Origin of the sequence: Pseudomonas sp. UME65 (assembly GCF_014170225.1) — a bacterium.
Classification (GTDB): Bacteria; Pseudomonadota; Gammaproteobacteria; order Pseudomonadales; family Pseudomonadaceae; genus Aquipseudomonas; species Aquipseudomonas protegens.
Window position 1 is genome coordinate 115,343 of record NZ_LZZQ01000005.1, and the last position, 57,671, is coordinate 173,013.

The window sequence follows — 57,671 nt, forward strand, 5'->3', positions numbered from 1 at the left end:
CAGCACCAGAGCGCCAATCAGCACCGGCCCGTCAACAGACAGGCGGATCGGCATCCCCACCACCGCCGTCAGTTCCAGCTCCCGGGCCAGATCCCGCAGTGGCTGCAACTGCGGTGCATCCGGCATCAGTGCCAGTTCGGCTGCCAGTTGCGGTTCGTAGCCGGTCAGCGACAGCTCGGGAAACACCAGCAACTGCACGCCCTGCGCCGCTGCCAGTTGCATCAACCGCTGATGCCGGGCCAGGTTGGCCGGTAGATCGCCTGCGATGGACACCGTTTGGGCAGCAGCGAGGGTCAGCACGGACATGAACATTCCTTGGAGGGCGAACAGGCGGGAGCAGCGAGTGTGGCATAAATCCCCTGCAGGCTTAATCCATAACCGCCGCGTGCTGCGCCGATAGAAATTACTGATTGAATCCCGGCACCGGCCTCTAGTAAGCTCGCCCCCACTTTACGGAGAAACCCATGTTGTCCAAGACCCCTTCCCTGCATCGCCACACTGCCAGCGCACTGCGCTCGGTCGCGGCTGCCTGGGTCAACGGCACTCGGGCTCCGACCAGCTTTTATTTTGGGTATTGGTTTAGCCACTGGCGCGCCTGATACCCAACCGGCGCCCACTTCAACGGGTCGCCTACCAGAGAAATCTCAACCCCCGGTCGGCCTCCCGACCGGGGGTTTTGTTTTTTCCGGCACTGCATTTTCAACCACGACTTTCAGCGACACACCGAACTTACTGAGGATTGCTCCATGAACTACTCCACCTATTACCGCTACGACATGTTTTGCGCCTGGCGATTTAGCAGCCTCCGCTCGGGACAGCCTGCCGCCTCCGATCGGTCACCTACCGGTGGCAATTGCACACTTATGGCCAGTACGGCCAATTGTCGAACACCCCAGTAGGGCCGCGCGCGGGACATAACCCGCCGCCCGCCCAGGAAGACCGCACATGAACTCGTCCGTATCCGCCCTGCCCCTGTCCGCCCACGTCAGCGCCAATGAAACCCTGACCCAGCGCCTGCCCAGCTCCCTGGAACTCAAGCAGCAACTGCCGCTGTCCCTGGCCTTGAACCAACAAGTCGCCGCTCACCGCCAGGCGGTGCGCGCCATCCTCGAAGGTCGCGACCCACGCCTGCTGGTAGTCGTCGGCCCCTGCTCCATCCACGACCCGCAATCGGCCCTGGAATACGCCGCCAACCTGGCCCGCCTGGCCGATGAAGTGCGCGACCAGATGCTGCTGGTGATGCGCGCCTACGTGGAAAAGCCCCGTACCACCGTCGGCTGGAAAGGCCTGGCCTACGACCCCCGCCTGGATGGCAGCGACGACATGGCCGGCGGCCTGCACCTGTCCCGTGAACTGATGCGCGAGATGCTGCGCCTGGGCCTGCCGGTTGCCACCGAACTGTTGCAGCCCATGGCCGCCGGCTACTTCGATGACCTGCTGAGCTGGGTCGCCATTGGTGCGCGCACCACCGAATCGCAGATCCACCGCGAGATGGCCAGCGGCCTGGACATGCCCGTGGGTTTCAAGAACGGCACCGACGGCGGCGTCGCTATCGCCTGTGACGCCATGCGCTCGGCGGCCCACCCGCACCGCCACTTCGGCGTCGACAGCCAAGGCCACCCGGCGGTCATCCAGACCCCAGGCAACCCCGACACTCATCTGGTGCTGCGCGGTGGCCATCGCGGGCCCAACTACGACCGCCAGAGCGTGGCCCAGGTCCAGCAGGACCTGCAGAAGCTGAAGATCCCGGCGCGGATCATGGTCGATTGCAGCCATGCCAACAGCGGCAAGGACCCGCTGCGTCAGCCGGCGGTGTTCAACGAGGTACTGGAGCAGCGCTTGCAGGGCGATACCTCGCTGATGGGGATGATGCTGGAAAGCCACCTGTTCGAAGGCTGCCAGCCCCTGAGCGCGAACCTGCGCTACGGCGTTTCGGTGACCGACGGCTGCCTGGGCTGGGACGCCACCGAACAATTGCTGCGCAATGGCGCGCAACAACTGCGACACGCAGACAAGGCCGCAGCCGTCCCCGCCTGAGCAGCACCGCCCCCGCAGGAGCTGGCTTGCCAGCGAAGGCGTCCTCAAGAGCAGCGTCTCCTCCAAGGATCTCTTCGCCGGCAAGCCGGCCCCTACAGGACCCTCACCACTCATCCCCCGCAGGCGCCAGGCGGCAATGCCTTGAAGGAACTTTGAGAAGAAATAGCCACCTGAATCCGGTAGGCTCTCAACTTTCTTGAAAGGAGCAACATCCATGGCCAAAGCCACTGCCCGTCACATCCTGGTTGCCAGCGAAGCCAAGTGCAACGAACTCAAAGCCGAAATCGAAGCCGGCGCCGACTTTGCCGAAGTCGCGAAAAAGAATTCCACCTGCCCTTCCAGCCGTGACGGCGGCAACCTGGGCTCCTTCGGCCCAGGCCAGATGGTCAAGGAATTCGACACCGTGGTGTTCAGCGCTCCGGTAAACGTGGTGCAAGGCCCGGTGAAAACCCAGTTCGGCTACCACCTGCTGGAAGTCACCAGCCGCCAGGACTGATCCCCAAGCGCCTGCGTCTGCTCAACGGCCCGCCTTTTGGTGGGCCGTTGCGCATGGGCGCCAGGCTCTGCCCAAAGCGGATGCGGCTGGCCAGTCACGCGCCGCTAGCGTACAAATCGTGGTCATCGATCACCCGGCTCCTAAGGCTGACAATGCGACTGCTTTCCTCCACCGTGCTTTTCACCGCCCTGCTGTTGGGCGCCGCGGGTGCCCAAGCCGCACCGCAACACGCCATGACCGTCTATGGCGAACCGGCCAAGTACCCCCAGGGTTTCAGCCACTTCGACTACGTCAATCCCCAGGCCCCCAAAGGCGGGACGTTGCGCCGCTCGGCCATCGAAATCGGCCGCTTCGACCACGTACTGCCCTATATCGACAAGGGCATCGGTGTCTCCCAGCTCGACGGCCTGGTCTATTCGCCCCTGGCCCAGCGCTCCCTGGACGAGCCCTACACCGTCTACGGCCTGGTGGCCGAAAAGATGGAGCGTGCCGAAGACGGCCTGTGGCTGCGCTTCTACCTCAACCCCAAGGCGCGCTTTGCCGACAACACGCCGATCACCGCCGAAGACGTGCGCTACAGCTACGACCTGCTGATGACCCAGGGCAGCATGCGCTACCGCACCCAGTTCGACGACGTCAAAGGCGTCACCGTGGAATCACCACGAGTGGTGCGCTTCGACTTCAAGAACAATGAAAACCGCACCCTACCCCTGGATATCGCGACCCTGCCGGTGTTCCCCGAACACTGGTGGAAGAGTCGCGACTTCGCCAATGGCGGCGGCTATGAAGCGCCCCTGGGCAGCGGCCCCTACCGCGTGGCCAAGGTCGACTCGGGCAACAGCATCACCTTCGCCCGCAACCCCGACTGGTGGGGCAAGGACCTGCCGGTGAGCCGCGGCCTGTACAACTTCGATCATTTCAGCGTCGAGTATTTCGGCGATATCGACGTCGCCCGCCAGGTGCTGCGCGGCGGCGCCTACGACTACAACCGCGAGTTTTCCGCCACCGGCTATTCCATCGGCTACGACAGCCCGGCGCTGAACGACGGCCGCCTGCAAAAGGCCCACCTGGCGCAATCGGCGCCGCAACCGGCCCAGGGCTATGTGTTCAACCTCGACCGGCCGGTGTTCCAGGACCGCCGGGTGCGCCAGGCCCTGGCCATGCTCTGGGATTTCGAATGGAGCAACCGGCAGATGATGCGCAACCTCTACATCCGCCAGCAGAGTTTCTTCTCCAACACCGCCCTGGCGGCCCGCAGCCTGCCGGATGCCGAGGAGCTGAAGATCCTCGAACCGCTGCGCGGGCAGATCCCCGACGAGGTCTTCACCCAGGTTTTCGAGGCGCCGAAAACCGACGGCAGCGGCGTGATCCGCGACAAGCAACTGCAAGCCCTGGCCCTGCTGGAACAGGCCGGCTGGAAGCCCGAGGGCGACAAGCTGGTGAACGCCCAGGGCGAGCCCCTGAGCTTCACTTTCCTGATCACCCAGGGCTCCATCGAACGCCTGCTACTGCCCTACAAGCGCAACCTGGCGCAGATCGGCATCAGCCTGAACATTCGCCGCATCGACTCCGCCCAGTACGTCAACCGCCTGATGGCCCGGGACTACGACATGATCGTCACCGGCTACCCGGTGACCACCTCGCCGGGCATGGAGCTGTACAACTACTTCGGCTCCGCCGCGGCCAACGACCCCGGTTCCAACAACTACATGGTGCTCAAGAACCCAGCCGTGGACAGCCTGGTCAATGGCCTGGTGAAGGCCACCAGCCAGCCGGAGATGCTGCGCTACGCCCATGCCCTGGACCGGGTGCTGCAGTGGAACTACTACTGGATTGCCAACTACTACCCGCCCGGCACCTCCACGGTGTGGTGGAACCGCTTCGGCATCCCCAAGGTGCCGGCGAGCAACGATGAAGCCATCGAAAGCTGGTGGGAAGTCAGCAGCAGCGCGCTGACCGACGAACAAATGGCCGCCGAGCTGATCCGCCGTGGCAAACCCGGAGGGCGCCACTGATGCTGGCCTACATTCTGCGGCGCCTGCTGCTGATCATCCCGACGCTATTGATCATCCTCCTGGTGAACTTCGTCATCGTCCAGGCCGCCCCCGGCGGCCCGGTGGAACAGGCCATCGCCCGCCTGCAGGGCATCGGTGGCGGCGCCGCTGTCGGCGGCTCCGCCGACACCATGAGCAGCAGCGGCTCCCGGGCCAGCCGCGGCCTGGACCCCAAGCTGATCCAGGACATCGAGAAACAGTACGGCTTCGACAAGCCGGCCCATGAACGCCTGTGGCTGATGCTCAAGAACTACGCCCAGCTGGACTTCGGCAAGAGCTTCTTTCGCGGCGCCACGGTCACCGACCTGATCCTGGAAAAGATGCCGGTGACCATTTCCCTGGGGCTCTGGGCGACCCTGATCACCTACCTGGTGTCGATCCCCCTGGGGATCCGCAAGGCGGTGCACCACGGCAGCCATTTCGACATCTGGAGCAGCACCGCGATCATCATCGGCTACGCCATGCCGGCCTTCCTGTTCGCCATGTTCCTGATCGTGCTGTTCGCCGGCGGCACCTCGCTGAACTGGTTCCCGGTGCGCGGCCTGGTCTCGGACAACTTCGAGCAGTTGAGCACCCTGGGCAAGGTCGCCGACTACTTCTGGCACCTGGTACTGCCGGTCAGCTCCCTGGTGATCGGCGGCTTCGCCACCCTGACCATCCTCACCAAGAACTCCTTCCTCAACGAGATCACCCGCCAGTACGTGGTCACCGCCCGGGCCAAGGGCCTGAGCGAGCGCCGGGTGCTGTATGGGCATGTGTTCCGCAACGCCATGCTGCTGGTGGTCTCGGGCATTCCCCAGGCCTTTATCAGCGTGTTCTTCGCCGGCTCCCTGCTGATCGAGGTGATCTTCTCCCTCGACGGCCTGGGGCGCATGAGCTATGAGGCCGCGGTGTCCAGGGACTACCCGGTGGTGTTCGGCTCGCTGTTCATCTTCACCCTGTTCGGCCTCTTGATAAAACTCATCGGCGACCTGTGCTACACCCTGGTCGACCCGCGCATCGACTTCGCCGCGAGGAACGCCTGATGCTCACGCTTTCTCCTCTGGCGCGCCGGCGCTTCGACCGTTTCAAGAAAAACCGCCGCGGCTGGTGGTCGCTGTGGCTGTTCATCGGCCTGTTCATCCTGACCCTGGGCGGCGAGCTGATCGCCAACGACAAGCCGCTGGTGGTCAGCTACCAGGGCTCGCTGTATTTCCCGGTGCTCAAGCGCTACACCGAACAGGAATTCGGCGGCCAGTTGCCGTTCCAGGCCGACTACCGCAGCGACTACGTGCAGCAACTTATCCGCAAGGACGGTGGCTGGCTGCTGTTCCCGCCGGTGCCCTTCAGCGAAGACACCCCCAACTACGACCTGACCCAGCCGGCCCCCAGCCCGCCGAGCAAGGTCAACTGGCTGGGTACTGACGACCAGGCCCGGGATGTGCTGGCACGGGTGATCTACGGCGCCCGGGTGTCAATCCTGTTCGCCCTGGCCCTGACCGCCATCAGCGCCCTGATCGGCATCGCCGCCGGCGCCCTGCAGGGCTACTACGGCGGCTGGGTCGACCTCCTGGGCCAGCGCTTGCTGGAGGTCTGGTCCGGGTTGCCGGTGCTCTACCTGCTGATCATCCTCTCGGGCTTCGTCGAGCCGAACTTCTGGTGGCTGCTGGGAATCATGGCGCTGTTTTCCTGGCTGGCCCTGGTGGACGTGGTGCGCGCCGAGTTCCTTCGCGGGCGTAACCTGGAATACGTCAAGGCCGCCCGGGCCCTGGGCCTGACCGACCGCAAGGTGATCCTGCGGCACATCCTGCCCAATGCGATGAACGCCACCCTGAGCTACCTGCCATTCATCCTCACCGGTGCCATCTCGACCCTCACTGCCCTGGACTTCCTCGGCTTCGGCATGCCCGCCGGCAGCGCCTCTCTCGGCGAACTGATCGGCCAGGGCAAGCAGAACCTGCAGGCACCGTGGCTGGGGCTGACGGCGTTTTTCACCCTGGCATTGATCCTCTCGCTGCTGGTGTTTATCGGCGAGGCGTTGCGCGATGCCTTTGATCCACGATCATGAAGCGGATTGTAGAAATGACTGAGAACCTGATCGAAATCCGCCAGCTCAACGTCGCCTTCGGCGAGCAGACCGTGGTTCGCGACCTGAGCCTGGACATCCGCCCCGGCGAATGCCTGGCCTTGGTGGGCGAGTCCGGCTCGGGCAAGTCGGTGACCGCCCATTCGATCCTGCAACTGCTGCCGCAGACCGGCTGCAGCGCCACCGGCAGCGTGCGCTATCGCGGCCAGGAACTGATCGGTGCCAGCCCGGCGACCCTGCAACAGCTGCGGGGCAACCGCATCGCCATGATCTTCCAGGAGCCCATGACCTCCCTCAACCCGCTGCACAGCGTGGAAAAACAGATCGGCGAAACCCTGCTGCTGCATCGAGGCCTGGGGGGCAAGGAGGCCCAGGCGCGGATCCTCGAACTGCTGGAGCTGGTGGGCATCCAGAAGCCCCGGGAACGGCTCAAGGCCTACCCGCACCAGCTCTCCGGCGGCCAGCGCCAGCGGGTGATGATCGCCATGGCCCTGGCCTGCGAACCGGAACTGCTGATTGCCGACGAACCCACCACCGCCCTCGATGTCACCGTGCAGCGCAAGATCCTGCTGCTGCTCAAATCCCTGCAACAGCGCCTGGGCATGTCCCTGCTGCTGATCAGCCACGACCTCAACCTGGTGCGGCGCATCGCCCAGCGGGTGTGCGTGATGAAAGCCGGGGAAATCGTCGAGCAGGCCGACTGCGACACCCTGTTCAACGCCCCGCAACATCCATACAGCTGTGAACTGCTGCATGCCGAGCCCGAGGGCGAACCGCTGTGTCGCGACAGCCGGGAAACCGTGCTGGAGGTGGACCACCTGCGCGTCGAATTCCAGATCGGCGGCGGCCTGTTCCGGCGCAAGGAGTACCTGCGGGCAGTGGACGGCATCAGCCTCAGCGTGCAGCAAGGCAAGACCCTGGGGATTGTCGGCGAATCCGGCTCGGGCAAATCCACCCTCGGCCAGGCAATCCTGCGGCTGCTGGATTCCCAGGGCGGCATCCGCTTCCAGGGCCAGGCCCTGGACGGCCTCAACCAGAAGCAACTGCGCCCCTGGCGCAAGCAGATGCAGGTGGTATTCCAGGACCCCTTCGGCAGCCTCAGTCCGCGCATGTCGGTGGCGCAGATCATCAGCGAAGGCCTGGAAGTGCACAGCCAGTACGATGCCCGCCAGTGCGACGAACAGGTCATCCGCGCCCTGGAGGAGGTCGGCCTCGACCCCGACAGCCGCCACCGCTACCCCCACGAGTTCTCCGGCGGCCAGCGCCAGCGCATCGCCATCGCCCGGGCCCTGGTGCTGAAACCGGCGCTGATTTTGCTGGACGAACCCACCTCGGCCCTGGACCGTACCGTGCAGAAGCAAGTGGTGGCCCTGCTGCGTCAGCTGCAGGAAAAGTACGGCCTGACCTACCTGTTCATCAGCCATGACCTGGCGGTGGTGCGAGCCCTGGCCCACGACATGATCGTGATCAAGGACGGCAAGGTGGTTGAGCGCGGCGCCAGCCACGAGGTGTTCGAAAACCCCCAGCACCCCTACACCCGGGAACTGCTGGCCGCCGCCCATCCCGGCTGACCTGCCGTCGACGCCCCTTTCTCGCAGCCTCGCAAGGCTCGACAGCAGCCAGCTTCGCGACCTGGTGTAGCCGCTGCCGCAGGCTGCGAACGGCTCCGCAGGAGACGCCGCCCTTGAGACCGCCGAAGGTCCTGCGGCCCTTTGCGCAGCCTCGCTGGCGCTCGGCAGCGGCTACAGCGCAACAACCGGGGCAGACTGCGGCATAATCGCTGCGCCCATTTCCAGGATGCCGCCATGAACGACAGCGAAAGCCTCAAGGACTACCAGCGCGTGCGCCAACTGGCGATCCGCTCGCTGTTCGAGATCATCGAGCAATCCAGCGAAGGCACGGTGATCGTCGATCGCGACGCCAATATCGTCTGGATGAACGAGCGTTATGCCCGGCGCTTCGGCCTGGAATCGGCGGCCTTCGCCATCGGCAAGCCCTGTGAAAGCGTGATCCCCGGCAGCCTGCTGCGGGAAGTGGTACGCACCGGTCGCCCCATCCTGCTGGACATGCAGGACACTCCCAAAGAGCCCCTGGTGGTGATGCGCCTGCCAATCCACGACGCCGCCGGCACGGTGATCGGCGCCATCGGCTTTGCCCTGTTCGACGAACTGCGCAGCCTGTCCCCCATGCTCAAGCGCTACCTGAGCATGCAGGAAGAGCTGGCCTCCACCCGCTCCTTGTTGCGGGCCCGGCAGACCAAGTACAACTTCGCCCATTTCATCGGCACAAGCACCGCCAGCCTGGAAGTCAAACGCCGGGCCCGGCGCAGCGCCAGCGCCGAATCCCCGGTGCTGCTGCAAGGCGAGACCGGCACCGGCAAGGAGCTGCTGGCCCAGGCCATCCACGCCGCCTCGCCCCGGGCCCACAAGCCCTTTGTCAGCATCAACAGCGCGGCGATTCCCGAGGCCCTGCTGGAAGCCGAGTTCTTCGGCACCGCACCCGGCGCCTTTACCGGTGCCGACCGCAAGGGCCGCCCGGGCAAGTTGCAGATCGCCCAGGGCGGCAGCCTGTTCCTCGATGAAATCGGCGACATGCCGCTGCCCCTGCAAAGCAAGCTGCTGCGGGTGCTGCAGGAAAAAGAGTTCGAGCCGGTGGGCTCCAACGAGGTGATCCACAGCGATGTGCGGATCATCGCCGCCACCTCCACAGACCTTGAGGCGGCGATCAAGCGCGGCGAGTTTCGCGCCGACCTGTACTACCGGTTGAATGTGCTGCCAATCCAGGTGCCAGCCTTGCGCGAACGCCTGGACGACCTGCCAGCCCTGAGCGAAGGGATTCTCGAAGAACTGCGCAGCCAGCATGAACTGGACCGCGATGCCCTGGCCCTGCTGGCGCAACATGCCTGGCCGGGGAACATCCGCGAGTTGCGCAACGTCCTGGAACGAGCGGCGCTGCTCAGCGACGACCTGATACTCAACGCCTCGGATATTCGCGCGGCGATCGGCAGCTTCAGCCCGGTGCAGCGTAACGAAGCCCTGGTGCCGGGCGATTCGCCAAACCAGGAAACCTTCGCCGCGGCCCGAGAGCGTTTCGACCGGCAACTGATCGGCGCCACCCTGGCCCAATGTGCCGGCAAGGTGGACGAAGCGGCCCGGCGCCTGGGGCTGGGGCGCTCCACGCTGTACAAGAAGATGGCAGCCCTGGGGATTGTCGAGTCTCAATAAAGAGACACAAATCTCAGTTTGAAGAACCTACCGCGCACTGCGCGCTTTTCGCTGGCAAGCCAGCTCCTACGTCGGCTTGCACAATCTCTGTAGGAGCTGGCTTGCCAGCGAAGAGGCCGGTAAACCCAAAAAAATCTCCAAACAGAGACAATCAACGTCAATTCGCCCCCAGAAAAATAAAAATATCTATATATTTCAATAGCTTAATTAGATGGCACAGTTCTCGCTATAACGCTCTCCACACGCAACACCCGACAACAATAACAATCCTGGAGAGACACACCATGAGTGTGATCATTGCCTTGGCAGCCCTGGCGCTGCTGATGCTCGCTGCCTACCGTGGCTACAGCGTCATCCTCTTTGCCCCCATCGCCGCCCTCGGCGCGGTGCTGCTCACCGACCCGTCCGCCGTGGCGCCCGCCTTCACCGGCGTGTTCATGGAGAAGATGGTCGGCTTCATCAAGTTGTATTTCCCGGTGTTCCTGCTGGGCGCGGTGTTCGGCAAGCTGATCGAGCTGTCGGGCTTTTCCCGCTCCATCGTCGCGGCCGCCATCCGCCTGCTGGGCACCCGCCAGGCCATGCTGGTGATCGTACTGGTCTGCGCGCTGCTGACCTACGGCGGGGTCTCGCTGTTCGTGGTGGTGTTCGCGGTCTACCCCTTTGCCGCCGAGATGTTCCGCCAGAGCAACATCCCCAAGCGCCTGATCCCGGCGACCATCGCCCTGGGGGCGTTTTCCTTCACCATGGACGCCCTGCCCGGCACCCCGCAGATCCAGAACATCATCCCCAGCACCTTCTTCAATACCACCGCCTGGGCCGCGCCCTGGCTGGGGGTGATCGGCACCATCTTTGTGTTCTGCGCCGGCATGCTGTTCCTCCAGCGCCAGCGCAACAAGGCGCAGAAGGCCGGTGAAGGCTACGGCACCGAGCTGCGCAACGAGCCGGAAACCGCCGAAGACCTGGAGCTGCCCAACCCCTGGCTGGCGCTGTCGCCGTTGCTGCTGGTGGGCATCATGAACCTGCTGTTCACCCACTGGATTCCCCAGTGGTACGGCAAGACCCACAGCCTCAGCCTGCCGGGCATGGCGGCGCCGGTAACCAGCGAAATCGCCAAGCTGACCGCCATCTGGGCGGTGCAGGCGGCGTTGCTGGTGGGCATCCTGATGGTGCTGGTGTGCGGTTTCTCGGCGATTCGCAGCAAGCTCGCCGAAGGCAGCAAGAGCGCGGTCAGCGGCGCCCTGCTGGCGGCCATGAACACCGCCTCGGAATACGGCTTCGGTGCGGTGATCGCTTCCCTGCCGGGCTTCCTGGTGCTGGCCGACTGGCTCAAAAGCATCCCCAACCCGCTGGTCAACGAAGCCATTACCGTGACCCTGCTGGCGGGCATCACAGGTTCGGCCTCGGGCGGCATGAGCATCGCCCTGGCGGCCATGTCCGAAAGTTTCATCAGCGCCGCCCACGCTGCCAACATTCCCCTGGAAGTGCTGCACCGGGTGGCCGCCATGGCCAGCGGCGGCATGGACACCCTGCCCCACAACGGCGCGGTGATCACCCTGCTGGCGGTCACCGGGCTGACCCATCGCGAGGCCTACAAGGACATTTTCTGCATTACCCTGATCAAGACCCTGGCGGTCTTCGTCGTCATCGCCACTTTCTACGCCACCGGCATTGTGTGAGGTATTCATGACCACTCTTTCTGGCAAGACCGCCCTGGTCACCGGCTCCACCAGCGGCATCGGCCTGGGCATCGCCCTGGTGCTGGCCAAGGCCGGGGCCAAGCTGATTCTCAACGGTTTTGGCGATGCCTCGAAGGCGATCGCCGAGGTCGCACAATTCGGCGGCCAGGTCGGCCATCACCCGGCGGACGTCAGCGACCCTGCGCAGATCGCCGAGATGTTCGCCTACGCCGAACGGGAGTTCGGCGGCGTCGACATCCTGGTCAACAACGCCGGCATCCAGCATGTGGCGGCGGTGGAGGAGTTCCCCGTGGAGCGCTGGGATTCGATCATCGCCATCAACCTGTCGTCGGTGTTCCACAGCACCCGCCTGGGGCTGCCGGGGATGCGCGCCAAGGGCTGGGGGCGGATCGTCAACATCGCCTCGGTGCACGGCCAGGTGGGCTCGGTGGGCAAGGCCGCCTATGTGGCGGCCAAGCACGGGGTGATCGGCCTGACCAAGGTGGTAGGCCTGGAAACCGCCACCAGCAACGTCACCTGCAACGCCATCTGCCCGGGCTGGGTGCTGACCCCGCTGGTGCAGAAGCAGATCGATGATCGCGTCGCGGCCGGCACCGACCCGCAACAGGCCCAGCATGATCTGCTGGCGGAAAAGCAGCCGTCCCTGGCGTTCGTCACCCCGTCGCAACTGGGGGAACTGGTGCTATTTTTGTGCAGCGAAGCCGGCGCCCAGGTGCGTGGTGCGGCGTGGAACATCGATGGCGGGTGGCTGGCGCAATGACGCGCGTCTCTGGCTGACGTCTTCGCCGGCAAGCCGGCTCCTACACGGCTGTGCTGGCCCGCGTAGGAGCTGGCTTGCCAGCGAACAGCCCCCCAAAAAAACAACAATAAGAACACGAGGCCTTGCATGTCCGACCTACTCTGGCAACCCAGCGCCGAGCGCATCGGCAAGACGCGGATGGATGCCTTTCGCCGCTTCGTCAATCAGCGCCACGGCCTGAATCTTCACGACTACCCCGCCCTGCACCAGTGGAGCATCGACCAGCGAGAAAGCTTCTGGCAGGCCATCGTCGACGTCTTCGACGTCAGCTTCCACCAGCCTGCTGAATGCGTGCTGCGCGAAGGGCCGCAGATGCCCAGCGCGCAGTGGTTTCCCGGCGCCACCCTGAACTTCGCCGAGCACCTGCTCAAGCGTCGGGATGACAGCGTCGCGGTGGTGGCGATCAACGAAAACGGCCAGCGCGAACAATTGACCCACGCCGAACTGGCGGCCCAGGTGGCCGGCCTGCAACGCAGCCTGAGGGCGGCCGGGGTCGGTCTCGGCGATCGGGTCGCGGCATGCATGCCCAACACCTGGCAGACCCTGGTGGGCATGCTCGCCAGCACCAGCCTCGGGGCCGTGTGGTCCAGCTGCTCGCCGGATTTCGGCACCCAGGGGGTGGTCGACCGCTTCGGCCAGATCGAGCCCAAGGTGCTGATCACCTGCGCCGGCTACCGCTACGCCGGCAAGGACATCGACCAGACGGCCAAGGTCAACCAGATCCTCGAGCGCCTGCCGTCCCTGGAGCAGTTGCTGATCGTGCCCTACGCCCGCTCGCAGGCCCGGGCCGAGGACTACCGCACCCCCGCCAGCGTCAGCCTGTGGGACGACTTCTACCGCCCCGGCGGCGAGCCCGAATTCACCCCGGTGCCCTTCGCCCATCCGCTGTACATCCTCTATTCCAGCGGCACCACCGGGGTGCCCAAGTGCATCGTCCACGGCACCGGCGGGGTGCTGCTGCAACACCTCAAGGAGCACGGCCTGCACGCTGACCTGGGCCCCGGCGAGCGCCTGTTCTACTACACCACCTGCGGCTGGATGATGTGGAACTGGCTGGTCTCGGCCCTGGCCACCGGGGCCAGCCTGGTGCTCTACGATGGCTCGCCGTTCCATCCCGGCAACGAGCACCTGATGGACCTGATCGACCGCGAAGCCATCAGCGTCTTCGGCACCAGCCCCAAGTACCTGGCGGCTCTGGAAAAGGCCGGCAGCCGGCCGCGCCAGAGCCACCGCCTGGAGAGCCTGAAGACCCTGCTGTGCACCGGCTCGCCGCTGTCGCCGCAGAGCTACGACTACGTGTACCGCGAGATCAAGAGCGAGCTGTGCCTGGCCTCGATGTCCGGCGGCACCGATATCGTCGCCTGCTTCGTCGCCGGCAATCCGATACAACCGGTGCGCCGCGGCGAGATGCAAGGCAAGGGCCTGGGCATGGCCATCGAAGTGTGGAACGACCAGGGCCAGCCGGTGATCGGCGAGAAAGGCGAGCTGGTGTGCACCCGGCACTTCCCCAGCATTCCCGTGGGCCTGTGGCACGACCCGGACCAGAGCAAGCTCAAGGCCTCGTACTTCAGCCTGTTCCCCGGCGTCTGGGCCCAGGGCGACTACGCCGAACAACTGGCCGAGGGTGGCTGGCTGATCCATGGGCGTTCGGACGCCGTGCTCAACCCCGGCGGGGTGCGTATCGGCACCGCGGAAATCTACCGCCAGGTGGAAAAGCTGGAGCAGGTCCTGGAAAGCCTGGCCATCGGCCAGAGCTGGGAGCAGGACGTGCGGGTGGTGCTGTTCGTGCGCCTGCAAGACGGCGTGGAGCTCGATGAAGCCTTGCAGGAACACATTCGCCAGGTGATTCGCAGCAACACCACGCCGCGCCATGTGCCGGCGAAGATCCTCGCGGTCACGGACATTCCCCGCACCATCAGCGGCAAGATCGTCGAACTGGCGGTGCGCAACGTGGTGCACGGCCTGCCGGTGAAGAACACCGACGCCCTGGCCAACCCCGAGGCCCTGGAACAGTTTCGCGACCGCGAGGAGTTGCGCCACTGACCCCGCCCTTTGCAGGAGCCGGCTTGCCGGCGAAGGCGTCGTCCAGGTCGGCGCGCTCGGCAATGGCCACTTCGCTGGCAAGCCGGCTCCTACGGGCTACCGCATCCCCAACGCATCACTCTGATAACCGTTCAGCCCCTCTAGACTGGTCATCCGCCGCAAAAGCGGGTGAAAATGTGCGCGCCGAAAACGCCTACAATCCATCCGTTTGAATATGCACCGCATGTCCATGCGACTTTTCGAGTGCGCGAGCCTGTGGCGTCGCCGCGTAATACCGCACCACCCAGGACACCTTCGACATGAATGGCCCCCACTCCGGCAGCGAAGCCGCCAACCTGATTGCCCGCCTGGACTGGTCGGCCACTCCCCTCGGAGAATCCGGCCACTGGCCCCAGAGCCTGCGCACCGCCGTGGACATCGTGATCCATTCGCCGATGCCGATGCTGCTGCTGTGGGGCGCCGAGCTGACGCAGATCTACAACGACGGCTTCGCCCTGCTGGCGGGCAACAAGCACCCCAGTGCCTTCGGCCACCCGGCGCACCTGACCTGGCCGGAACTGATGGACTTCACCGACCCGATCTACCGCGCCGTGCTCAACGGCCAGGTGCGCACCTTCAGCGAACAGCGCTTCAGCCTGCAACGCACCAACGGCAGCGAATACGACCTGTGGCTGGACCTGACCTACAGCCCGATCCGCAACGAACGCGGCGACGTCGCCGGAATCCTGGTCACCGCCATCGAGACCAACGAGCGCCGGCGCATCGCCCTGGAACTGCAGCAGCGCTCCGACGATAGCCTGCGCGCCCAGCACGAGACCGAAGAGCGCCTGCAACTGGCCCTGGCGGCCACCGACGCGGTGGGCACCTGGGATTGGGACATCGGCGAAGACCGCTTCATCGCCGACGCGCATTTCGCCCAGTTGCACAGCGTCGATCCGCAGCAGTCCCGGCAACTGCCCATCAGCGAATACCTCAAGGGCGTGCACCCGGAGGACCGCGGCATGGTGGCCCGGGGCATCAAGCACTGCATCACCCACGGCACCGAGTACGCCGAGGAGTACCGCCTGCAACTGGCCGACGGCCAGCTGCGCTGGGTGTTCGCCCGAGGCCGCTGCTACAAGGACCACCATGGCCGGCCGACGCGTTTTCTCGGCGCGGCCCTGGACCTCACCGAACGCAAGCAGATGGAACAGGCGCTGCGCCAGAGCCAGACCGAGCTGCAACTGATCATCAATGCCATGCCCGTGCTGATCGGCTATGTCGACCACGAGGAACGCTTTCGCCTGAACAACAGCGCCTACCTGGACTGGTACGGCCTGACCCCGCAGGAACTGTACGGCAAGAGCATCCGCGAAGTGGTCGGCGACGAGATCTACGCCACTCGCGCCGAGAACATCAAGGCCGCACTGGCCGGCAAGCCGTGCAGCTTCGAGGCCAACTCGCCGCACCGCGACGGCCGGCCGCGCCATGCCCTGATGAAGTACCTGCCGCGTTACGGCGCCGACGGCGCGATCAATGGTTTCTACATCTTTGTCATCGACGAAACCGAGCGCCGGCAGACCGAAGAAGCCCTGCGCAATCTCAACGAAACCCTGGAGGAACGGGTCAACCAGCGGACCGAGGCCCTGGCCACTGCCAACCAGCGCCTGCAGAACGAAATGTTCGAGCGCGAACGCGCCGAAGATGCCCTGCGCCACGCGCAGAAGATGGAAGCCGTGGGCCAGCTCACCGGCGGCATCGCCCACGACTTCAACAACATGCTCACCGGCATCATCGGCAGCCTGGACCTGATGCAGCGCTATATCGACAACGGCCGCGGCGCCGAGATCGGCCGCTTCACCGAAGCGGCCATGTCCTCGGCCAAACGCGCGGCGTCCCTGACCCACCGCCTGCTGGCGTTCTCCCGGCGCCAGTCCCTGGACCGCCAGCCCCTGGACCCCAACCAGCTGGTGCGCTCGCTGCAAGAGCTGTTCAACCACACCAAGGGCGAGCACATCGAGCTGCAGATGCAATTGGCGGACGGTGTGTGGCCGGTGAACACCGACGCCAGCCAGTTGGAAAATGCCCTGCTCAACCTGGTGATCAACGCCCGCGACGCCATGCCCGACGGCGGCAGGCTGCTGATCGAAACCGCCAACAGCTACCTCGACGGCAGCGACATCAGCACCCTGGAGCCGGTCAAGGCCGGCGACTATGTGATGCTCGGCGTCAGCGACAACGGCGCCGGCATGAGCCCGCGGATCCTGGCCAAGGCCTTCGACCCGTTCTTCACCACCAAGCCCATCGGCCAGGGCACGGGCCTGGGGCTGTCGATGATCTACGGCTTCGCCCAGCAGTCCGGCGGCCACGTGACCATCAGCAGCGAACCGGACCAGGGCACCTGCGTGCGCCTGTACCTGCCAAGGCTGTTCGCCGCACCACTGGACAGCGCCGAACCCGCCACCCTCAACCAGGCGCCCCAGGCCATCGCCGGGGAAACCGTGGTGGTGGTGGAAGACGACCCGGCAGTGCGCATGCTGGTGCTCAATGTCCTCGCCGAACTGGGCTACCGCGCCTTCGAGGCCGAAGATGCGCGCAGCGCCCTGCCCTTGCTGGAATCGCCGATGCGCGTCGACCTGCTGGTGACCGATGTCGGCCTGCCGGGCATGAATGGCCGGCAACTGGCGGAGATCGCCCGCCAGCAGCGGCCCGGGCTCAAGGTGCTGTTCATGACCGGCTACGCGGAAAAGGCGGCCGAGCGCCAGGGCTTCCTGGAGCCGGGCATGGACCTGATGGCCAAGCCGTTTTCCATTGAGGAAATGGCCCAGAAGATTCGTCAGATGATCGGCCGCGCGTCCTGAATTCAGGCATAATCCGCGGCCGCCGATTTCCCGCTACAAGGTCACCCGCCCATGAAAGCCCAAGCCCGCCACATCCTGGTGAAAACCGCCGAAGAGGCTGAACAGCTCAAGCAGCGCATCGCCAAGGGTGAAGCCTTCGACGTACTGGCGAAGAAATACTCCACCTGCCCATCCGGCAAGCGCGGCGGCGACCTGGGGGAAGTGCGCCCGGGGCAGATGGTCGGTGCCATCGACCAGGTCATTTTCAAGAAGCCCCTGCGCACCGTGCATGGCCCGATCAAGAGCAAGTTCGGCTATCACCTGGTGCAAGTCTTCTTCCGCGACTGACCCCGGGCCCTGCAGGAGCTGGCTTGCCAGCGAAGGCGCCCGCAAGGTCAACGCACGGTTCAATGGCCTCTTCGCCGGCAAGCCGGCTCCTACAACCTCCACCTGCCCTGCAGGAGCTGGCTTGCCAGCGAAGGCGCACGCAAGGTCAACGCCCGGTTCAATGGCGGGGTATCAGGGCGCCGGGATGCTGGATGACCTGGCTCGCCAGGCGGTGCCCGGCCTCTGCCGCTTGCACCGGGCTGCCGCCCAGCAGGCGCCGGGCCAGATAGGCTGCGCTGAACGAATCCCCGGCCGCCGTGGTGTCCACTACCTGCTCCACCCGCTGGGCCGGCACCTCGAAAGCACCACCCGCCACGCGAATCAGGCAGGGCTCGGCGCCCCGCTTGAGCACCACTTCCGGAGTGCCCTGATACGCCGCGAACACCGCTTCGGCATCCGCATAGGCAAACAGCGCTTGCTCATCCTCCAGGGTCAGCAATGCCAGATCCACCTGGGGCAATACTTCGCGGTACGCCGCCCGGGCCTGTTCGACCGACGCCCACAGGCGCGGCCGGTAGTTGTTGTCGAAGACTATCAGCGCCTGGCGCTGGCGCGCCTCGGCCAGGGTCTGCAACAACTTCCCGCGCCCCACCTCCCCCAGCACCGCCAGGGTGATGCCGCTGAAATACAGCACATCGTAATGCTTCAGCGCTTCGAGGATCGGCCCGGCCGCCACCGTGGTAAAGCAGTCGCGCACTGCCGCCTCGTTGCGCCAGTAGAGAAAGCGCCGCTCGCCCCGGGCGTCAGTCTGGATGCAATACAGCCCAGGCAGGCGCCCCGGCAAGCGCTGCACCCGCTGCAGGCCGATGCCCTCCGCCGCCCACCCCTGGCACATGGCATCACTGAAGCTGTCATCGCCCAGGGCGGTGACGTAATCCACCCGCCCGGCCTCGCCCAATTCCCGCGCGAGGTACACCGCGGCGTTCAGGGTGTCGCCGCCAAAGCTCTGTTGCAGGCTGCCGTCATGATGCTGCTGCAGCTCGATCATGCATTCGCCGATGGCCGCGATGCGTTTCTTCCTGTCCATGTTCCTGACCTCCCCTCGAAGCACATTCCACCGGGTAGGAGCTGGCTTGCCAGCGAAGGCGCCCGCAAGGCCTGCACCTCATCCAAAGGCCTCTTCGCCGGCAAGCCGGCTCCTGCAGACCCTGCATATCCCCGGCTCCGGCGATCAGAAACAGGTTTCCAGATTCTCGATCACCTGCAGGCGCTCATCCACCAGCAACCCGGTGCGCCATTTGTCGAAGGTCAGGCAGGGGTGCGAAGTACCGAAGGAAATGATGTCGCCAATGCGCAGCTCCACTCCCGGCGCCACCGTGAGAAACGCATGCTGGTCCATCACCGCAGTGACCTTGCACGCCCCCACGTCATCCCCGGCACTGGCCTGGGCCCCGGCGCGATAACGCCGCAGCGGCACCGGCAAGCCGGCGTCATAGGCCACATCGCGCTTGCCCAGGGCCACCACGGCAAAGCCCGGCTCCGGCAGCGACTGCACATGGGCCCAGACCTCCATGGCCGGGCGCAGGCCCTCCTCCAGGTCGGCGCGGCGATCCAGCACGCAGCACTGCGCCTCTTTATAGATGCCATGGTCATGAGCCACGTAACTGCCCGGACGCAGCACACTGAGGAAGCGGCCCTTGGCGTTGTGGGTCTCGAAGGATTCGGCAATCAGGTCATACCAGGCTGACCCCGAGGCAGTGATAATCGGCCGCTCGATGGCGAACAGCCCATCGTTGTGCAGGTCCACCGCCAGGCGCACCAGGGAGTCAGCGAACTGGCGGATGCCGCTGATGGCCTGATCGCCATGGATCACCCCTTCATAACCTTCGATACCGCATAGCGCCAGGGCCGGCTGCGCCTGGATCGCCTTGGCCAGGGCCAGCACCTCCTGCTCGGTGCGGCAACCGCAACGCCCACCGACCACGCCGTACTCGATCATCACCTTGAGCGTGACCCCACGCTGGGCGAAAAACGCCCCCAGGTCGGCGACGCTGTCCGGGTGATCGACCATGCAATAGAAATCGAAATCCGGGTCCGCCAGCAGCTCGGCGATCAGCGCCATGTTCGGCGCCCCCACCAACTGGTTGGCCATCAACACCCGGCGCGCGCCATGGGCATAGGCAGCGCGAGTCTGTACCGCAGTGGCCAGGGTGATGCCCCAGGCGCCGGCGTCCAACTGCCGCTGAAACAGCGCGGGCATCATGCTGGTCTTGCCGTGGGGCGCCAGCTCGGCACCGCTGTCACTGACGAACTTCTGCATCCAGCGGATGTTGTGTTCCAGGGCCTCGCGGTGCAGCACCAGGGCCGGCAGGCTGACGTCTTGCAACAGGCTCGCGCCCTGGGCAGCGGCGCCCTTTTCCACCAGTGGCAGGTTCAATACGGAAGACATCTTGGCACTCCTTATCAAGGCAGCTGCGCACAGCCGCGAAACAGTCATCAATCGTTGATACGCCGGGCCAGACGGTTGGCGCTGTCGATCAGCACCCGGCGATATTGCTGGTAATTGCGCTGGGCATCGGCCCTGGGCGCGACGATGCAGAGCGTGCAGATGCACACGCCGTGCTCATCGCGCACCGGTGCGGCAAAACAATGGGTAAAGGTGTCGGCCACGCTGTCGAAGGAAAAGAACCCATCCTCGGTGGCCTGGCGGATTTGCTTGAGAAACGTCTCCAAGGGCAGACGCTCACCGTCGGGCAGAACGAAGTCCCGTTCATCGATCAGGTCGACAATCTGCCCATCGCTCAAATGCCCCAATAGCAACCGCCCGGAAGCGGTCCAGGGAATCGGCGCGTTCTCGCCGATGTTCGAGGAAATGCGGAAGTGCCGCTCGCCCTCCTTCATCAGCGCCACCGTGTATTTGCGCCCGTTGAGCAGGCACATCTGCGCGGTTTCCTGGGTCTGGCGGACGATTTCCTGCAAGGCCTGGTCGGCCTCGCGGCTCAGGTCGAAATGGCGCAAATGGGCCTGGCCGAGAAAGTACAACTGGCGGCCCAGGTACACATGCCCCTCCTGGCCCACCGGCTCCAGTACCCGCCGCTCCAGCAGGGAAGCCACCAACTCATAGACCGTGGACTTGGGGCCGCCAATGCCCTTGGCGATATCGTTGGGCCGCAACGGCTGGCCGATCTCCTTGAGGAAGTCGAGAATATCGAACGCCCGATCCAGGCCCTTGGCCCGACGCTTGATGTTGTCTTCGCTCATCTAACTGCGCCCCCTCTATCGCCCCGTAGGAGCCGGCTTGCCGGCGAAAAGGCCCTCAAGCCTTGTGCCGCCCTGACGGACGCCTTCGCTGGCAAGCCAGCTCCTACAGGCCAGCTCCTACAGGCCATAGCCATCAGGCTTTCTTCTTGTAGGCCACACAATCGATCTCGACCTTGCAGTCCACCATCATGCTGGCCTGCACACAGGCCCGGGCCGGCGCGTGCTCGGGCTTGAAGTACTCGCCGAAGACCTTGTTGAAACTCCAGAAATCCCGCGGGTCTTCCAGCCACACCCCGACCCGCACCACATCCTCCAGGCCGTACCCGGCCTCTTCGAGAATGGCCACCAGATTGCGCAGCGTCTGATGCGTCTGCTCGACGATCCCACCGTGAATGATCTCGCCATCCAGCGCCGGCACCTGGCCGGACACATGCAGCCAGCCATCGGCCTCGACCGCGCGAGCGAAAGGACGCGGCTGGCCACCGCCTGCGGTGCTGCCGGTGCCGTAACGGGTGATGCTCATGAGAGGTTCTCCTGGTTGAAGGCTGGCCATCTGGCGGCGACGGCCTGGAAACCCAAAGATATCGAACAAATAATTCCGCTATAACGGAACAAAGAATGAAATAGCGGAAAAGACGCCCGAGTGTGCCATGGAGAACAAAGGAGACAACAGAGGGGGATAGCAAAACTTTTCGGAACCAGGAACGGAAGGATATTAGAAACAGCCGCCAGCCTATGTCAGGCATTTCTGTATTTGCTGAAGGCACACTCAAGTGGCTGGTGACGGTGCTCGCCACCTTCTACATTCCGTTGCGTCGCAGCAGTCCGCACCGCCCGGGACATGCTGGACAGCGTCACCGGCATGACCAGCCGCAACGCCGATCACCTCGACCTTGAGCGCTTCTCCAGCGTGGCGATCCTGTTGTTGCAGGGCAGCTGCGATGTGTTGCATGCAGTTGAGCAACGGGCAATGGATCTGCCCGGGGAGTAATGGTCAGGCTTCGCAAAAACAACACAAAAGTGTTGTACAGAAATATGAATGTTGTACCGTGCAGAAATCCAAGCCATGAGGCGAGGTGATGAAATTCAGCGAATTCAGACGGTGGTTGAAAGCTCAAGGCGTGGTCTTCGAGGCCGGTAAAGGCAGCCACTTCAAAGTCACGGCCCCAAACGGCAACAAGACCACCTTCGCGGATCACGGCAGCAAGGAAATGCCCGAACCCACCCGCAAGGCAATCATCAGGCAATTGGGGCTCTAGGACTCTCATCCATTCTCTGCATGCTGAAACGTCGCCTCCGAGGAGTGACCATGTACGACTACGCCATTCGCTTCGAGCAAGACCGTGCACCGGGAGTGGCGGTCTTCTGCCGCGATCTGCCCGAACTCAATAGCTTTGGCGATGATCCTGAGCACGCCATCAACCAGGCCATCGACGCGCTCGAAACCACGCTGTCCCTTTACGTCGACCAGCGCCGCGCCATTCCCCCAGCCTCTGAGCCGCTACCAGGGGAACAGGTCATTCATTTGCCAATGGTGACCGTGGCCAAGATAGCGCTGTGGAACACGATGATGGAGCGGGACATGCGCAAGGCCGATCTATGCCGACTGCTCGGAATCCACCAGGCCCAGGGAGATCGCCTGGTGGACTTTCTACACAGCTCCAAAATGGAACAGCTGGAAAATGCCCTCGCAGCCCTAGGTAAACGTCTTGCAGTATCAGTGGAGGCGGCATAGCCCAAAACGGATAGCCAGCACGATGGCCGAACGCAGGCATTGATCCGTGGGCAACCCGGCAGGACGCCGGGTTAGCCGCAGTGGGCCTCAATCAACATCAGCCACGCACAACACCCACCACAGATTCCGCGCCCCCTGGCAGGCGACATAGGCAGAAGAAATCGTCGAATCCCTGGTCAACTCAGACCAATCAGGGCTATCGAACCGATACACCACCAGCTCGGAAAACGGCGCGGGAAACACCGCCTCCAGCGCCTCATCCACCAACTTCCGAGCGTTGGCTAGGCTCAACCCACGGAGCGCGTGATGACACCCGCCCCGCAGCAGCACCGCCAGCAACGAGCCCTCGAACTCATATCGATTCAACACGGAAAAGGACCCGAACCCAGGCTCGATCTGCCCAATAGCCGTCGACCTGGCGAGGTTGCTGAAACGCTCCAGAAACTCGGCCAGTCGCGTTCTCTCATCCAACGCCTTGATTGAGGGATCTGGCTTGAAGAAGCTGGACACCACCTCGCCACACTGAGCAAGCACGGCAAGCAGTTCGACAAGGGGTTGCTTGTCGACGACGAACTCGCTGGCACCGGTAAATGGCGCTACAGCATCGCGCTTCAGACTTTCATCTTGATTCATGATCGAGCACTCGACTTTGGCCACAAACGGGCAATCACCATGGTGGCTACCGCGCCCTGGGCTTTTGCGGCCGTAGATAAAAACCAGAAATAAGCGCAATCAGCACCAGCATCAACGCCAGGCTGGGATCACCTTTAGGCAGCATGAATTGATAAAGGCCAGCGCCCATCGAGAGCATCGACCCCATGCACAACACAAACCAAACAGCTTTTTTAACCAGCTTCACGATCTGATGACATCCCTTCCACAGATAACTTCAACGGCACCACTCAGAACGACCAGGCCGGGGGACGACAATGTATCGGCCGCACAGTTGCACGGCAAACCCGAATACCCTCCCCGCCCCACAGCCCTCTCGTGCTTACGCCTTGAACGTCAGGATCGGCGAAAACCGCGCAATCACCGATACCGTGCCCTCTTCCACCTGGGACTGGATCACCTGGCCAATTTCCTTGTAGGCCCCCGGTGCTTCTTCGATCATCCGCTCTTCCTTGGTGGTGATGCACTCCACGCCCTGCAGGCCGAGGAAGGCCTTGTCCTTCTTGGCCTTGAACACCACCTCGCTGCGCGACATGGAGCGTCCGGCGCCGTGGCTGGCCGAGCGCAGCCAGCGTTCGTTGCCCAGCCCGGTGAGCAGGTAGGAGTCATGCCCCATGCTCCCCGGAATCAGCAGCGGCTGCCCGGCATAGGCCGGTGTGGCGCCTTTGCGGTGGACGTTGCCGCCTTCCTCGCGCAGTACGATGTTGTGCGGTACATCGACAATCAGCGGCGCTTCGATGCCCGCGCCGAACACCTGCCGAGTGCGCTGGCGCACCATTTCGGCGATCAGTGCGCGGTTGGCGTCGGCGTAGTGCGCGGCGCTGTGCATGGCCAGCAGGTACTCATCGGCCATCTCGCCAAACAGGGCGAATATCTTCGAATCGGGATGCTTGATCCCGGCCGGCCACAGGGCCTTGGCCTTGTCCATCCAGCGTCGGCCTACATAGAAGCCCACGTCGCGAGAGCCGGTGTGGATCATCATCACCACCTGCCCCACGGACAGGCCCTGGGCGAAGCAGGCCTGGCGATCCACCAGTTCGGTGACCACCTGGATCTCGACAAAGTGATTACCACCGCCCAGGGAACCCAGGCCCGGGTCGCGAAGGATCTTGCGCGAAAGGTCCTGCAGGGCCTCCGGTGCATAGTCGGCGCTGCCGCGGGCAAAGGACGACTCATGCAGGCCCGAAAGCTCACGCTGCAACTGGGCGAAATCCGCCCCGGCAAACAGCCCGATCGGGTCCTGTTGCTGTACCTGAGCCCAGAAATCCCCCAGCCCCGAAGCAAACAGCGCGCTCATGGCCGTGGGGCTGGTGGGAATATTGCGCGTGCCTTCCAGCAGATCGCCACGCACCAGGGCGGTCCACTTGGCCTTTTGCGCCATGAACTGCTCGTAGTTCAGCCCCAGCTTGTGCAGGCGCATGCCGCAATTGATGTCGGTGCCGATGGCTTGCGGCACCACCATGTCGTGGCTGGTGACGATCACGCTGCCCACCGGAATCGGGCTGCCGGTATGGAAATCCGGCGTGGCGCAGGCGCACTTCACTTCGCCGCCATGGGGGTGGGCGACCTTGGCGAAATCCATCAGTTGCAGGATGGCTTTCTCTTCGATGGCAAAGCTGTCGGGCAGCAGCAGATCCACCTTGAGGCCGGCGTCATTGGTGGACGAGATAGAGAGGGAATTGGAATTCAGGCGTTCGATGGCCACCCCGGAACGGGCGAGCTTGTGCTGAATTCTTTTCAGAGGAGTCTTGGTCATTTTCAACTGCTTTTCTTGGACGCAACAAAACAACCACCCTTTTGGTGGCTGGAATTGTCTGGTCAGCAGCGAAACTTAGACGGCGCGGATAATGGGGGAATGACGCTGTGGATGTAAATAGCCGGGGAGAAATTATTTAAGGAGGCGCCCGGGCAGACGCCTTCGCCAGCAAGCCGACTCCTGCAGTGCAGCGGCGGGTTAGAAGTTGAAGCGCACATCCTTGACCACCTGCACCGTGCCCCAGTGGAAATTGCACAGCCGCGCCACTTCCAGGTTGCCCTCGCTCACCGGTACGCAGCCGCCCTTGAGGGTCACGCTGCGGGTGCCCTGGCGCGACAGCGGGTACTCCACGGCTGGCCCGGCGGGAATACGATGAACCAGGGTCACGTCTTCGGCGAAGTCGTCGGTCATGCTGAAGATCAAGCTATCATCCACCGTCAGGCGGTAGGTGTCGTGTTGAAAGGCCGCGCCCGGCAGCAGGCACATTTGCGCACTGTGCCCCTGTACCTTCTGCTCCTGGCAGTTGGCGACCTGTTCGGCATATGCGCCGTGCGCCAGCAACAATGCTGCCAGCGACCACAGCCCCTTTGACTTGAACATCGGCCCTGCCTCCTAGGGAAAAGGCCGCTGTTATACCCGAGGTGCTGGGGGATCACCAGCGACCGTCTTCGTGAGCAAGCTAGCGCCGGCATCAGTGTCCGCTGTCGTCTGTCAGGGGAAACTTTTGTCCGGCCCACCCTTCCAAGGCGTGTACAGCACCGTGGCAGACACGGTCGGCAGCTTGCCGTCGATCAGGGCGAAACCCGGCATCTGCCGCAAGTCCAACTGCTCACATAGCTGTGTGGCGCGATTGCGCAGTTGATTGTCGGGTTTGAACGACTCAGGGCGGTAAGCCACTTCCCGCAGGTTCACCCAGCACTCCTGCACCCTGCCCTGGGGATCGGCCTTGACCTGGAAACTGGCCACGCCGACGCTGTCCACCGGCAAACGGGCCAACGTGTGCGCCCAGAAGAAATGGCCTTTGGCGTATTGAACCGCTGTGTAGTCAAACGCCTTCAATTGCTCGGACTCCAGGGTCAAAGGCGGGAATATCAACGTAGCCTTGACCTCCAGCATGCCATCAGGCTCAAAAGCCACGGCAGGAGCCATAGGGAACACCGTGTCCCAGCAGATTTGCCTGACCATCTCACCGAGCGGCGGGTTGTAGGGATAGGCCATTGCTGCAGGTGCAGGGCTGCTCTGCGCCTCACAACTGACGACCTGGTTCTGCCGATTGAACTTCATGAGCAGCTCCACGCTGCCCGACAGTTTATCGGCGTTGGCCCTGAGGCCATCGCGATGCAGCACCTGCTGCACGGTGGCGGCGTAAACTTGAGTATCTATCTGGCGCTGCTGCTCTTCCTGGGATAGCGAGGTGCCCGGCGCGCCGGATTGGCACGCGGACAGCGCCAGAAGAGCGCCGACCAGCAACGCGCACTGCGCCGGGAGCCTGCTCGAAAAACTGTACATACTCAATTCCTTTGATGGGCTCATCCACGAGCCGTCCTGCTCTGTGCTCAACGACGACAAGGCGGTGGATCTTAAGCGAGCACTACTCTTGAAAGCCAACGACAATTGCTGGCGCCCTCAGGCTTTGACATTCACCTTCCTGAAGTGAAAGCTTCTCCAGCCGCACGCTGAAAATCGGGTTACGCTGCTCCCCCCAAGGCTCATTTACCCAAGCAAGGACCGCCCCATGACCCGCGCCATTACCATTGTCTGCGACAATTTCGCCGACTGGGAAACCGCCCTGATCAACGCCACCGGCCGTGGCTACTATGGCTTCGACTGCCGTTACGCCTCACCCAAGGGCGCCATCGTGACCTCCATGGGCGGCCTGCGGGTGACCCCGGACCTGGCGTTGGAAGATATTCGTCTGGATGAGGTGGACCTCTTGATGGTCTGCGGCGGGACGGTCTGGCAAAGCCCCCAGGCGCCGGATATCCGCGAACTGCTACGCGCGGCCAAGGAGCGCAAGCTGGTCCTCGCCGGCATCTGCGACGGCACCCGCGAACTGGCCCGGGCCGGGGTGCTGGACCAGCTCAAGCACACCTCCAATTCGGCGGACAACCTGCTGGCGGTGGGTTATGCCGGCGCCGCGCACTACCAGGATGTGCCCCATGCGGTAGCGGACCAGCGCGTGGTCACCGCCCCGGGCAGCGCTCCAGTGAGTTTCATGGCACAGATTCTCGGCGCCCTGGGCATCAGCGACGACAACCTGACCTTCTACCTGGGCCTGCACGCCGCCGAGCACCGCCAGCAAGCCTGACCCTCCCCTGTAGGAGCCGGCTTGCCGGCGAAAGCGATCTCCCGGCCGCCTTGGCTGGCAAACCAGCACCTACGCAAGGTGTCGGGTGGGGCGGCAGTGCGGGCGTGTAGCCGTGGATTATTTCACCAGTCGAAAATCCCGGTGGCCCAACCATGCCGAAAAGTCCGCAGCGCTGAAAATGCTCTCGCCCTCATGCTCGATGATCGCCAGCCCCGCCAGAAATTCGCTGTCCCGGGTGTAGGCATGGATGCTGGCGCCGAAGGCCAGTACGCCATCCAGGTGACGGGCCAAGGTCAGCGCCGCCTGCCCTAGGCGCTGGTGATCCGCCTGGTCTTTATCCATGGCCGCCAGGCTCAGAATGTCTTCAGGGAGCCATCCCAGTTGCCCGGCCAGCCCGGCATATTCCGCCAGCTCCCCTGGATATTCGGCCCCCATCCCGAACAGCATGGGGCTACCGCCAATGAAGAACGAGCTCGTACCGGCCCAGGGTTGATCCGCAATTGCGGCCAGACAGGCCCGCACCCGGTTTTCGAGCAAGCCATCGATCTGGCGCGGTAAAAGCACCCTGACAGTCGGCCCGGCCATTGAGTCACCTCCTCCAGCGCACCGCATCCGCACCAGGGATAACAGGCGAGCCCTTGTTCGCTGCATCAGCAGGCATCAATGCTCAAGCCCGCTGCCGGTCAGTGCGTTCACCGGACCGGGAGCATAAAAGCCCGTGGTGCAATAGCCAAGCTCAGCGTCTGGAACCATTGACCCCCAACACCTCTTCCAACCGCTTCGCCTCGCCCTCCGTCAACAAGGGCGCAGGCGGTTGGACAAGGCGCTGGCTGGACAGGGCGGGCACCGGGGCCGTTGGTTGGGCCGCCTTCGCAGTACGGCTGCGGCTCGCGCTGCTTTGCGGGTACAGCGCTTCATCCAGGCATTTGTCGCGCATGCCCTGGCTGGACAGGCCGTGGCAACCGGTGCCGTTGGACAGGGCGCGGGCGCCGCAGGTGGCCTTGCTGTCGGGGTCCTTGAGGTCGATGCAGCCCAGGGAACCAAAACCATGGCCCAGTACCGAGGCGGGGTCTTCGGCGCAAGCTGCGCCGGCACACAGGAACAGGGAGGTCAGCACAAGTGCATTTCGCATAGGGGCGCGTCCATGGCTAGCGTAGGTCCCCCGGCGCCTTTCCGGCCGCCGGGCAGGTCTGTCGAGGGAAAAAGCCGTTGTAGCAGATGAACATGACCGTTTCCCTTCCCCATAACCACCGCTGTTGCGTGACTAGCGGAAACGCCCCGCCAGGAAGGGTTGCAGGTTCACGCTCGGGGTCAGCCCGCTGGCCTGTTCCGCCACCAGTTGCCCACTGATGGCGGCCAGGGTCAGGCCAACGTGACCGTGGCCGAAGTTGTAGTGCACCTGGGGCAGCAGCCGCGACTGGCCGAGCACCGGCTTGCTGTCCGGCAGCGAGGGACGAAAGCCCATCCACCGGGAAACCGGTTCGTGGTGCAGGGTCAGGAAGCGTCGCGCCGCCCGGGACAGGTAGTGATAGCGGCGCGGGTCCGGCGCGGCGTCGAGGCCGCCGAATTCCACCGTGCCCGCCACCCGCAGCCCTTGGGCCATGGGCGTCAGGTAGAAACCGCCGGCGCCCCAGCACACCGGGCGGCTGAGCAAGCCGCCAGCCTGATCGAACAGCACGTGATAACCGCGCTCGGTGTCCAGGGGAATCTCGTCCCCCAGGCTCTGCGCCAGGCGGCGGGACCAGGCGCCGCTGCACAACACCAGACGTTCGGCGGGCAGTTGCTCGCCACTGCCGAGGCGGGCAAGCACCCGCTCGCCGTCCTGGGCGCTGCGCTCGACCCCCTGCAACTCATCGCGGCGAAACACTCCGCCGCGCTCGATGAAGCACCGCAGCAAGCGCTGGCTCAATGCGAAGGGATCGAGGGTGCGGCTGACCTGGGACAGTTCCAGCGCCAGGGCCGCACGGGCGTTGAGGGCCGGCTCCATGGCCCGTAGCTCCGGCCCTTGCACCAGGCGCATGGGCACCTCGAACCCCTGGTGATAGGCCAGCATGTCGATAGCGCTCTGCCGCTCGTGGGCCTCGAAGATGTACAGCGAGCCGTCATGGCGCACCAGGTCGTTGGCCCCGGCATCGTCGAACAACGCCTGCCAGGCGCCCATGCAGGGCTTGAGCAGGCTGTGCAGATCATGACTGATGGCCTTGACCCGCGGCTCGCTGGAGCTTTGCAAAAAGCGCCATAGCCAGGGGGCGATCCGTGGCAGGTAACCCGGGCGGATCGCCAGCGGGCTGTCGCGCCGCAACAGCATGCCCGGGGCCTGGCGCCAGATGCCGGGGGTTGCCACTGGCTCCACGGCATAGGTGGCGAAGGTACAGGCATTGCCGAAGGAAGTGCCGCTGCCCGGCGGCTGGCGGTCCAGCAGGGTCACCCGCCAGCCCAGGCGCTGCAGCCACAGGGCGCTGGCCAGGCCCACCACCCCGGCCCCCACCACCACGGCGTGGCCGCGTTGTTGCTGACTTGCAATCATGCCGTGCTCCTCATGTGCCGCTGACGACCCGGGTCCACAGGCGAGTGCTCAGGCGCATGCCGGCCGGGGTCATGGTCTTGATCGGGAACAGCGTATCGAGCACCGACTGCGGCGGGTAGGCCGCCGGGTTGCTGCGCAACTGCGGTTCGATGTAGGGCAAGGACGCCGCATTGCCGTTGGCGTACTGCACGAAGTTGCTGATGTTGGCGATCACCTTGGGGTCCAGCAGGTAGTTCAGGTAGGCGTAGGCGTTGTCCAGGTGCGGGGCGTTCCTGGGAATCACCACCATGTCCATGGCCACGGTGGAGCCTTCCCTGGGAATGCTGTAGCCGAGGTTCACGCCGTTTTTTGCCTGCTGCGCGGTGGCCATGGCTTGCAGCACGTCGCCGCTGAAACCCACGGCCACGCAGATGTTGCCGTTGGCCAGGTCGCTGACGTACTTGGCCTGGTGGAAGTAGAGGATCGAGGGGCGGATCGCCTGCAGCGCCGCTTCGGCCTTTTTCAGGTCCGCCGGCTGTTCGCTGTGGGGGTCCAGGCCCAGGGCATTGAGGGTGATGGGCACCATCTGTGTCGGGTTGTCGAGAAAGGCCACGCCGCACTGCTTGAGCTTCTGGATGTTCTCCGGCTTGAACAGCAGCTGCCAGGAGTGGGTGACATCGGTGTCGCCGAAGATCGCCTTGATCTTGTCGACGTTGTAGCCGATGCCCACGGTCACCCACATATAGGGAATGCCGTACCTATTGCCCGGGTCGCTGGTTTCCAGCAGCTTCATCAGCTTGGGATCGAGGTTGTTCCAGTTGGGCAGCTTGCTGCGATCCAGGGGCTGGATCGCCCCGGCCTGGATCAGCCGCGGCAGAAAGTGGTTGGACGGGCTGGCCAGGTCATAGCCGCTGCCGCCGGTCATCAGCTTGGCCTCGGTGGTCTCGTTGCTGTCGATCACGTCGTAGGTAGTCTGAATTGCGGTGCGCTGGGTGAACTGGGCCAGGGTGTCCGGAGCGATATAGCCGCTCCAGTTGGCGATGCTCACGGTCTCGGCCGCCTGGACGCTTGCGGCGCACAAGGCCAGGGATAACAGTGCCGTAGTGGTGCGATTGATCATGTTGCCGCCCTCTGTGCTCTTATTATTGCGGCGTTTCATTCGCCGCGACGGTTAACGTTCGTGTCGCGCGCGCTGCACTTCCCAGCCCATGCGCAAGCTTGCTCCAATGTCGAAAAACGGTCGGGGTGGCAGGTAGCCGGGCCGGGCCTGGGACAGCACGTCCCGCAGCAGCGAGGAGTCGCAACCGGCGGCCATTTCCACCAGCAGCCGGCCCCACAGGGTGCCCCGCGCCACCCCCGAGCCGTTGCAGCCGGCCACCGCGTGCAGGCCTTCGGCGACCCGGCTGAAGTACGGCTCGCCGGAACGGGTGCCGCTCAGGTGCCCGGTCCAGGTGTATTGCAGGTCGGTATCGGTAATGCCGGGAAAGCGCTTTTGCAGGCCCCGCAGGTGTTCCTGGCGGCGCACCGCCAACTGCGCCGGGCCGAGATCGCGCTGGCGATACTCGACGGTGTTGCGCATCAGCAGGCGGCGCCCGGGCAACAGGCGCACCGTGGCCGCCCCGGGCAAGGTGGAGAGCACGCCCCAGCCCTGCTCATCCAGCAGCCGCTGCCAGTGATCTTCCTGCAGGGGCCGGGTGATGCTGGCGCTCAGCTCCAGGGGGAAGGTGCGGCTGTGCCGGACTCCGAGCCGGGGCAGAAAGGCACCGACACAGGCCAGCACCTGGGGCGCCTGGATCTCGCCCTCCCCGGTCACCGCCCGCCAGCCCCGGCCCGGCAGAGGCTGCAGGTCCTGCACCGGGCTGTTCTCGAACACCTCCACCCGCTCCGGCAGGCGCTCCAGCAGGCCCTTGACGTATTTGGCCGGCTGCAGCAGCGCGTTGCCACCGGCGCAGTGGATGGCCCGCTGGTAGAAGCCGCTGCCCAGGCGTTGCTGCAAGGCCGCGCCTTCCAGGTACTGGGCCTGGGCGCCCGCGGCATTCAGGGTGGCGACTCGGGCGCCGCTGTCCTGCAAATGCTGCCCCTGGTGCACGGCGAAGTGATAGCCGCCAGCGTCGAACTCGCACTCGATGCCCAACTCGTCAATGCGCCGGCGCACCTCTTCACCGGCAGCGATACCGATGCCGCAGGCAAGCTGAAAGGCCGAGTGGCCGGGCCGGCCCAGCAACTCATCGGCGCCGGGCAATTCATGGCTGACCACAAACCCCGAGTTGCGCGCCGAAGCCCCCTGGGCCGCCCGCTGGCGATCCAGCAGGACGATGCGTTGCTGGGGCAACATCCGCGCCAGGGCATGGGCCGCCGAGAGGCCGGTGATGCCACCGCCAATGATCAGCCAATCGGCTTTCTGTAGGCCCTTGAGGGTTGGCCGCTGGGAAGTCTGCCCTGCCAGGGCGATCCAGCCACATACATTGTTCAAAGCCTGTCACTCCTGCACAATCCATGCGCCCGGAGCATTCAACAGAACACTCAACCCGGCGCCACATGCCTACAATCTATGGATATGACGGCTTTATTTCGAACGTTATTAATTCATCCATCTATTCGGAAAACGCATGGATAACCCTCTTCGACTGCCCTCGTTGCAGGCCCTGCAGACCCTGGTCAGCGTGGCCCAGACCCACAGCTTCACCGAGTCCGCGGCGCGCCTGCACCTGACCCAGAGCGCGGTGAGCCGGCAGATCCAGCAACTGGAGGAGCACTATGGGGTCAGCCTGTTCGAGCGCAGCAGCCGAAGGGTCTCGCTGACCGAACAGGGGCGCGATGTCTGCACGGTGGCCACTCAAGTCCTGAGGTCCCTCGGCTCCCTGCAGGAACGCCTGGCCCCGGCGCCCCTGGACCGGCCGTTTCGCATCCGCATCTTTGTCTCCCTGGCGGTGCGCTGGTTGCTGCCGCGGCTCAGCGGTTTCTACGCCGCCAACCCCGGGCTGTGCCTGTCGATCGAGACCGTGGGCGGGGCCACGGTAGACCCCGGCGGCGATTGCGACGCCTATGTGCTGTACCTGCCGGAAGGCCTGGACGAGCGGCCGCTGACCCCGCTGTTCGACGAATACCTGGTACCGGTGTGTGCCCCAACGCTCAGTGACGGGCAATTGCCGCCGCGCTCCCTGGAGGAACTGGCCGGGCACGCGCTGATCCACGGTTCTACCAGCCGCCAGGAATGGACCGCCTGGCTGCAGGCCCAGGACGACCAGACGCCCCACAGTTACAAGCATCTGCTGTTCAACCTCGACGACCTGGCCCTGGACGCCGCAGCCCGGGGGCTGGGGGTGGCCATGACGGACCTGATCCTGGCCCAGGACTCGATTGCCCGGGGCAGCCTGCTGATCCCCTTTGGCCAGGCGCTCAAGACCGGCGGGGTCTATGCCCTGTGGCTACGCGACAGCGGCGCCGCGCATCCGGCCTGCGAAACCGTATTGAACTGGTTCCAGGCTCAGGCAGCCGAACGGGATCTGCCCGCGGCACAAGGCCTGGCTGGGACGATTGCAGCAGCCCTGCCCACCCTGGGTGGCAGTAAATCCCAGGCTGAATGACTGGACCAGGCCTGCTGCTCATGGGCCGAAAAAAACACTGAAGGGCCGATGAACACAGCCCGGGAACGCTCGAGCGCCGCCGGCGCTCAGCTGTAGAGCGTCACCATTGCCCAGGCAAAACACGCCAGCACCAGGGCCATCCCCACTACATATACCGCTAAAGCACGACCCACAGCATCACTCCACGAACCAGGCAGTCATCAACACACTCACTCTCGGGGTGAGTCATGGCGCGCATTCTAGCAGCGCGCGACGTCATTTTGACACGAGACTCTAAGCCTGATTAAAAGCCTCCCGACAAATGGTACCGGCGTCAATTTAATGGCTTAAATCAGCCTGATTCTTCTTAACGGGCAGCCGAACTGCGCAACATCATCTTGCATTGCGCCCAGTGTTTTCTTTCCGCCGAGAAACCTGCTGCCTCCGGGATCAATGCAAGCCCCCTTTTCCCGCTAAACCGCGAACCTGAGCGCTATCAGCGCCTGCACTCCTGGTTGGACAAGAGTGATTCTCACTGCTTTGATCTCAACGCCAGGTCCGGTTTTCACAATCCCAGGGAGGGTCCATGTCGTTCAAGGTCATGATGGTTTTCGGTACACGTCCTGAGGCGATCAAGATGGCACCACTGGCTCGGGTTCTAAGGCACTGGCCAGGTATCGAGCTGCACATCTGTTCCACCGGCCAGCACCGGGAAATGCTCAAACAGGTACTCGACGCCTTTGAGCTCGAGGTCGATGTGGACCTGCAAGTGATGACCCAGGGCCAGACCCTCAACGGCTTGTCGCAGCAACTGCTGATCCACCTGGACACCAGCTACGAACGCCTGCAACCGGACATCGTGCTGGTCCATGGCGACACCACCACCAGTTTTATCGCCGCCCTCGCCGCCTTCAACCGGCGGTTGCCCATTGGCCACGTCGAGGCCGGCCTGCGCACTGGCAACCTCCAGGCACCCTGGCCCGAAGAAGCCAACCGGCGCCTGACCGGGGTCATCGCCGACCTGCACTTCACCCCGACCGCCAGGTCCGCAACCAACCTGCTGCGGGAAAACGTGCCCGCTGAAAACATCGAGGTCACCGGCAACACGGTGATCGACGCGCTACTGTGGATGCGCAACCGGCAGAAGCACACCCACTGGCGCCCCGCGGCCAACTCGCCCCTGGCGGTGCTCGACGACAGCCGGCGCATGGTGCTGATCACCGGCCACCGCCGGGAGAACTTCGGTGACGGTTTCCGCGATATCTGCAAAGCCCTGGCAACCCTGGCCGAGCGCTACCCGGACGTGCAGTTCGTGTACCCGGTACACCTCAACCCCCAGGTGCAGAACGCGGTGTACGGCCTGCTCTCGAACAAGCCGAACATCTACCTGGTAGCGCCCCAGGACTATCAGCATTTTGTCTGGCTGATGGGACGTTCGCACTTCATCCTCAGCGACTCCGGCGGTGTCCAGGAAGAGGCCCCGGCCATCGGCAAGCCCTTGCTGGTGCTGCGCGAGGTCACCGAGCGGCCGTCGGTGCTGGAAGGCGGCACCGTGCTGCTGGTGGGCACCGATCGCGAGCGCATCGTGCACCACGCCAGCGAACTGCTGGACGATGCACAGCTGCATGCCCGCATGAGCCGCGTGTACAGCCCCTACGGTGACGGCCGCGCCAGCGAACACATCGCCCGCCGCCTGTGCACCTGGCTGGAGGCCCAAGCCCCCCGTACTCCGGCATGAGCCCGGGCAGCCTCCGCAGCCCGCAGTCGCAAAACGTCCAGTTGGCCATATGGCTCCACACTCTGTGCGAGAACTGGAAGCTACCGGTCACTGGCAGGTACCTGCCGATTGAACTGGACGACCTACACTTTCAAGCAGCGGATCGTCGCGCCCCCTCCAACCCCGGCGCGGTGTTCTCCCTGCGCTATCGCCCCTGGGGCAAGCCGCTGCTGGATCATCAGCTCACATCCAAGGCCCGAGATGTTCAGAACCCTTGAAGAACAAGTGCTCAAACAGGCCGCTCCGGCGGCCTTGAAGCTTGAATTCGCGCAACATGATTTCGAACGCCTGCGCAGCTTCTGCGTCCTGATCTACACCGCCAGCATCCTGATCTGGCTGATCTTCGACCTGATCGTCAGCTTTCCCGGGCAGCAGGGCTTCACCGCCTATTCGATGGTCTTTCTGAGCATTCTGTCCTTCACCACCATCATCCTCGGCTTCACCCGCCAGGACCGGCACTTCCAGTGGGTCAACCTGCTGTTCGTGCTGACCATCACCATCGGCGTGCGCCTGGTGATCGAGGGGCTGCCCATCGACCAGCGCCCGGTCTGGCTGATTCTCGGGGCGTCGAGCATGCTCTACGGCGCCTCGGTGATGCCTCTGCGACGCTGGTCGTTCGTCAGCGCCATCTTCATCACCTGGCTGGTGCTCAATCCGTTCTGGCGCACCAGCACCACCCTGCAGGAACTCAAGGGGCTGCTGGTGCTGGTGTACGCGCTGTTTCTCAGCGCATTGACCCTCTACAGCTTCATCACCCTGCGCCAGGCCCGGCTGCACAACTACATCATGTCCAAGTTGCTGCTGGACCAGGCCTACCTCGACACCCTCACCGAGATCCCCAACCGCCGCTCGTTCATGGCCCGCGCCGGCCAGCGCCTGCAGGCTCTGCCCCGGGAGCACGACCATTACCTGGCGATGGTCGACATCGACAACTTCAAGAAGGTCAACAATGTGCACGGGCATGACATCGGCGACGAAGTGCTCAAGCGCATCGCCGCCGATATCAAGGGAGTGATGAGGGATTTCGACTATGCCCGCCTGGGCGGCGAGGAGTTCGCCATCTACCTGGCCGACGTGCCCCGCGCGGATGTGGAGGCGCTGGCCGCGCGGCTGTGCCAGGTGGTGCGCGACCAGCCGACCCGGCACCCGGTGACCATCAGCATGGGCCTGGCCCGGGTCGAGCCTGGCGAAACCCTGAACCAGGCCCTGATCAAGGCCGACCAGGCGCTGTACGAATCCAAGCACGGCGGCAAGGATCGCTACACCTTCCATCCAGCCGGCAGGCCCGCACCACCCGCGTAGAAGCTGGCTTGCCAGCGAAGAGGCCCCGGCGTCAGGCCACGCTCCTGCGGGACAGCAGCACCTGGGTTACCCGGCGCTCTTCCACTGCCCTGACCTGCAGGCTCCAGCCTGCCCACTCCACCCTATCGCCCTTGACCGGCAGGCGGTCCAGCAGGCTCATCACCAGACCGGCCAGGGTCTGGTAGTCCTCGGTGGGTTCAGCGCCGAAGCCGGTCCGCTGGCGTACCTGAGGCAGGTTCAGCGCACCATTGACCAGGAACCCGCCCTCTTCTTCGATCACATCCGGGCCTTCGATCTCGCTGGCATCCGGTAGCTCGCCGGCAATGGATTCGAGAATGTCGGTCATGGTCAGGATGCCCATGAAGTCACCGAATTCGTTGATCACAAAGGCAATGTGGGTGGATGCCTGGCGCATCTGTTCCAGGGCGTTGAGGATCGAAAAGCTGTCCAGCAGGTTGATGGTCTTGCGCGCCAGATGCTCAAGGTTCGGCTCGCTGCCCGCCAGGTACTCCTTGAGCAGTTCCTTCTTGTGCACGAAGCCCAAAGGCTCATCCACCGCGCCATCGCGAATCAGCGGCAGGCGCGAGTACGAAGAATGCATCAGCTTGGTACGAATACTCTCCGGGCTGTCCGTAAGGTCGATGCAGTCGACCTCGGCACGCACCGTCATCAGGCTGCGGATCGGCCGCTCCGCCAGTTGCAGCACACCACTGATCATCACCCGCTCACGGCGGTCGAACAGCTCGCTGCTGGGGGCCTCATCAGTTTCCAGCAAGTCGGCAATTTCCTCGCCCACTTCTTCCGCCGCCAGCCTGCGCCCACCCAGCAGGCGCATCACCGCATAGGCCGTGCGCTCGCGCATCGGCCGCAGGCCCTGCATGGATTTCTTGCGCCGGGCCCGGGCGATCTGGTTGAACACCTCGATCAGGATCGAGAAGCCGATGGCCGCATACAGGTAGCCCTTGGGAATATGGAAACCCAAGCCTTCGGCGGTCAGGCTGAAGCCGATCATCATCAAGAAGCCCAGGCACAGCATGATCACCGTCGGGTGCGCGTTGACGAAACGAGTCAGCGGCTTGCTGGCGACGATCATCACGCCGATGGACACCACCACCGCGATCATCATCACCGACAGGTGCTCGACCATGCCCACCGCGGTGATCACCGCGTCCAGGGAGAACACCGCATCGAGCACCACGATCTGCGCCACGATCGGCCAGAACAAGGCGTAAGTGGTATTGCCGGCGCGCTGGCTGACATGGCCCTCCAGGCGTTCATGCAACTCCATGGTGGCCTTGAACAGCAGGAACACACCACCGAACAGCATGATCAGGTCACGCCCCGAGAAGCTGTGCTCGAAGACCTCGAACAGCGGCTGGGTCAGGGTCACCATCCACGAGATGCTGGCCAGCAGGCCCAGGCGCATCAACAACGCCAGGGACAGGCCGATGATCCGCGCACGGTCGCGCTGCTCGGGCGGCAGCTTGTCCGCGAGGATGGCGATAAACACCAGGTTGTCGATGCCCAGCACCAGCTCCAGGACGATCAGGGTCAAAAGGCCAAGCCAGGCCGTGGGGTCTGCGATCCATTCCATAACGACGACTCAAGTGCTCCGGAAAATTCAAACGGCCAGGCGCGACGCAGCGCCAAGGTGCAGGGGCTGCAAAACCTCGGGTACGGGCGAATAAAGGCAGGAAGTGGCAAGTGCCAGGCAAGTGCAACCGGGAGAATGGCTGCCTGAGCGTCTGGGGCTCAGGGCCGCCGGATGGCGCGAGAAGTCATGGGGCAAAGCGAGGAAAGAGCGCCGACTGGGGGGCTCCGAGAGCGTGTTCATGCAAGTCCTGAAGGAAAAAACGGACTTGGAGATTACAGGGAGGGCGAGCCGATTCCCCAGCGGGAAATCATTACAAGATTTTATCCGGCCCGCGTCTCTGACGCAGGCCGGCACCGCTACAACTGCTCGGAAATCTCGATCAGGTTCAGGTCCGGGTCCCGCAGGTACACCGAACGGATCGGGCCGGTGGCGCCGGTGCGCGGCACCGGCCCTTCGATGATCGCCCAGTTGGCCTGTTGCAGATGGGCAATCACCTGTTCCAGGGGCACGCTGGCGATGAAGCACAAATCCAGCGCCCCCGGCACCGGCAGGTGGGCCTTGGGTTCGAACTCCTGGCCGCGCACATGCAGGTTGATCTTCTGGTTGCCGTACTTGAAGGCCTTGCGCCCGCCGGCAAAGGTTTCCAGTTGCATGCCCAGCACGCGGACGTAGAAATCCTCGGCGGCAATCGGGTCGATGGTGGTCAGTACCAGGTGGTCAAGGTGGTCGATCATCGAAGACGCAGCTCCTGAAGCGAAAGGAATGACCCGGGGATTATGCGACCCGGGCCATCGCTTGAACATGCCCCATCAGGCTTTGCCGCGGTACTCGCGCCGTACCTGCTCGATGTAGCGCACCACCGCCGGTGCCTGCTCGAAACGCCGGTGGATCAGCGACAGCCAGGACGTCGCCGAGCTGCCGCCAATCGGCCGGTACAGCACATGGGGCAGGCTGATGTGGCCCACCACCGACTCCGGCACCACCGCCACGCCCTGCCCCAGGGACACCAGGGCCAGTACCGCCACCAGGCCGCCGGGCTGGGGCCCCAGCTTGGGGGCGTAGGCACCCTGGGCCGCCACCTGCAAGGTGCCGCTGATCTGCTCCGGAAGAATGAAGGTTTCATTGAGCAGGTGTTCGGAGGCGATCTGCGGCAGGCGGCACAGCCAGGATTCATCGGACAGCGCCAGGACAAAGCCCTCGGCGTCCAGGCGAATGGCCTCGACCCCTTCCGGCAATGTCATGGGCGAGCGAATGTAGCCCACGTCCAGGCGACCATCGGCAATCCGCGCCGGCAGCGTCGCCATCGGGCACTCCCGCACGTTGAGGCTGACGTCCGGGCAGTCGCGGCCAAAGCCCTGCACCTGTTTCTGCAACAGCCCGCAATACACCGCCGAGGCCACATAGCCCAGTTCGATATGGCCGATCTCGCCGCGCCCGGCACGCTGGGCATTGCGCTGGGCAAACTCGAACTGGCGCACCGTGGCCTCGGCTTCCAGCAGCAGGGTGGCGCCGGCCTCGGTCAGGCTGACCTCGCGTTGCTGGCGCAGGAACAGCCGGGTGCCAAGGGTGTTCTCCATGTCCTGGATCTGCCGGCTCAGGGTGGGCGGGGCAATCCCCAATTGCTCGGCGGCGCGGGTGAAATTGCGCTGCCGGGCCACCGCCAGGAAGTAGCGAAAGTGACGAATTTCCATGATGGGCATTAGCTCAAAGGTAATGAACTGATCGCCAGCAGCTAACAAAGACCGCGAAAGGCCGGGATAAGCTGAGCGAACCTTCACAGTAGAGAGCTTCTGCCATGCGCGTCAAACCCCTGTTTCTGGCAATGATCACCTGCTGCGTGCTGCAGACTGCGGCAGCCGAGGACAGCCGCCCCGTCGTTGCCCACAAGGCAATCCTTACCCTGGACAACGCCCAGCGCCTGCTCAGGGCCGCCCAGCAAACCGCCCAGGCCAAGGGCTGGCCCTGCGCCGTGGCAATCGTCGACGACGGCGGCTGGCCGATACTCGGCGCACGCATGGACGGCGCCCCGGTGGTGGCCGGAGTCGAGCTGGCCCAGGGCAAGGCACGCACCTCGGCGCTGTTCAAGCGGCCCTCCGGGGATCTGGAAAACGCCGTCAATGGCGGCCGCCCCGCGGCCCTCAGCGCCGGCCTGGTGATGATGAAAGGCGCCCAGCCGATCATCGTCGACGGCCAGGTGATCGGCGCCATCGGGGTCAGTGCCGACACCCCGGCCCACGACGATGAAATCGCCCTGGCCGCCCTCGCCACCCTCAGTCGGCAGGCCACGCAATGAACCGCTCCGTCAACCCGCGCCTGACCCTGCTCACCGCCTCCGGGGTCTGTTCGCTGATCGTTCTGGACACCAACATCGTCGCCGTGGCGCTGCCGAGCATCGCCCGTGACCTGGGGGCCAACTTCGCCGATATCGAGTGGGTGGTCAGCGCCTACATGCTGGCCTTCGCCGCCCTGCTGCTGCCCGCCGGCAGCCTGGCCGACCGCTTCGGCCGCAAGCGCACCCTGCTCTGCGGCCTGGGCCTGTTCATCCTCGCCTCCCTGGGCTGCGGTGCGGCGCCCAACGCCCTGCTGCTGGACATCGCCCGGGCGCTCAAGGGGGTGGGCGCGGCGCTGCTGCTGACCTCGGCCCTGGCCTCCATCGGCCATACCTTCCACGACGAAGTGGAACGGGCCAAGGCCTGGGCCTTCTGGGGCGCCTGCATGGGCATGGCCATGACTGCCGCGCCCACGGTCGGCGGGCTGATCACCGAGTACTTCGGCTGGCGCTGGATCTTCTACTTCAACCTGCCGGTGGGTGCGCTGCTGCTGTGGAGTGTGCTGCGCAACGTGCCGGAATCCCGGGATACCCAGGCGGCGCGCCTCGACCCCTGGGGCAGCCTGGCCTTCAGCGCCAGCCTGCTGTGCCTGATCTGGGGCCTGATCGAGGCCAACCGCATCGGCTGGAGCCACCCGGCCACCACCACCCGCCTGCTGGCAGGCGTGGCGCTGCTGGGGCTGTTCGTGCTGATCGAGCGGCTGCAAAGCCGGCCCATGGTGGACCTGCAACTGTTCCGCCACCCGCGCTTCATCGGCGCCCTGCTGGGCATGTTCGCCTACGCCGGCTGTGCCCAGGTGATGATGACGCTGCTGCCCTTCTACCTGCAGAACGGCCTGGGCTTCTCGGCCATCGCCTCGGGCCTGGGCATGCTGCCCTTCGCCCTGACCATGCTCATCTGCCCGCGGATCGGCGCACGCCTGGCCGGGCGCTATGCGCCGGCCACGCTGATGGCCGCAGGGCTGACCCTGGTGGGCTGCGGCAACCTGCTCAGCGCCTGGGCGGTACACGCCGGGGGCTACCTGAACTTCGCCCTGGCAATCGCCGTGACCGGCGCCGGGGCCGGCTTGCTCAATGGCGACACGCAGAAAAACATCATGGCCTGCGTGCCCCGGGAGCGCACCGGCATGGCCTCGGGCATGAGCACCACCATGCGCTTTAGCGCCATCATGCTGGCCATAGGGGTGTTCGGTGCGCTGCTGGCCAGCCATACCCAGCAGCTCTTGCAGGGCAGCCTGCACGCCGTGCCCGGGCACTGGCTGGAGCAGGCACCGGAGATTGCCTCACGGGTGGTGGCCGGGGACATGCAGGGCGCGATGGCCGGGTTACCGACCGATGCCCAGGCCCTGCTCGAGCCCCTGGCCCGGCAGGCCTTTGTCGGTGGTTTCGGCCTGGTGCTGACGGTGGCCGGGATGCTCGCCCTGCTCGGCGCCCTGGTGGTGGGCCGGCTGATGCGCAATCCACTGCCCCAAGCGTCGGGGCTGACGCTGAAGCTGCAATAGCCCAGGCACTGCACAAACCGCTGCCGCGCCTGCGGCAGCGGTCCTGGCCCGCCCGCTTGCAATTTCACAACACTCGTTCAATTGCTGGGGCAATCCGCCACGGTTAAGGTGCGCCCTTCGCAACGCCCCATTGAATGGATAACGAGGTCAGCGTGAAGCCTTCAAGCGTGATCGTGGTGGGCGCCGGGATTGTCGGCGCCGCCATTGCCTACCACCTGGCCCGCCAGGGCGCGCAGGTGACCGTGCTGGAACAGGACAGCCCGGGCTCGGGCGTCACCCGCCATTCCTTTGCCTGGATCAACCCTCACGGCGAGTTCCCGGCAGCCGCCCGCGCCCTGCGGGCCCAGGCGCTGGCAGACTACCGCCGCCTGCAGCACGAACTGCCGGCCTTGCAGATCCGCTGGTCCGGCGCGCTGACCTACGGCGCGGCCGACCAGCAAGCGCCAGATACCGACGAGCCAACCGCCGAGGCCTCGACCCGGTGGCTGGACCGGGCCGGGGTTGCCCAACTGGAACCCCACCTGCAAGTGCTGCCGGAGCGTGCCCGCTATGCACCCGGCGAAGGCAGCCTGGACCCGGTGGCCGCCACCCGCACCCTGCTCGATGCGGCCTGCACCCACGGCGCCCGGGTGTTCGACCAGACCCGGGTACTTAGCTTGCGGGTCGAAGGCCAGCGGGTACTCGGGGTAAACACCGCCGCCGGGCTCCACCGTGCCGACCAGGTGCTGCTCGCCAGCGGCTGCGCCACCCCGGCCCTGCTCGCGCCCCTGGGTATTCAGTTGCCGGTGCAGGCCTCGCCGTCGATCCTGATCCGCGTCAATGCGCCACCGGGCCTGGTCAAGACCCTGGTCTCCAACAGCCAGCTGGAAATCCGCGAAGCGGCGGACGGCAGCCTGCTGCTGGCCGAGGACTATATCGATGCCCAGGGTCCACTGGGGCCCGAGGCCATCGCGCAACAGGCCCTGGCCAGCATCCGCCAGCTGTTCCGTGGCGCCCAGGCCATCACCTTGCGCAGCGTGGAAGTCGGCCTGCGGCCGATGCCCGGGGACCAACTGCCGATCATCGGCCCCAGCACCCGCTACCAGGGCCTGTACCTGGCGGTGATGCACGCCGGCGTGACCCTGGCCCCCACGGTGGCGCGCCTGATCAGCCAGGAACTGCTGCACGGGCAAACCTGCGCCGAACTGGCCGCCTGCCGACCGGCACGCTTCGCCTGAACACCAGCCCCTGTCGCCACACCGCGGCAGGGCCTGCAAGATTTCACGGAATCATCCGCACTCGCCTGTTGTCCTCTTTTGATTGCACGACTTCTTAAGCGGACCGCAGGAGCTCTTCATGGCGAACATCACCATCGCCCAGCAACTGGCAACCACCCTTGAACAGGCCGGGGTCAAGCGTATCTGGGGGCTGACCGGCGACAGCCTCAACGGCCTCACCGACGCTCTGCACAGCATGCAGACCATCGAGTGGATGCATGTGCGCCACGAAGAGGTGGCCGCCTTTGCCGCCGGCGCCGAAGCCGCCGCCACGGGGCAACTGGCGGTGTGCGCCGGCAGTTGCGGGCCGGGCAACCTGCACCTGATCAATGGCCTGTTCGACTGTCACCGCAACCATGTGCCGGTACTGGCCATCGCCGCACAGATCCCCTCCTCGGAGATCGGCCTCGACTATTTTCAGGAAACCCACCCTCAGGAGCTGTTCAAGGAGTGCAGCCACTTCGTCGAACTGGTGAGCAACCCGGCGCAGATGCCCGAGGTGCTGCACCGGGCCATGCGCAGCGCGATCCTCAACCGCGGCGTGGCGGTGGTGGTGATCCCCGGCGACGTGGCCCTGCAGCAGGTACCCGCCGCCAGCAAGCCATGGCCGGCCCTGCACGCACCGCGCACCCTGCCCGCCCCCCACGACCTGGACAAGCTGGTGGAACTGCTGAGCCAGAGCAAGGCCGTGACCCTGCTCTGCGGCAGTGGCTGCGCCGGTGCCCACGATCAGGTGGTGGCCCTGGCCGATGCCCTCGGCGCACCGGTGGTGCACGCCCTGCGCGGCAAGGAGCACGTGGAGTGGGACAACCCCTTCGACGTCGGCATGACCGGCCTGATCGGCTTCAGCTCCGGCTACCACGCCATGCTCAACTGCGACACCCTGGTGATGCTCGGCACCGACTTTCCCTATCGCCAGTTCTACCCCAGCGACGCCTGCGTCATACAGATCGACCGCAACCCCCAGGCCCTGGGCCGGCGAGTGCCGCTGGACCTGGGGATCGCCGCCGACGTCGGCGAAACCCTCGCCGCACTGCTGCCGCGCCTGCCCTATAAGGGCGACCGCCGCTTTCTCGAAGAATCCCTCAAGCACTACGCCAAGGCGCGCCAGGGCCTGGACGACCTGGCCCAGCCCTCGCCCGCTGGCCGGCCGATCCACCCGCAGTACCTGACCCGGCTGCTCAGCGAACTGGCAGACCAAGACGCCATTTTCACTGCCGACGTCGGCACCCCCACGGTGTGGGCCGCGCGCTACCTGAAAATGAACGGCCAGCGGCGCCTGCTGGGCTCTTTCAACCACGGCTCCATGGCCAACGCCATGCCCCAGGCCATGGGCGCCCAGGCCGCCTTCCCCCAGCGCCAGGTGATCTCGCTGTCCGGCGATGGCGGCTTCAGCATGCTGATGGGCGACTTCATCTCCCTGGCCCAGCTCAAGCTGCCGGTGAAGATCGTGGTCTACGACAACGCCTCCCTGGGCTTCGTGGCCATGGAAATGAAGTCCGCCGGCTACCTGGACACCGGCACCGACCTGCACAACCCGGACTTTGCCGCCATGGCCAACGCCATGGGCATTCTCGGCCTGCGGGTGGAAAACTCCGAAGAACTGGAAGGCGCCCTGCGCACCGCCCTGGCCCATGACGGCCCGGTGCTGGTGGACGTGGTCACCGCCACCCAGGAACTGGCCATGCCGCCGGCCATCAAGCTGGAACAGGCCAAGGGCTTCAGCCTGTACATGCTCAAGGCGGTGATGAGCGGGCGTGGCGACGAGGTGATCGAACTGGCCAGGACCAATTGGCTCAAGGACAGTTGGTTCAAGATCACCTAGAAAGGCTCTACCCCCGGGCATGCCATCGCAGCCTCTAATGCACCCACATTAGAGGCCTGTGTCCATGAAAAGGGTGGCAGTAGCATCCATCGAGGGTGGCGTTGGGAAAACCACCACCTCCGCAGGCCTCGCCTCTTATCCATTAAGACAAGACGTTTCGACTGCACGCCAACGGATTGGCCGTAAGCACAAGCGGGACAAGAAAACCGTCGCGTTCCTTCAGTGATCCGATCATTTTTGAGCGGCTCGCCTCTTTCAAGATCGGCAGCGGATGAAGGCATGCCCAAACGTCAGCCCCCCCTCAGCGGCCGACTGATCAGGCGCAAAAAACCTACGCAATATTTTCCTTTAGACCAAATGCCTTTGCTTTTTTGAATGCTAATTCGGAAACGGAAGGTGCATCGCTTTTCCGGCAGGCTAGAGTCTAAATCCGACAAGCACATTGATGTGCCTCTTGCACGGATGCACAGAGACTGGCGGCCTTCCCCTCCTCACAGACAGCCCGCCTCGAAACAGGGAGTGTTATGAACAAGCCAATCAAGAATATCGTCATCGTGGGCGGCGGCACCGCGGGCTGGATGGCCGCTTCGTACCTCGTCCGGGCGCTCCAACAGCAGGTAAACATCACGCTCATCGAGTCTGCGGCGATCCCCCGGATCGGCGTGGGCGAGGCGACCATCCCGAGTTTGCAGAAGGTGTTCTTCGACTTCCTCGGGATACCGGAGCGGGAGTGGATGCCCCAAGTGAACGGCGCCTTCAAGGCCGCGATCAAGTTCGTGAACTGGAGAAAATCTCCCGACCCATCGCGCGAAGATTACTTCTACCATTTGTTCGGCAGCGTGCCGAACTGCGACGGCGTGCCGCTTACCCACTACTGGCTGCGCAAGCACGAACAGGGCTTCCAGCAGCCGATGGCGTACGCGTGCTATCCGCAGCCCGGGGCCCTCGACGGCAAGCTGGCACCCTGCCTGGCCGACGGCACCCGCCAGATGTCCCACGCGTGGCACTTCGACGCGCACCTGGTGGCCGACTTCTTGAAGCGCTGGGCCGTCGAGCGCGGGGTGAATCGCGTGGTCGACGAGGTCGTGGAGGTTCAACTGAACGACCGCGGCTACATCTCCACCCTGTTAACCAAGGAAGGGCGGACGCTGGAGGCGGACCTGTTCATCGACTGCTCCGGCATGCGAGGGCTCCTGATCAATCAGGCCCTGAAGGAACCCTTCATCGACATGTCCGACTACCTGCTGTGCGACAGCGCGGTCGCCAGCGCCGTGCCCAACGACGACGCGCGCGAGGGGGTCGAGCCTTACACCTGCGCGATTGCCATGAACTCGGGATGGACCTGGAAGATTCCGATGCTGGGCCGGTTCGGCAGCGGCTACGTCTTCTCGAGCAAGTTCACCTCGCGCGACCAGGCCACCGCCGACTTCCTCAAACTCTGGGGCCTCTCGGACAATCAGCAGCTCAACCAGATCAAGTTCCGGGTCGGGCGCAACAAGCGGGCGTGGGTCAACAACTGCGTCTCGATCGGGCTGTCGTCGTGCTTTCTGGAGCCCCTGGAATCGACGGGAATCTACTTCATCTACGCGGCGCTTTACCAACTCGTGAAGCACTTCCCCGACACCTCGTTCGACCCGCGGTTGCGCGACGCATTCAACGCCGAGATCGTCTACATGTTCGACGACTGCCGGGACTTCGTCCAGGCGCACTATTTCACTACGTCGCGCGAAGACACGCCGTTCTGGCTCGCGAACCGGCACGAACTGCGGCTCTCGGACGCCATCCAGGAGAAGGTTGAGCGCTACAAGGCCGGGCTGCCACTGACCACCACCTCGTTCGACGATTCCACGTACTACGAGACCTTCGACTACGAATTCAAGAACTTCTGGTTGAACGGCAACTACTACTGCATCTTTGCCGGCCTGGGCATGCTGCCCGACCGGTCGCTGCCGCTCCTGCAGCACCGACCGGAGTCGATCGAGAAGGCCGAGGCGATGTTCGCCAGCATCCGGCGCGAAGCCGAGCGCCTGCGCATGAGCCTGCCGACGAACTACGACTACCTGCGGTCACTGCGTGACGGCGCGCAGCTGTCGCGCAACCAGCACGGGCCGACGCTCGCGGCGCAGGAACGCCAGTAGTGGAACGCACCTTGAACCGGGTATCCGCATTCGCGGCCACACACGCTGCCGTGGCGGCCTGCGATCCGCTACAGGCGCGCGCGCTGGTTCTGCAGCTGCCGGCCCTGAACCGTGACAAGGACGTGCCCGGCATCGTCGGCCTGCTGCGCGAGTTCCTCCCGGTGCGCGGCGTGCCCTCCAGCTGGGGCTTCGTCGAAGCCGCCGCCGCGATGCGGGACATCGGTTTCTTCCTGGGGTCGCTCAAGCGGCACGGACATGAGCCCGTGGACCTGGTGCCCGGGCTTGAACGGGTGCTGCTCGACCTGGCACGGGTGACCGACTTGCCGCCGCGCGAGACACTCCTGCATGTGACGGTCTGGAACCCGGCGGCGGCCGATGCGCAGCGGAGCTACACCGGGCTGCCCGACGAAGCGCACCTGCTCGAGAGCGTGCGCATCTCGATGGCGGCCCTCGAGGCGGCCATCGCGTTGACCGTCGAGCTGTCCGATGTATCCCTGCGCTCGCCCGCATTCGCGCAAGGGTGCGATGAGCTGGAAGCCTACCTGCAGAAAATGGTCGAATCGATCGTCTACGCGTATCGCTTCATCTCGCCCCAGGTCTTCTACGATGAGCTGCGCCCCTTCTACGAACCGATTCGAGTCGGGGGCCAGAGCTACCTTGGCCCCGGTGCCGTAGAAATGCCACTCTTCGTGCTGGAGCACGTCCTGTGGGGCTCGCAATCGGACGACCCAGCTTATCGAGAATTCAAAGAGACGTACCTGCCCTACGTGCTTCCCGCGTACAGGGCGGTCTACGCTCGGTTCTCCACAAAGCCGGCGCTCATCGACCGCGCGCTCGACGAGGCGCGAGCGGTGGGTACGCAGGGCGAGCACGTCCGGGCTGGGCTGACGGCCCTCGAGCGGGTCTTCAAGGTCCTGCTGCGCTTCCGGGCGCCTCACCTCAAATTGGCGGAGCGGGCATACGAAGCCGGGCGCAGCGGCCCCACAACCGGCAGCGGGGGCTACGCGCCCAGCATGCTCGGCGACCTACTCACGCTCACCTGTGCCGCGCGGTCCCGCATCCGCGCCGCGCTCGATGAATCCTGATGCGCGCGACCCAGTGTTATCTCACAAGGAGAGTTTGCCCCCATGACTCAGAAGAGCCCCGCGAACGGACACGATAGCAACCACTTCGACGTAATCATCCTCGGTTCGGGCATGTCCGGTACCCAGATGGGGGCCATCCTGGCCAAACAACAGTTTCGCGTGCTGATCATCGAGCAGTCGTCGCACCCGCGGTTCACGATCGGCGAATCGTCGATCCCCGAAACGTCTCTCATGAACCGCATCATCGCTGATCGCTACGACATTCCGGAGCTCGGCCACATCACCTCGTTCTACTCGACGCAGCGTTACGTTTCGTCGAGCACGGGCATCAAGCGCAACTTCGGCTTCGTGTTCCACAAACCTGGCCAGGAGCACGACCCAAAGGAGTTCACCCAGTGCGTCATTCCCGAGCTGCCGTGGGGGCCGGAGAGCCATTATTACCGGCAGGACGTCGACGCCTATCTGTTGCAAGCGGCCATCAAATATGGCTGCACGGTCCGCCAGAAGACGAGCGTGACCGAATATCACGCGGACAAGGACGGCGTCGCGGTGACCACCGCCGAGGGCGAGCGGTTCACCGGCCGGTACATGATCGACTGCGGAGGACCCGGCGCGCCGCTGGCGACCAAGTTCGGGCTCCGCGAAGAGCCGTGTCGCTTCAAGACGCACTCGCGCAGCCTCTACACGCACATGCTCGGGGTCAAGCCGTTCGACGACATCTTCAAGGTCAAGGGGCAGCGCTGGCGCTGGCACGAAGGAACCTTGCACCACATGTTCACCGGCGGCTGGCTCTGGGTGATTCCGTTCAACAACCACCCGCGCTCGACCAATAACCTGGTGAGCGTCGGCCTGCAGCTCGACCCGCGTGTCTACCCGAAAACCGACATTCCCGCGCAGCAGGAATTCGACGAGTTCCTCGCGCGGTTCCCGAGCATCGGCGCTCAGTTCCGGGACGCCGTGCCAGTGCGCGACTGGGTCAAGACCGACCGCCTGCAGTTCTCGTCGAACGCCTGCGTCGGCGACCGCTACTGCCTGATGCTGCACGCGAACGGGTTCATCGACCCGCTCTTCTCCCGGGGGCTCGAGAACACCGCGGTGACCATCCACGCGCTCGCGGCGCGCCTCATCAAGGCGCTACGCGACGACGACTTCTCCCCCGAGCGCTTCGAGTACATCGAGCGCCTGCAGCAAAAGCTTTTGGACCACAACGACGACTTCGTCAGCTGCTGCTACACGGCGTTCTCGGACTTCCGCCTATGGGACGCGTTCCACCGGCTGTGGGCGGTCGGCACTATCCTCGGGCAGTTCCGGCTGGTGCAAGCCCACGCGAGGTTTCGCGCGTCGCGCGACGAGGGCGACCTCGATCACCTCGACAACGACCCGCCGTACCTCGGGTACCTGTGCGCGGACATGGAGCAGTACTACCAGTTGTTCAACGACGCCAAAGCCGAGGTCGAGGCCGTGAGCGCCGGGCACAAGTCGGCCGAGGAGGCCGCGTTGCGGATTCACGCCCTCATCGACGAACGAGACTTCGCCAAGCCGATGTTCGGCTTCGGGTACTGCATCACCGGGGACAAGCCGCAGCTCAACAACTCGAAGTACAGCCTGATACCGGCGATGAAGCTGATGTACTGGACGCAAACGCGCGCGCCGGCAGAGGTGAAGAAGTACTTCGACTACAACCCGATGTTCGCGCTGCTCAAGGCGTACATCACCACCCGCATCGGCTTGGCTCTGAAGAAGTAGTCGGCCAAGGACGGCACACACGCGATGAACAACATTCAATTGGATCAAGCGAACGTCAAGAAGCATCCCCCGGGGGCGTACGACGCGACCACACGCGTGGCCGCGAGCTGGTACGTCGCGATGCGCTCGAACGGCCTCAGGGACAAGCCGAAGGAGTTGACGCTTTTTGGCCGTCCGTACGTGGCGTGGCGCGCAGCGACGGGGCAGGCCGTGGTGATGGACCGCCACTGCTCGCACCTGGGCGCGAACCTGGCTGACGGGCGGATCAAGGACGGGTGCATCCAGTGCCCGTTTCACCACTGGCGCTACGACGAGCAAGGCAAGTGCGTTCACATCCCCGGCCACAGCGAGGTGGTGCGCCAGCTGGAGCCGGTGCCACGCGCGGCGCGCCAGCCGACGTTGGTCACCACCGAGCGATACGGCTACGTGTGGGTCTGGTACGGCTCCCCGCAGCCGCTGCACCCGCTGCCCGAAATCACCGCAGCCGACGTCGACAACGGCGACTTCATGCACCTGCACTTCGCGTTCGAGACGACGACGGCGGTCTTGCGGATCGTCGAGAACTTCTACGACGCACAGCACGCAACCCCCGTGCACGCGCTCCCGATCTCGGCCTTCGAGCTCAAGCTCTTCGACGACTGGAGCCGGTGGCCGGAGGTTGAGTCGCTGGCCCGGGCGGGCGCGTGGTTCGGTGCCGGGATCGACTTCCACGTGAACCGCTACTTCGGCCCCCTCGGCATGCTGTCGCGCGCGCTCGGCCTGAACATGTCGCAGATGAACCTGCACTTCGATGGCTACCCCGGCGGGTGCGTCATGACCGTTGCCCTGGACGCAGACGTCAAATACAAACTGCTCCAGTGTGTGACACCGGTGAGCGACGGCAAGAACATCATGCACATGCTCATCTCGATCAAGAAGGTGGGCGGCGTCCTGCGCCGTGCGACCGACTTCGTGCTGTTCGGGCTGCAGACCAGACAGGCAGCGGGGTACGACGTCAAAATCTGGAACGGGATGAAGCCCGACGGCGGCGGCGCGTACAGCAAGTACGACAAGCTCGTGCTCAAGTACCGTGCGTTCTACCGCGGCTGGGTCGACCGTGTCGCGAGTGAGCAGTAATGCGTGAGGCCGAGCCGGTAGCGGTCGCGTCGCGCTGCCCGGCGCTTGCGAACCTTTCGAGCTGCGTCACGGAGATCACGGCGTACGGCGCGGCGGGCCCGCTTGGGCTCGCGGCCACCCGCTTGGTGTCGGTGTCGCTCTTTGCGAGGTATTGATGACCATCTGGCTGTTGCAACTCGTGCTGGTGATCGCGCTCTGCAACCTCTGCGGCCGCCTTGCCGAACGGCTCGGCCAGTGCGCGGTGGTCGGCGAGATCGCGGCCGGCCTGCTGTTGGGGCCTTCGCTGTTCGGCGTGATCGCACCGAGTTTCTACGACCTGTTGTTCGGCCCACGTACGCTGTCAGCCATGGCGCAAGTCGGCGAAGTCGGCCTGATACTGCTGATGTTTCAGATCGGTCTGCATATGGAGTTGAGCGAGACGCTGCGCGGCAAGCGCTGGCGCATACCTGTCGCGATCGCGGCGGGCGGGCTCATCGCGCCGGCCGCGATCGGCATGATCGTCGCCATCGTCTCGAAAGATACGCTCGCCAGCGACGTGCCGGCGCTGCCCTACATACTCTTTTGCGGTGTCGCGCTTGCGGTATCTGCGGTGCCGGTGATGGCGCGCATCATCGACGACCTGGCGCTCGGCGCCATGGCCGGCGCACGGCACGCAATGTCTGCCGCGATGCTGACGGATGCGCTCGGCTGGATGCTGCTGGCAACGATTGCCTCGCTATCGAGCGGGCCTGGCTGGGCATTTGCGCACATGCTCGTCAGCCTGCTCGTGTACCTGGTGCTATGCGCGCTCCTGGTGCGCTTCGTGGTGCGACCGGTGCTTGCGCGGCTCGCCTCGACTGCGCATGCGACGCGCGACCGCTTGGCCGTGTTGCTCTGCTTTGTAATAGCCTCGGCACTCGCGACGTCGCTGATCGGATTCCATAGTGCATTTGGCGCACTTGCGGCGGCGCTGTTCGTGCGGCGCGTGCCCGGCGTCGCGAAGGAGTGGCGCGATAACGTCGAAGGTTTCGTCAAGCTTGTACTGATGCCGGTGTTCTTCGCGTGTGCGGGGCTGCATGCGTCGGTCGGCACGATAGACGACGCGGCATCCTGGATGTGGTGCGGGGTATTCCTCGTGGGCGGATTCATCGGCAAGTTCGGCGGCAGCTATCTGGGCGCGCGTGGCACTGGGCTGGCGCCGCACGATGCGATGCTGGTGAGCTCGTTGATGAATACGCGCGGGCTGATGGAGCTAATCGTCCTGTCAATCGGCCTGCAGATGCAGATTCTTCCGCCAAAGGTCTACACGATCCTCGTGGTGTTCGCGCTGGTGACGACGGCGCTGACCGCACCGCTGGTTCGATTCACGCTGCGCATGCAAACACGCGCAATGAGCCAACAGGCCGCCTGAGCCAGCTTGAGGGGAGAGCTCACCATGATTGCTGCCACCGAAACCAAAGTTCACGATTTGCTCGATGCCGAGGGCCGCGATGTCCGCGATGCCCGTGAACTGCGCAACGTGCTGGGGCAGTTTGCTACCGGTGTGACCGTGATCACCACCCGCACCGCTGACGGCCGCAACGTCGGTGTGACGGCCAACTCGTTCTCCTCACTGTCGCTGTCACCGGCGCTGGTGCTCTGGAGCCTGGCACGCACGGCACCGAGCCTGAAGGCCTTTTGCTCGGCGAGCCACTTCGCCATCAACGTACTGGGCGCGCACCAGCACCACCTGTCGGAGCAGTTCGCACGGGCAGCAGCCGACAAGTTCGCCGGTGTAGCTCATTCCTATGGCAAGGCGGGAGCCCCGGTGCTGGACGATGTGGTGGCAGTGCTGGTGTGCCGCAACGTCAACCAGTACGAGGGCGGTGACCACCTGATCTTCATTGGCGAGATCGAACAATACCGCTACAGCGGCGCAGAACCGCTGGTCTTCCATGCAGGCCAGTACCGGGGGCTAGGGAGCAATAGAGCAGAAAGCGTCCTCAAGCACGAATAGCCCGGCTCATGTGATCTTTTGCCGGGAAAGGTCACTGACCCAGGTGTCCCTGGATGTGGCAGCAGCTCGACCTCAGTGGCTCGATGCGCAGCGCCCCAGCGAACAACCAGCCCGACCGGCCAAGCGCCCGCGACAGCTATTTGTAGTTTCCCTCCTCCTCCTCCTCCTCCTCCTCCTCCTCTGAAGTCGATCCGACACCCACGCCAGGAAATGAATAATCACTATTGGGTTTGTGCCCAATGAGAAAGCCCTTGTAGTACGTTTTTTTCGAATGCCTTAGGCCCTTGAAGCCTGGCCATCCCAGCGCGAGGCTTGCCCAGGCGCTGCTGATTGAGGCTCACAAAATGCATTTGATAATCATTTGCAATCAAGGATAGAATCCCGCCCCCTCGTCTGATCCCGCCTTGAATGATCGCCGCCGTGTCTTATCTCAGCGATAAACTCGAGCTCTACCTTTCCCACCGTACCGCGCTGGTCGACTATTCGGCGCCCATTGTCGGTTGTCGGGCTCAAGCCGAAGAAGTGGTCCAGGAGGCCTGGCTGCGCTTCTGCGGCCAGGCCGATAGCGCCGCCCAGCCGAGCAACCCGGTGGGCTACCTGTACCGCATCGTGCGCAACCTGTCCTTTGACCTGCTGCGGCGCTCGACCCTGGAAAATCGTCATCCCGATGGCGCCGATCTGCTGAACGAGCTGCCCTCGAGTACGCCATCACCGGAGCATCAGGCGCTGCACAGCGACCAGTTGCGCCTGCTGCAAGATGCGCTGGCACTGCTGCCGGAGCGCACGCGCCGGGCCTTCCACATGCACCGCCTGCAACACCTGACCTTCCAGGAAATTGCCGCTGAGCTGAAGATCTCCTCCAGCTTGGCGCACCAGCTGGTGCGTGACGCACTGACCCACTGTGCGGAGCACCTGGCCGATGACTGATACCCCCTTGCCTCAACCTGTATCCGGTTCACTGAAGGACGACCCCGTGTGGCAGGCGGCGATGGATTGGCTGCTGCAATGCCACGCCGCGCCGGATGACGCCTTGCTGCAACAGGCCCATGCGCGCTGGCTGGCCGCTGACGAGCGCCATGCTGTCGCCTGGCGCAAGGCCGAGAAAGTCTGGTTGCTCAGTGGCGGCCTGGCGCCGCTGGAACCACCCGTGCCCCAGCCTTTGCCCACCCCGCTCCGGGCTCGGCGCAACAGGCCGCGGCGGGCACTGAAGGCGCTTGCACTGGCAGCCTGCCTGCTGTTGCTGGCCGGGCCGACACCACCGACCGCCCATACCAGCCCAGCCGGCGAGCACCGACAAGTGCTCTTGAGTGACGGCAGCCGTATTGAACTGGGCAGCGACAGCGCTATTCGAGTGGACTTCGAACCCGGTACGCGGGCGGTCACCCTGCTCAGGGGGCAGGCGTTCTTCGAGGTCAGCCACGATGCCTCGCGCCCGTTCACGGTGCAGGCTGCGGACGTCAAGGTCAGGGTCATAGGGACCGCGTTCGACGTGGACCTCAGCCGCACCGCCGTGGTGGTAGCCGTACAGAGCGGCGCTGTCCAGGTTCGCGATGGGCGCGGCGAACTCGCGGTGCCGGCCCTGGGCCCGGGCGATAGCCTTCGCCTTGGCCTGGACCAGGGCCCGCCGCAGCGCGGTCGGCTATTGCCTGGCCAGGTTGCCCCCTGGCGCCAGTGGCAGTTGCTGGTCAATGACCGGCCACTCTCCGAGGTGGTTGAAGCGCTGCAGGACTATTACCCCGGTGTACTGCTATTGACGGACCCTGCTCTGGGCGAGCGGCGCATCACCGCTTCGCTGAACCTGCGCTCGCCAGTCAGCGCACTGCAACTGGCGATCGCTCCGTTGGGTGGGCATCTGCGGCAATGGGGCCCCTACCTCACGCTGATCCGCAAAGAGCCGCAAGTGCCGGCAAAACAATAAATTTCAAAATTTTCTGGAAGTTCTCGATCGCCGTTCGTTTATTGCCCCGCTGAGTTAATCATAATTATTCTCATTAGCATGTGCGTATTGTTCGCACTGAACGGGGAGTTCACCAGAGCATGTCCATTTTCCCCCAACAGGGACTACAGGGTTGCCGACGCAGTGCGCGGCTGTTGTGGCTGTCAGTGGGGCTGGCGGTGTCCCTGCCGGCCTTGGCCAGTGACCATCGGACACGGCATAGCATCGACATCGCACGCCAGCCGTTAAGCACGGCGCTAATGGCGCTGGCACAGCAGACCGGCCTGCAGATCAGCGTCGAGAGTCAACTGCTGCTCAACCTGAACGCTCCGGCGGTGCAGGGCGAACTGAGCGCCGAGCAGGCGCTGGCGAAACTGCTCAAGGGCAGCCAGCTGGAGTGGATCTACATCGGTGACGACGCGCTGATGGTGCAACGGGCGACTCGCCCGCGTACCGATCCGGTCCGCCTGGGCAATACCAAGGTGCCTGGCGAGTTGTCGCTGCCCCAGGGTGAAACCCGAGTGGACCGCGCGACGATCGAAGCAATGCCGGCGGGCAATGGCGACATCACCAGCCTGTTGCGCAGCCATCCCAACGTGCAGTTCGACGACGCTCAGCTGAGCAGCAAGACCCCTGGCGAAATCGGCCCGGCCAACATCAGCATCAACGGGGCGCAGTTCTACCAGAATGCCTTCCTGGTCGATGGCATCAACATGAACAATGACATCGATCCGGCCGAATACCGGGTGCAATTGCTGGACGCGGTACCGGGGCGCAGCCAGGGCCTGGCACTGGACACCGACCTGCTGGAGAACATCACGGTCCTGGACAGCAACGTGCCAGCGGCCTATGGCGGCTTCAACGGTGGCGTCATCGATGCACAGACCCGTGCACCGACCCAGGCGCTGCACGGCAAATTCTCGGTGCAGACCACCCGTTCCGCCTGGACCCAATATCACGTCGACGAAAGCGAAGAACAGCGCATGGAAAACTCGGGCTCTCCCGACGAGCAGCCCAAGTTCGACAAGGTCACCGTTCGTGGCACGCTGCAGGGCCACCTGACCGACAATTTCGGCCTGCTTGGCAGCTTCAGCCAGAAGCGCTCGACCATCCCCCTGGGTTTCTACTCCTACAACAATGTCGAGGAGATGGGCTTCCACGAGGAGAAGCAGCAACGGCGCATCGACAACTACTTCCTCAAGTCGGTATGGAAAGCCAGCGATCAACTCACTGTTGAGACCAGCGTGACCCATGCCCCCGAGGAGAGTCACTACTTCCGTGCCAACGTGGCCAACTCGGGTTATGACAACAAGGCCGGCGGCACCCAAGTGAACCTGCGCACCGTCTGGGATGGCGACCTGGCGCGCGTCGAACAGAACCTGGCGTGGAGCGGCCAGGAACAGAGCCGCCAATCCGACTCCGCCGATTACTGGACCTGGCGCAAGTCGGCCACCAAGGACTGGGGCATCGGCAACAAGGCCACCTCCAATACCCTTGAAGGCGGTTGGGGTGATATCGAGCAGCAGCAACGTACCTGGCAGTACAAGCTCAATGCCGACTGGCGCAGCGTCGACTGGCTGGGCATGACTCACCGCCCGCAGACCGGCCTGGAGTTCTCCCGCCAGTACGTGCGCTACGAGCGCCTGACCGACAGCAGCACCTATGTCACCCCCGCGGCCACCACTACCTGCACCAACGGCGCCGGGGTTACCGACAGCGTCGCCTGCAACATCGGCCAGACCCTGAACGGCTGGGCGGGCCAGTACATGAAAAGCCGTACCCGCTATGCCACTGGCGAATTCGACTTCACCACCACCTCCTGGGGCAGCTGGCTGCAGGACGAGATCACCCTCGGCCAACTGACCTTGCGCCCGGGCGTGCGCGTGGACAGCGACGACTACATGGACAAGACCACCTGGGCGCCGCGCTTCTCCCTGGAATATGATCTGTTCGGTGACCGCACCACCTTGCTCAATGCCGGCGTCAACCGTTACTACGGGCGCAGCGTCAGCAGCTGGCAACTGCAGGACGGGCGCAACCGCCTGCGCTTCAACGAAACCCGCGACAGCCTGGACAAACCCTGGGTGGTCAAATCCAACGCGGCCAACCAGGTGCGCTTCAATCAGCTGGACATCCCCTACGACGACGAGCTGATGCTGGGCGTGGTGCAGCAATGGGCCGGGGTCGAATATGCCCTCAAGTATGTCAATCGCAAGGGGCGCGACCAGGTGGTTCAGGTGTCCGGCAAGACCTTGGGCGAGCCCTCCACGGACCCGACGCTGGCGAGCAACTACACCACCTACACCAACGACGGCAAGAGCGAGACCGACACCTACACCCTGACGGTGACACCGTTGCAGCGCTGGACACTGCTGGGCACCCAGACCGGCGGGCAACTGGCGCTCAACTGGACCGACAGCAAGGCCTCCGCACCGACCTACGTCGCCGCCGAGAACCTGTACTACCAGAACAGCGTCATCCAGTACCAGGGCAGCTTCATCAATTATGACGACCGCCCGGCCAGCAACTTCAACCGGCCCTGGACGGCCCGCCTGACGACCATCACCGAGATCCCCCAGGCCAATCTGCAGTGGAGCAACTTCTGGCGCTACCGCGCCGGCTACAAGCGCATTGGCGACACGGGGCGCAATGTGGACTACATGGGCACCTCGGTGGATGTCTGGGAGGAACAGAAATTCCAGGCGGCGCTGACCTGGGACACGCG

The 57,671-nt window shown here is 64.4% G+C and carries 50 protein-coding genes (2 of these 50 running past the window's edge); 32 read left to right on the plus strand and 18 right to left on the minus strand.

Annotated elements, in window-relative coordinates; all coding sequences use genetic code 11:
- A protein-coding gene (locus tag A9971_RS04175) for a carbon-nitrogen hydrolase family protein (RefSeq protein WP_183001455.1) crosses the window boundary here: on the minus strand, positions 1-306 show its 5' portion. It extends 450 nt beyond the left edge of the window; only the first 306 of its 756 coding nucleotides appear in the window; it begins with the start codon at positions 304-306; the stop codon falls past the left edge of the window.
- Positions 307-945: 639 nt separating this feature from the next.
- Here A9971_RS04175 and A9971_RS04180 point away from each other — a divergent pair.
- The 12 genes from A9971_RS04180 (at position 946) to A9971_RS04235 (ending at position 17,582) form a co-directional block, all read left to right on the plus strand.
- A complete protein-coding gene (locus A9971_RS04180; protein WP_077934390.1) occupies positions 946-2,037 on the plus strand; it encodes a 3-deoxy-7-phosphoheptulonate synthase in 1,092 nt (363 codons plus the stop codon).
- 214 nt (positions 2,038-2,251) lie between these two features.
- Complete coding sequence (locus A9971_RS04185) at positions 2,252-2,533, plus strand: peptidylprolyl isomerase (protein ID WP_007924449.1); 282 nt, start codon at positions 2,252-2,254, stop codon at positions 2,531-2,533.
- Positions 2,534-2,685: 152 nt separating this feature from the next.
- Positions 2,686-4,548 (plus strand): extracellular solute-binding protein, encoded by a 1,863-nt coding sequence (locus tag A9971_RS04190; RefSeq protein ID WP_041752326.1) that lies wholly within the window; start codon positions 2,686-2,688, stop codon positions 4,546-4,548.
- A complete protein-coding gene (locus A9971_RS04195; protein ID WP_053152401.1) occupies positions 4,548-5,612 on the plus strand; it encodes a microcin C ABC transporter permease YejB in 1,065 nt (354 codons plus the stop codon). The genes A9971_RS04190 and A9971_RS04195 overlap by 1 nt, the downstream gene beginning before the upstream one ends.
- Positions 5,612-6,634 carry an ABC transporter permease gene (locus A9971_RS04200; protein WP_015636015.1) on the plus strand — a complete coding sequence of 341 codons (1,023 nt, stop codon included), beginning with the start codon at positions 5,612-5,614 and terminating at the stop codon, positions 6,632-6,634. Before A9971_RS04195 ends, A9971_RS04200 begins: the two co-directional genes overlap by 1 nt.
- Before the next feature lie 14 nt (positions 6,635-6,648).
- Entirely contained in the window at positions 6,649-8,223 is a 1,575-nt protein-coding gene (locus A9971_RS04205; RefSeq protein WP_183001456.1) for an ABC transporter ATP-binding protein, read from the plus strand.
- 234 nt (positions 8,224-8,457) lie between these two features.
- Positions 8,458-9,876 carry a sigma-54-dependent Fis family transcriptional regulator gene (locus A9971_RS04210; protein WP_183001457.1) on the plus strand — a complete coding sequence of 473 codons (1,419 nt, stop codon included), beginning with the start codon at positions 8,458-8,460 and terminating at the stop codon, positions 9,874-9,876.
- A gap of 284 nt (positions 9,877-10,160) precedes the next feature.
- Positions 10,161-11,552, plus strand: a complete 1,392-nt coding sequence (locus A9971_RS04215) for a GntP family permease (protein ID WP_015636018.1) — start codon at positions 10,161-10,163, stop codon at positions 11,550-11,552.
- A gap of 7 nt (positions 11,553-11,559) precedes the next feature.
- On the plus strand, positions 11,560-12,333 hold the full coding sequence (hbdH, locus tag A9971_RS04220; RefSeq protein WP_015636019.1) for a 3-hydroxybutyrate dehydrogenase: 774 nt from the start codon (positions 11,560-11,562) through the stop codon (positions 12,331-12,333).
- Positions 12,334-12,459: 126 nt separating this feature from the next.
- The gene (locus A9971_RS04225) at positions 12,460-14,415 is read left to right on the plus strand and encodes an acetoacetate--CoA ligase (protein WP_077934395.1); all 1,956 of its coding nucleotides are present in this window, start codon (positions 12,460-12,462) and stop codon (positions 14,413-14,415) included.
- Positions 14,416-14,714: 299 nt separating this feature from the next.
- Positions 14,715-17,255, plus strand: coding sequence for a PAS domain-containing protein (locus tag A9971_RS04230; RefSeq protein WP_011061855.1), 2,541 nt, complete (start codon positions 14,715-14,717; stop codon positions 17,253-17,255).
- A 51-nt stretch (positions 17,256-17,306) separates the two neighbouring features.
- Positions 17,307-17,582, plus strand: a complete 276-nt coding sequence (locus tag A9971_RS04235; RefSeq protein WP_011061856.1) for a peptidylprolyl isomerase — start codon at positions 17,307-17,309, stop codon at positions 17,580-17,582.
- A gap of 157 nt (positions 17,583-17,739) precedes the next feature.
- Here A9971_RS04235 and A9971_RS04240 read toward each other — a convergent pair whose 3' ends face one another.
- The 4 genes from A9971_RS04240 to A9971_RS04255 all read right to left on the minus strand — a co-directional run bounded on the left by A9971_RS04240 (position 17,740) and on the right by A9971_RS04255 (position 21,345).
- Positions 17,740-18,648, minus strand: coding sequence for a sugar kinase (locus A9971_RS04240; RefSeq protein ID WP_169893551.1), 909 nt, complete (start codon positions 18,646-18,648; stop codon positions 17,740-17,742).
- 144 nt (positions 18,649-18,792) lie between these two features.
- Positions 18,793-20,010, minus strand: coding sequence for an amino acid deaminase (locus tag A9971_RS04245; protein ID WP_019096140.1), 1,218 nt, complete (start codon positions 20,008-20,010; stop codon positions 18,793-18,795).
- 47 nt (positions 20,011-20,057) lie between these two features.
- Entirely contained in the window at positions 20,058-20,822 is a 765-nt protein-coding gene (locus tag A9971_RS04250; protein WP_041118802.1) for an IclR family transcriptional regulator, read from the minus strand.
- Between the two features lie 133 nt (positions 20,823-20,955).
- Positions 20,956-21,345 carry a RidA family protein gene (locus A9971_RS04255; protein WP_011061860.1) on the minus strand — a complete coding sequence of 130 codons (390 nt, stop codon included), beginning with the start codon at positions 21,343-21,345 and terminating at the stop codon, positions 20,956-20,958.
- A 318-nt stretch (positions 21,346-21,663) separates the two neighbouring features.
- Between A9971_RS04255 and A9971_RS04260 the strand changes: the two genes are divergently transcribed.
- The 3 genes from A9971_RS04260 (at position 21,664) to A9971_RS04270 (ending at position 22,557) form a co-directional block, all read left to right on the plus strand.
- Positions 21,664-21,813, plus strand: coding sequence for a hypothetical protein (locus A9971_RS04260; protein ID WP_155494419.1), 150 nt, complete (start codon positions 21,664-21,666; stop codon positions 21,811-21,813).
- Positions 21,814-21,901: 88 nt separating this feature from the next.
- The gene (locus A9971_RS04265; RefSeq protein ID WP_053159224.1) at positions 21,902-22,081 is read left to right on the plus strand and encodes a type II toxin-antitoxin system HicA family toxin; all 180 of its coding nucleotides are present in this window, start codon (positions 21,902-21,904) and stop codon (positions 22,079-22,081) included.
- A 50-nt stretch (positions 22,082-22,131) separates the two neighbouring features.
- Positions 22,132-22,557 carry a type II toxin-antitoxin system HicB family antitoxin gene (locus tag A9971_RS04270; RefSeq protein ID WP_053159226.1) on the plus strand — a complete coding sequence of 142 codons (426 nt, stop codon included), beginning with the start codon at positions 22,132-22,134 and terminating at the stop codon, positions 22,555-22,557.
- Between the two features lie 87 nt (positions 22,558-22,644).
- Here A9971_RS04270 and A9971_RS04275 read toward each other — a convergent pair whose 3' ends face one another.
- The 5 genes from A9971_RS04275 to A9971_RS04295 all read right to left on the minus strand — a co-directional run bounded on the left by A9971_RS04275 (position 22,645) and on the right by A9971_RS04295 (position 26,494).
- A complete protein-coding gene (locus tag A9971_RS04275) occupies positions 22,645-23,190 on the minus strand; it encodes a hypothetical protein (RefSeq protein WP_183001458.1) in 546 nt (181 codons plus the stop codon).
- A gap of 46 nt (positions 23,191-23,236) precedes the next feature.
- Positions 23,237-23,416 carry a hypothetical protein gene (locus tag A9971_RS04280; RefSeq protein WP_123725200.1) on the minus strand — a complete coding sequence of 60 codons (180 nt, stop codon included), beginning with the start codon at positions 23,414-23,416 and terminating at the stop codon, positions 23,237-23,239.
- A gap of 135 nt (positions 23,417-23,551) precedes the next feature.
- Positions 23,552-24,985: an RtcB family protein gene (locus tag A9971_RS04285; protein ID WP_019095389.1), complete on the minus strand. Its 1,434-nt coding sequence runs from the start codon at positions 24,983-24,985 to the stop codon at positions 23,552-23,554.
- Between the two features lie 198 nt (positions 24,986-25,183).
- Positions 25,184-25,585 carry a hypothetical protein gene (locus A9971_RS04290; RefSeq protein ID WP_183001459.1) on the minus strand — a complete coding sequence of 134 codons (402 nt, stop codon included), beginning with the start codon at positions 25,583-25,585 and terminating at the stop codon, positions 25,184-25,186.
- A 111-nt stretch (positions 25,586-25,696) separates the two neighbouring features.
- Positions 25,697-26,494: a hypothetical protein gene (locus A9971_RS04295; RefSeq protein ID WP_183001460.1), complete on the minus strand. Its 798-nt coding sequence runs from the start codon at positions 26,492-26,494 to the stop codon at positions 25,697-25,699.
- Positions 26,495-26,720: 226 nt separating this feature from the next.
- Here A9971_RS04295 and A9971_RS04300 point away from each other — a divergent pair, with 226 nt between their 5' ends.
- Entirely contained in the window at positions 26,721-27,293 is a 573-nt protein-coding gene (locus A9971_RS04300; protein WP_183001461.1) for a type 1 glutamine amidotransferase family protein, read from the plus strand.
- A 117-nt stretch (positions 27,294-27,410) separates the two neighbouring features.
- On the opposite strand, the gene A9971_RS04305 is transcribed toward A9971_RS04300, so the two are convergent.
- The 5 genes from A9971_RS04305 to A9971_RS04325 all read right to left on the minus strand — a co-directional run bounded on the left by A9971_RS04305 (position 27,411) and on the right by A9971_RS04325 (position 32,272).
- Positions 27,411-27,878: a DUF6368 family protein gene (locus tag A9971_RS04305; RefSeq protein ID WP_183001462.1), complete on the minus strand. Its 468-nt coding sequence runs from the start codon at positions 27,876-27,878 to the stop codon at positions 27,411-27,413.
- A 151-nt stretch (positions 27,879-28,029) separates the two neighbouring features.
- Complete coding sequence (locus tag A9971_RS04310; RefSeq protein ID WP_015636029.1) at positions 28,030-28,425, minus strand: hypothetical protein; 396 nt, start codon at positions 28,423-28,425, stop codon at positions 28,030-28,032.
- Between the two features lie 132 nt (positions 28,426-28,557).
- A complete protein-coding gene (locus A9971_RS04315; RefSeq protein WP_183001463.1) occupies positions 28,558-29,820 on the minus strand; it encodes an FAD-binding oxidoreductase in 1,263 nt (420 codons plus the stop codon).
- 10 nt (positions 29,821-29,830) lie between these two features.
- Positions 29,831-30,919 (minus strand): polyamine ABC transporter substrate-binding protein, encoded by a 1,089-nt coding sequence (locus A9971_RS04320; protein ID WP_259652365.1) that lies wholly within the window; start codon positions 30,917-30,919, stop codon positions 29,831-29,833.
- A gap of 51 nt (positions 30,920-30,970) precedes the next feature.
- Positions 30,971-32,272, minus strand: a complete 1,302-nt coding sequence (locus A9971_RS04325; RefSeq protein WP_183001465.1) for an FAD-binding oxidoreductase — start codon at positions 32,270-32,272, stop codon at positions 30,971-30,973.
- A gap of 136 nt (positions 32,273-32,408) precedes the next feature.
- Here A9971_RS04325 and A9971_RS04330 point away from each other — a divergent pair, with 136 nt between their 5' ends.
- The 3 genes from A9971_RS04330 (at position 32,409) to A9971_RS04340 (ending at position 36,444) form a co-directional block, all read left to right on the plus strand.
- The gene (locus A9971_RS04330; protein WP_183001466.1) at positions 32,409-33,386 is read left to right on the plus strand and encodes a LysR substrate-binding domain-containing protein; all 978 of its coding nucleotides are present in this window, start codon (positions 32,409-32,411) and stop codon (positions 33,384-33,386) included.
- 565 nt (positions 33,387-33,951) lie between these two features.
- Entirely contained in the window at positions 33,952-35,103 is a 1,152-nt protein-coding gene (gene wecB, locus A9971_RS04335) for a non-hydrolyzing UDP-N-acetylglucosamine 2-epimerase (RefSeq protein WP_065364314.1), read from the plus strand.
- Positions 35,104-35,343: 240 nt separating this feature from the next.
- The gene (locus A9971_RS04340) at positions 35,344-36,444 is read left to right on the plus strand and encodes a GGDEF domain-containing protein (RefSeq protein ID WP_183001467.1); all 1,101 of its coding nucleotides are present in this window, start codon (positions 35,344-35,346) and stop codon (positions 36,442-36,444) included.
- Positions 36,445-36,475: 31 nt separating this feature from the next.
- Here A9971_RS04340 and A9971_RS04345 read toward each other — a convergent pair whose 3' ends face one another.
- The 3 genes from A9971_RS04345 to A9971_RS04355 form a co-directional block, all read right to left on the minus strand.
- A complete protein-coding gene (locus A9971_RS04345) occupies positions 36,476-38,038 on the minus strand; it encodes a TerC family protein (RefSeq protein WP_183001468.1) in 1,563 nt (520 codons plus the stop codon).
- 356 nt (positions 38,039-38,394) lie between these two features.
- A complete protein-coding gene (locus tag A9971_RS04350; RefSeq protein WP_183001469.1) occupies positions 38,395-38,772 on the minus strand; it encodes a VOC family protein in 378 nt (125 codons plus the stop codon).
- A 75-nt stretch (positions 38,773-38,847) separates the two neighbouring features.
- On the minus strand, positions 38,848-39,729 hold the full coding sequence (locus A9971_RS04355; protein ID WP_011061876.1) for a LysR family transcriptional regulator: 882 nt from the start codon (positions 39,727-39,729) through the stop codon (positions 38,848-38,850).
- Positions 39,730-39,833: 104 nt separating this feature from the next.
- On the opposite strand from A9971_RS04355, the gene A9971_RS04360 reads away from it, so the two are divergent.
- The 13 genes from A9971_RS04360 to A9971_RS04420 form a co-directional block, all read left to right on the plus strand.
- Entirely contained in the window at positions 39,834-40,331 is a 498-nt protein-coding gene (locus A9971_RS04360; RefSeq protein ID WP_053152425.1) for a heme-binding protein, read from the plus strand.
- Positions 40,328-41,869: an MFS transporter gene (locus A9971_RS04365; protein WP_065364317.1), complete on the plus strand. Its 1,542-nt coding sequence runs from the start codon at positions 40,328-40,330 to the stop codon at positions 41,867-41,869. Before A9971_RS04360 ends, A9971_RS04365 begins: the two co-directional genes overlap by 4 nt.
- A gap of 152 nt (positions 41,870-42,021) precedes the next feature.
- The gene (locus tag A9971_RS04370; protein ID WP_225368691.1) at positions 42,022-43,086 is read left to right on the plus strand and encodes an FAD-binding oxidoreductase; all 1,065 of its coding nucleotides are present in this window, start codon (positions 42,022-42,024) and stop codon (positions 43,084-43,086) included.
- A gap of 118 nt (positions 43,087-43,204) precedes the next feature.
- Positions 43,205-44,950, plus strand: coding sequence for a ubiquinone-dependent pyruvate dehydrogenase (poxB, locus tag A9971_RS04375; protein WP_072441294.1), 1,746 nt, complete (start codon positions 43,205-43,207; stop codon positions 44,948-44,950).
- A 524-nt stretch (positions 44,951-45,474) separates the two neighbouring features.
- On the plus strand, positions 45,475-47,088 hold the full coding sequence (locus A9971_RS04380; protein ID WP_183001470.1) for a tryptophan halogenase family protein: 1,614 nt from the start codon (positions 45,475-45,477) through the stop codon (positions 47,086-47,088).
- The gene (locus tag A9971_RS04385; protein ID WP_161467448.1) at positions 47,088-48,173 is read left to right on the plus strand and encodes a monodechloroaminopyrrolnitrin synthase PrnB family protein; all 1,086 of its coding nucleotides are present in this window, start codon (positions 47,088-47,090) and stop codon (positions 48,171-48,173) included. The genes A9971_RS04380 and A9971_RS04385 overlap by 1 nt, the downstream gene beginning before the upstream one ends.
- A 42-nt stretch (positions 48,174-48,215) precedes the next feature.
- Positions 48,216-49,919 carry an NAD(P)/FAD-dependent oxidoreductase gene (locus tag A9971_RS04390; protein ID WP_011061883.1) on the plus strand — a complete coding sequence of 568 codons (1,704 nt, stop codon included), beginning with the start codon at positions 48,216-48,218 and terminating at the stop codon, positions 49,917-49,919.
- A 24-nt stretch (positions 49,920-49,943) separates the two neighbouring features.
- Positions 49,944-51,035 (plus strand): Rieske 2Fe-2S domain-containing protein, encoded by a 1,092-nt coding sequence (locus tag A9971_RS04395; RefSeq protein WP_011061884.1) that lies wholly within the window; start codon positions 49,944-49,946, stop codon positions 51,033-51,035.
- 154 nt (positions 51,036-51,189) lie between these two features.
- Complete coding sequence (locus A9971_RS04400; RefSeq protein WP_183001471.1) at positions 51,190-52,425, plus strand: cation:proton antiporter; 1,236 nt, start codon at positions 51,190-51,192, stop codon at positions 52,423-52,425.
- A gap of 24 nt (positions 52,426-52,449) precedes the next feature.
- Complete coding sequence (locus tag A9971_RS04405) at positions 52,450-53,010, plus strand: flavin reductase family protein (protein WP_183001472.1); 561 nt, start codon at positions 52,450-52,452, stop codon at positions 53,008-53,010.
- A 408-nt stretch (positions 53,011-53,418) separates the two neighbouring features.
- On the plus strand, positions 53,419-53,937 hold the full coding sequence (locus A9971_RS04410) for a sigma-70 family RNA polymerase sigma factor (RefSeq protein ID WP_011061887.1): 519 nt from the start codon (positions 53,419-53,421) through the stop codon (positions 53,935-53,937).
- A complete protein-coding gene (locus A9971_RS04415) occupies positions 53,930-54,928 on the plus strand; it encodes a FecR domain-containing protein (protein WP_220803148.1) in 999 nt (332 codons plus the stop codon). Before A9971_RS04410 ends, A9971_RS04415 begins: the two co-directional genes overlap by 8 nt.
- 119 nt (positions 54,929-55,047) lie before the next feature.
- A protein-coding gene (locus A9971_RS04420) for a TonB-dependent receptor (protein WP_011061889.1) crosses the window boundary here: on the plus strand, positions 55,048-57,671 show its 5' portion. The gene runs 172 nt beyond the window's last position; only the first 2,624 of its 2,796 coding nucleotides appear in the window; it begins with the start codon at positions 55,048-55,050; its stop codon lies beyond the right edge, outside the window.

Bases quoted from the DNA above. Each gene is read 5' to 3' on its own strand.
- A9971_RS04180 (WP_077934390.1), top strand. From the start codon at position 946: ATGAACTCGTCCGTATCCGCCCTGCCCCTGTCCGCCCACGTCAGCGCC.
- A9971_RS04185 (WP_007924449.1), top strand. From the start codon at position 2,252: ATGGCCAAAGCCACTGCCCGTCACATCCTGGTTGCCAGCGAAGCCAAG.
- A9971_RS04190 (WP_041752326.1), top strand. From the start codon at position 2,686: ATGCGACTGCTTTCCTCCACCGTGCTTTTCACCGCCCTGCTGTTGGGC.
- A9971_RS04195 (WP_053152401.1), top strand. From the start codon at position 4,548: ATGCTGGCCTACATTCTGCGGCGCCTGCTGCTGATCATCCCGACGCTA.
- A9971_RS04200 (WP_015636015.1), top strand. From the start codon at position 5,612: ATGCTCACGCTTTCTCCTCTGGCGCGCCGGCGCTTCGACCGTTTCAAG.
- A9971_RS04205 (WP_183001456.1), top strand. From the start codon at position 6,649: ATGACTGAGAACCTGATCGAAATCCGCCAGCTCAACGTCGCCTTCGGC.
- A9971_RS04210 (WP_183001457.1), top strand. From the start codon at position 8,458: ATGAACGACAGCGAAAGCCTCAAGGACTACCAGCGCGTGCGCCAACTG.
- A9971_RS04215 (WP_015636018.1), top strand. From the start codon at position 10,161: ATGAGTGTGATCATTGCCTTGGCAGCCCTGGCGCTGCTGATGCTCGCT.
- hbdH (WP_015636019.1), top strand. From the start codon at position 11,560: ATGACCACTCTTTCTGGCAAGACCGCCCTGGTCACCGGCTCCACCAGC.
- A9971_RS04225 (WP_077934395.1), top strand. From the start codon at position 12,460: ATGTCCGACCTACTCTGGCAACCCAGCGCCGAGCGCATCGGCAAGACG.
- A9971_RS04230 (WP_011061855.1), top strand. From the start codon at position 14,715: ATGAATGGCCCCCACTCCGGCAGCGAAGCCGCCAACCTGATTGCCCGC.
- A9971_RS04235 (WP_011061856.1), top strand. From the start codon at position 17,307: ATGAAAGCCCAAGCCCGCCACATCCTGGTGAAAACCGCCGAAGAGGCT.
- A9971_RS04240 (WP_169893551.1), bottom strand. From the start codon at position 18,648: ATGGACAGGAAGAAACGCATCGCGGCCATCGGCGAATGCATGATCGAG.
- A9971_RS04245 (WP_019096140.1), bottom strand. From the start codon at position 20,010: ATGTCTTCCGTATTGAACCTGCCACTGGTGGAAAAGGGCGCCGCTGCC.
- A9971_RS04250 (WP_041118802.1), bottom strand. From the start codon at position 20,822: ATGAGCGAAGACAACATCAAGCGTCGGGCCAAGGGCCTGGATCGGGCG.
- A9971_RS04255 (WP_011061860.1), bottom strand. From the start codon at position 21,345: ATGAGCATCACCCGTTACGGCACCGGCAGCACCGCAGGCGGTGGCCAG.
- A9971_RS04260 (WP_155494419.1), top strand. From the start codon at position 21,664: ATGCTGGACAGCGTCACCGGCATGACCAGCCGCAACGCCGATCACCTC.
- A9971_RS04265 (WP_053159224.1), top strand. From the start codon at position 21,902: ATGAAATTCAGCGAATTCAGACGGTGGTTGAAAGCTCAAGGCGTGGTC.
- A9971_RS04270 (WP_053159226.1), top strand. From the start codon at position 22,132: ATGTACGACTACGCCATTCGCTTCGAGCAAGACCGTGCACCGGGAGTG.
- A9971_RS04275 (WP_183001458.1), bottom strand. From the start codon at position 23,190: ATGAATCAAGATGAAAGTCTGAAGCGCGATGCTGTAGCGCCATTTACC.
- A9971_RS04285 (WP_019095389.1), bottom strand. From the start codon at position 24,985: ATGACCAAGACTCCTCTGAAAAGAATTCAGCACAAGCTCGCCCGTTCC.
- A9971_RS04290 (WP_183001459.1), bottom strand. From the start codon at position 25,585: ATGTTCAAGTCAAAGGGGCTGTGGTCGCTGGCAGCATTGTTGCTGGCG.
- A9971_RS04295 (WP_183001460.1), bottom strand. From the start codon at position 26,494: ATGTACAGTTTTTCGAGCAGGCTCCCGGCGCAGTGCGCGTTGCTGGTC.
- A9971_RS04300 (WP_183001461.1), top strand. From the start codon at position 26,721: ATGACCCGCGCCATTACCATTGTCTGCGACAATTTCGCCGACTGGGAA.
- A9971_RS04305 (WP_183001462.1), bottom strand. From the start codon at position 27,878: ATGGCCGGGCCGACTGTCAGGGTGCTTTTACCGCGCCAGATCGATGGC.
- A9971_RS04310 (WP_015636029.1), bottom strand. From the start codon at position 28,425: ATGCGAAATGCACTTGTGCTGACCTCCCTGTTCCTGTGTGCCGGCGCA.
- A9971_RS04315 (WP_183001463.1), bottom strand. From the start codon at position 29,820: ATGATTGCAAGTCAGCAACAACGCGGCCACGCCGTGGTGGTGGGGGCC.
- A9971_RS04320 (WP_259652365.1), bottom strand. From the start codon at position 30,919: ATGATCAATCGCACCACTACGGCACTGTTATCCCTGGCCTTGTGCGCC.
- A9971_RS04330 (WP_183001466.1), top strand. From the start codon at position 32,409: ATGGATAACCCTCTTCGACTGCCCTCGTTGCAGGCCCTGCAGACCCTG.
- wecB (WP_065364314.1), top strand. From the start codon at position 33,952: ATGTCGTTCAAGGTCATGATGGTTTTCGGTACACGTCCTGAGGCGATC.
- A9971_RS04340 (WP_183001467.1), top strand. From the start codon at position 35,344: ATGTTCAGAACCCTTGAAGAACAAGTGCTCAAACAGGCCGCTCCGGCG.
- A9971_RS04345 (WP_183001468.1), bottom strand. From the start codon at position 38,038: ATGGAATGGATCGCAGACCCCACGGCCTGGCTTGGCCTTTTGACCCTG.
- A9971_RS04350 (WP_183001469.1), bottom strand. From the start codon at position 38,772: ATGATCGACCACCTTGACCACCTGGTACTGACCACCATCGACCCGATT.
- A9971_RS04355 (WP_011061876.1), bottom strand. From the start codon at position 39,729: ATGGAAATTCGTCACTTTCGCTACTTCCTGGCGGTGGCCCGGCAGCGC.
- A9971_RS04360 (WP_053152425.1), top strand. From the start codon at position 39,834: ATGCGCGTCAAACCCCTGTTTCTGGCAATGATCACCTGCTGCGTGCTG.
- A9971_RS04365 (WP_065364317.1), top strand. From the start codon at position 40,328: ATGAACCGCTCCGTCAACCCGCGCCTGACCCTGCTCACCGCCTCCGGG.
- poxB (WP_072441294.1), top strand. From the start codon at position 43,205: ATGGCGAACATCACCATCGCCCAGCAACTGGCAACCACCCTTGAACAG.
- A9971_RS04380 (WP_183001470.1), top strand. From the start codon at position 45,475: ATGAACAAGCCAATCAAGAATATCGTCATCGTGGGCGGCGGCACCGCG.
- A9971_RS04390 (WP_011061883.1), top strand. From the start codon at position 48,216: ATGACTCAGAAGAGCCCCGCGAACGGACACGATAGCAACCACTTCGAC.
- A9971_RS04395 (WP_011061884.1), top strand. From the start codon at position 49,944: ATGAACAACATTCAATTGGATCAAGCGAACGTCAAGAAGCATCCCCCG.
- A9971_RS04400 (WP_183001471.1), top strand. From the start codon at position 51,190: ATGACCATCTGGCTGTTGCAACTCGTGCTGGTGATCGCGCTCTGCAAC.
- A9971_RS04405 (WP_183001472.1), top strand. From the start codon at position 52,450: ATGATTGCTGCCACCGAAACCAAAGTTCACGATTTGCTCGATGCCGAG.
- A9971_RS04410 (WP_011061887.1), top strand. From the start codon at position 53,419: ATGATCGCCGCCGTGTCTTATCTCAGCGATAAACTCGAGCTCTACCTT.
- A9971_RS04415 (WP_220803148.1), top strand. From the start codon at position 53,930: ATGACTGATACCCCCTTGCCTCAACCTGTATCCGGTTCACTGAAGGAC.